The sequence below is a fragment of the Wolbachia endosymbiont (group B) of Philonthus cognatus genome, from assembly GCF_947179345.1.
GTDB lineage: Bacteria > Pseudomonadota > Alphaproteobacteria > Rickettsiales > Anaplasmataceae > Wolbachia.
The window spans coordinates 230,685-288,355 of record NZ_CAMXBG010000001.1 but is presented as its reverse complement, the minus strand read 5'-3'; the positions used below and the strand labels follow the sequence as shown (position 1 = coordinate 288,355).

Annotated in this window: 62 protein-coding genes and 3 tRNA genes (1 of these 65 only partly in view); 25 read left to right on the top strand and 40 right to left on the bottom strand. The window is 34.2% G+C overall.

Annotation, left to right across the window (positions count from 1 at the left end):
- From ONG78_RS01325 to ONG78_RS01315, 3 genes are all read right to left on the bottom strand, one after another.
- Positions 1-329: the start of a hypothetical protein gene (locus tag ONG78_RS01325; protein ID WP_264377499.1), read on the bottom strand. 466 nt of this gene lie to the left of the window's left edge; the window shows 329 of its 795 coding nt (coding positions 1-329); the start codon lies at positions 327-329; its stop codon lies off the left edge, out of view.
- 61 nt (positions 330-390) lie between these two features.
- Complete coding sequence (gene hemH / locus ONG78_RS01320; protein ID WP_264336350.1) at positions 391-1,344, bottom strand: ferrochelatase; 954 nt, start codon at positions 1,342-1,344, stop codon at positions 391-393.
- A complete protein-coding gene (locus tag ONG78_RS01315; protein ID WP_264375133.1) occupies positions 1,341-2,102 on the bottom strand; it encodes a hypothetical protein in 762 nt (253 codons plus the stop codon). The genes hemH and ONG78_RS01315 overlap by 4 nt, the downstream gene beginning before the upstream one ends.
- A gap of 105 nt (positions 2,103-2,207) precedes the next feature.
- Here ONG78_RS01315 and ndk point away from each other — a divergent pair, with 105 nt between their 5' ends.
- The 6 genes from ndk to folD all read left to right on the top strand — a co-directional run bounded on the left by ndk (position 2,208) and on the right by folD (position 6,979).
- Positions 2,208-2,627 (top strand): nucleoside-diphosphate kinase, encoded by a 420-nt coding sequence (ndk, locus tag ONG78_RS01310; protein ID WP_264377498.1) that lies wholly within the window; start codon positions 2,208-2,210, stop codon positions 2,625-2,627.
- A 120-nt stretch (positions 2,628-2,747) separates the two neighbouring features.
- Complete coding sequence (locus ONG78_RS01305; protein WP_264377497.1) at positions 2,748-3,917, top strand: aspartate aminotransferase family protein; 1,170 nt, start codon at positions 2,748-2,750, stop codon at positions 3,915-3,917.
- 78 nt (positions 3,918-3,995) lie between these two features.
- Positions 3,996-5,273, top strand: coding sequence for an HlyC/CorC family transporter (locus ONG78_RS01300; protein WP_029237684.1), 1,278 nt, complete (start codon positions 3,996-3,998; stop codon positions 5,271-5,273).
- A gap of 9 nt (positions 5,274-5,282) precedes the next feature.
- Entirely contained in the window at positions 5,283-5,540 is a 258-nt protein-coding gene (locus tag ONG78_RS01295) for a DUF2312 domain-containing protein (protein ID WP_006014634.1), read from the top strand.
- Positions 5,533-6,108 carry a UbiX family flavin prenyltransferase gene (locus ONG78_RS01290; protein WP_264377496.1) on the top strand — a complete coding sequence of 192 codons (576 nt, stop codon included), beginning with the start codon at positions 5,533-5,535 and terminating at the stop codon, positions 6,106-6,108. The genes ONG78_RS01295 and ONG78_RS01290 overlap by 8 nt, the downstream gene beginning before the upstream one ends.
- Positions 6,092-6,979 carry a bifunctional methylenetetrahydrofolate dehydrogenase/methenyltetrahydrofolate cyclohydrolase FolD gene (folD, locus tag ONG78_RS01285; RefSeq protein WP_264377495.1) on the top strand — a complete coding sequence of 296 codons (888 nt, stop codon included), beginning with the start codon at positions 6,092-6,094 and terminating at the stop codon, positions 6,977-6,979. Before ONG78_RS01290 ends, folD begins: the two co-directional genes overlap by 17 nt.
- 99 nt (positions 6,980-7,078) lie before the next feature.
- Here the strand turns inward: folD and ONG78_RS01280 are convergent, their stop codons facing one another.
- From ONG78_RS01280 to ONG78_RS01220, 13 genes are all read right to left on the bottom strand, one after another.
- A complete protein-coding gene (locus ONG78_RS01280; RefSeq protein WP_264375129.1) occupies positions 7,079-7,795 on the bottom strand; it encodes a cell envelope biogenesis protein OmpA in 717 nt (238 codons plus the stop codon).
- A gap of 103 nt (positions 7,796-7,898) precedes the next feature.
- Positions 7,899-8,474 carry a hypothetical protein gene (locus ONG78_RS01275; protein ID WP_264376550.1) on the bottom strand — a complete coding sequence of 192 codons (576 nt, stop codon included), beginning with the start codon at positions 8,472-8,474 and terminating at the stop codon, positions 7,899-7,901.
- A 120-nt stretch (positions 8,475-8,594) separates the two neighbouring features.
- A complete protein-coding gene (leuS, locus tag ONG78_RS01270) occupies positions 8,595-11,054 on the bottom strand; it encodes a leucine--tRNA ligase (protein WP_264377494.1) in 2,460 nt (819 codons plus the stop codon).
- A gap of 4 nt (positions 11,055-11,058) precedes the next feature.
- On the bottom strand, positions 11,059-11,649 hold the full coding sequence (locus tag ONG78_RS01265; protein WP_007302156.1) for a murein hydrolase activator EnvC family protein: 591 nt from the start codon (positions 11,647-11,649) through the stop codon (positions 11,059-11,061).
- Between the two features lie 52 nt (positions 11,650-11,701).
- On the bottom strand, positions 11,702-12,028 hold the full coding sequence (locus ONG78_RS01260; protein WP_264375125.1) for a MerR family transcriptional regulator: 327 nt from the start codon (positions 12,026-12,028) through the stop codon (positions 11,702-11,704).
- On the bottom strand, positions 12,025-12,324 hold the full coding sequence (locus ONG78_RS01255; RefSeq protein ID WP_007302154.1) for an integration host factor subunit alpha: 300 nt from the start codon (positions 12,322-12,324) through the stop codon (positions 12,025-12,027). Before ONG78_RS01255 ends, ONG78_RS01260 begins: the two co-directional genes overlap by 4 nt.
- Before the next feature lie 38 nt (positions 12,325-12,362).
- Positions 12,363-13,559: an MFS transporter gene (locus ONG78_RS01250; protein ID WP_264377493.1), complete on the bottom strand. Its 1,197-nt coding sequence runs from the start codon at positions 13,557-13,559 to the stop codon at positions 12,363-12,365.
- A gap of 1,109 nt (positions 13,560-14,668) precedes the next feature.
- Positions 14,669-16,603: an excinuclease ABC subunit UvrB gene (uvrB, locus tag ONG78_RS01245; RefSeq protein ID WP_264377492.1), complete on the bottom strand. Its 1,935-nt coding sequence runs from the start codon at positions 16,601-16,603 to the stop codon at positions 14,669-14,671.
- A gap of 85 nt (positions 16,604-16,688) precedes the next feature.
- A complete protein-coding gene (locus ONG78_RS01240; protein ID WP_264375122.1) occupies positions 16,689-17,450 on the bottom strand; it encodes a cytochrome c1 in 762 nt (253 codons plus the stop codon).
- Complete coding sequence (locus tag ONG78_RS01235) at positions 17,450-18,676, bottom strand: cytochrome b (protein ID WP_264375121.1); 1,227 nt, start codon at positions 18,674-18,676, stop codon at positions 17,450-17,452. Before ONG78_RS01235 ends, ONG78_RS01240 begins: the two co-directional genes overlap by 1 nt.
- Positions 18,677-18,798: 122 nt before the next feature.
- Positions 18,799-19,965, bottom strand: a complete 1,167-nt coding sequence (locus ONG78_RS01230) for an ankyrin repeat domain-containing protein (protein ID WP_264377491.1) — start codon at positions 19,963-19,965, stop codon at positions 18,799-18,801.
- 259 nt (positions 19,966-20,224) lie between these two features.
- On the bottom strand, positions 20,225-21,238 hold the full coding sequence (locus ONG78_RS01225) for an ankyrin repeat domain-containing protein (protein ID WP_264375119.1): 1,014 nt from the start codon (positions 21,236-21,238) through the stop codon (positions 20,225-20,227).
- Positions 21,239-21,329: 91 nt separating this feature from the next.
- Complete coding sequence (locus ONG78_RS01220; protein ID WP_236607909.1) at positions 21,330-21,581, bottom strand: DnaJ domain-containing protein; 252 nt, start codon at positions 21,579-21,581, stop codon at positions 21,330-21,332.
- A 169-nt stretch (positions 21,582-21,750) separates the two neighbouring features.
- Here ONG78_RS01220 and ONG78_RS01215 point away from each other — a divergent pair, with 169 nt between their 5' ends.
- Positions 21,751-22,323: a NifU family protein gene (locus tag ONG78_RS01215; protein WP_006015115.1), complete on the top strand. Its 573-nt coding sequence runs from the start codon at positions 21,751-21,753 to the stop codon at positions 22,321-22,323.
- Positions 22,320-23,543, top strand: coding sequence for a histidine--tRNA ligase (gene hisS / locus ONG78_RS01210; protein ID WP_264377490.1), 1,224 nt, complete (start codon positions 22,320-22,322; stop codon positions 23,541-23,543). The genes ONG78_RS01215 and hisS overlap by 4 nt, the downstream gene beginning before the upstream one ends.
- Here the strand turns inward: hisS and surE are convergent.
- Together surE and ONG78_RS01200 are read right to left on the bottom strand one after the other, a co-directional pair.
- Positions 23,540-24,310, bottom strand: a complete 771-nt coding sequence (surE, locus tag ONG78_RS01205; RefSeq protein ID WP_264375117.1) for a 5'/3'-nucleotidase SurE — start codon at positions 24,308-24,310, stop codon at positions 23,540-23,542. The genes hisS and surE overlap by 4 nt on opposite strands.
- Before the next feature lie 195 nt (positions 24,311-24,505).
- Positions 24,506-25,948, bottom strand: coding sequence for a hypothetical protein (locus tag ONG78_RS01200; protein WP_264375116.1), 1,443 nt, complete (start codon positions 25,946-25,948; stop codon positions 24,506-24,508).
- 145 nt (positions 25,949-26,093) lie between these two features.
- Here ONG78_RS01200 and ONG78_RS01195 point away from each other — a divergent pair, with 145 nt between their 5' ends.
- Positions 26,094-27,368, top strand: coding sequence for an APC family permease (locus tag ONG78_RS01195; RefSeq protein WP_264376552.1), 1,275 nt, complete (start codon positions 26,094-26,096; stop codon positions 27,366-27,368).
- A gap of 70 nt (positions 27,369-27,438) precedes the next feature.
- Entirely contained in the window at positions 27,439-28,725 is a 1,287-nt protein-coding gene (locus ONG78_RS01190; RefSeq protein ID WP_264377489.1) for an APC family permease, read from the top strand.
- A 28-nt stretch (positions 28,726-28,753) separates the two neighbouring features.
- Here ONG78_RS01190 and ONG78_RS01185 read toward each other — a convergent pair whose 3' ends face one another.
- Complete coding sequence (locus ONG78_RS01185; protein ID WP_015587974.1) at positions 28,754-29,179, bottom strand: hypothetical protein; 426 nt, start codon at positions 29,177-29,179, stop codon at positions 28,754-28,756.
- A 138-nt stretch (positions 29,180-29,317) separates the two neighbouring features.
- Here ONG78_RS01185 and ONG78_RS01180 point away from each other — a divergent pair, with 138 nt between their 5' ends.
- The gene (locus tag ONG78_RS01180; RefSeq protein WP_264377488.1) at positions 29,318-30,340 is read left to right on the top strand and encodes an aspartate-semialdehyde dehydrogenase; all 1,023 of its coding nucleotides are present in this window, start codon (positions 29,318-29,320) and stop codon (positions 30,338-30,340) included.
- Position 30,341: 1 nt separating this feature from the next.
- Here ONG78_RS01180 and ONG78_RS01175 read toward each other — a convergent pair whose 3' ends face one another.
- Entirely contained in the window at positions 30,342-31,418 is a 1,077-nt protein-coding gene (locus ONG78_RS01175) for a 5-(carboxyamino)imidazole ribonucleotide synthase (protein WP_010402894.1), read from the bottom strand.
- 106 nt (positions 31,419-31,524) lie between these two features.
- On the opposite strand from ONG78_RS01175, the gene apaG reads away from it, so the two are divergent.
- Positions 31,525-31,929 (top strand): Co2+/Mg2+ efflux protein ApaG, encoded by a 405-nt coding sequence (gene apaG, locus ONG78_RS01170; RefSeq protein ID WP_010402892.1) that lies wholly within the window; start codon positions 31,525-31,527, stop codon positions 31,927-31,929.
- Between the two features lie 202 nt (positions 31,930-32,131).
- Here apaG and ONG78_RS01165 read toward each other — a convergent pair whose 3' ends face one another.
- On the bottom strand, positions 32,132-33,730 hold the full coding sequence (locus ONG78_RS01165; RefSeq protein ID WP_264377487.1) for an ABC transporter permease: 1,599 nt from the start codon (positions 33,728-33,730) through the stop codon (positions 32,132-32,134).
- A 130-nt stretch (positions 33,731-33,860) separates the two neighbouring features.
- Here ONG78_RS01165 and trhO point away from each other — a divergent pair, with 130 nt between their 5' ends.
- Positions 33,861-34,706 carry an oxygen-dependent tRNA uridine(34) hydroxylase TrhO gene (gene trhO / locus ONG78_RS01160; RefSeq protein WP_264377486.1) on the top strand — a complete coding sequence of 282 codons (846 nt, stop codon included), beginning with the start codon at positions 33,861-33,863 and terminating at the stop codon, positions 34,704-34,706.
- Here trhO and ONG78_RS01155 read toward each other — a convergent pair.
- Entirely contained in the window at positions 34,703-35,104 is a 402-nt protein-coding gene (locus tag ONG78_RS01155; protein ID WP_264377485.1) for a hypothetical protein, read from the bottom strand. The two genes, trhO and ONG78_RS01155, sit on opposite strands and share 4 nt — an antisense overlap.
- Positions 35,105-35,242: 138 nt before the next feature.
- Between ONG78_RS01155 and ONG78_RS01150 the strand changes: the two genes are divergently transcribed.
- Positions 35,243-35,401: a type II toxin-antitoxin system RelE family toxin gene (locus ONG78_RS01150; protein WP_019236727.1), complete on the top strand. Its 159-nt coding sequence runs from the start codon at positions 35,243-35,245 to the stop codon at positions 35,399-35,401.
- A gap of 359 nt (positions 35,402-35,760) precedes the next feature.
- On the opposite strand, the gene ONG78_RS01145 is transcribed toward ONG78_RS01150, so the two are convergent.
- From ONG78_RS01145 to ONG78_RS01130, 4 genes are all read right to left on the bottom strand, one after another.
- The gene (locus tag ONG78_RS01145) at positions 35,761-35,970 is read right to left on the bottom strand and encodes a hypothetical protein (protein ID WP_264377484.1); all 210 of its coding nucleotides are present in this window, start codon (positions 35,968-35,970) and stop codon (positions 35,761-35,763) included.
- Entirely contained in the window at positions 35,954-36,160 is a 207-nt protein-coding gene (locus ONG78_RS01140; RefSeq protein ID WP_264377483.1) for a DUF6290 family protein, read from the bottom strand. The genes ONG78_RS01145 and ONG78_RS01140 overlap by 17 nt, the downstream gene beginning before the upstream one ends.
- Positions 36,161-36,283: 123 nt before the next feature.
- A complete protein-coding gene (locus ONG78_RS01135; protein ID WP_264377482.1) occupies positions 36,284-36,559 on the bottom strand; it encodes a type II toxin-antitoxin system RelE family toxin in 276 nt (91 codons plus the stop codon).
- Positions 36,550-36,765 carry a hypothetical protein gene (locus tag ONG78_RS01130; RefSeq protein WP_064085397.1) on the bottom strand — a complete coding sequence of 72 codons (216 nt, stop codon included), beginning with the start codon at positions 36,763-36,765 and terminating at the stop codon, positions 36,550-36,552. The genes ONG78_RS01135 and ONG78_RS01130 overlap by 10 nt, the downstream gene beginning before the upstream one ends.
- 137 nt (positions 36,766-36,902) lie before the next feature.
- On the opposite strand from ONG78_RS01130, the gene ONG78_RS01125 reads away from it, so the two are divergent.
- Positions 36,903-37,166, top strand: a complete 264-nt coding sequence (locus ONG78_RS01125) for a hypothetical protein (RefSeq protein WP_264377481.1) — start codon at positions 36,903-36,905, stop codon at positions 37,164-37,166.
- 359 nt (positions 37,167-37,525) lie between these two features.
- Here the strand turns inward: ONG78_RS01125 and ONG78_RS01120 are convergent.
- From ONG78_RS01120 to ONG78_RS01100, 5 genes are all read right to left on the bottom strand, one after another.
- A tRNA-Ser gene (locus tag ONG78_RS01120) sits at positions 37,526-37,612 on the bottom strand.
- Between the two features lie 31 nt (positions 37,613-37,643).
- The gene (locus ONG78_RS01115; RefSeq protein ID WP_264375105.1) at positions 37,644-38,432 is read right to left on the bottom strand and encodes a DUF2163 domain-containing protein; all 789 of its coding nucleotides are present in this window, start codon (positions 38,430-38,432) and stop codon (positions 37,644-37,646) included.
- 37 nt (positions 38,433-38,469) lie between these two features.
- Positions 38,470-38,748, bottom strand: a complete 279-nt coding sequence (locus ONG78_RS01110) for a type II toxin-antitoxin system RelE/ParE family toxin (protein ID WP_264377480.1) — start codon at positions 38,746-38,748, stop codon at positions 38,470-38,472.
- A complete protein-coding gene (locus ONG78_RS01105) occupies positions 38,745-38,969 on the bottom strand; it encodes a TA system antitoxin ParD family protein (protein ID WP_127463811.1) in 225 nt (74 codons plus the stop codon). The genes ONG78_RS01110 and ONG78_RS01105 overlap by 4 nt, the downstream gene beginning before the upstream one ends.
- Before the next feature lie 121 nt (positions 38,970-39,090).
- A complete protein-coding gene (locus tag ONG78_RS01100; protein WP_264377479.1) occupies positions 39,091-41,133 on the bottom strand; it encodes a WD0745 family porin in 2,043 nt (680 codons plus the stop codon).
- A 328-nt stretch (positions 41,134-41,461) separates the two neighbouring features.
- Here ONG78_RS01100 and ONG78_RS01095 point away from each other — a divergent pair, with 328 nt between their 5' ends.
- Positions 41,462-42,775 (top strand): lipase family protein, encoded by a 1,314-nt coding sequence (locus ONG78_RS01095; RefSeq protein ID WP_007302125.1) that lies wholly within the window; start codon positions 41,462-41,464, stop codon positions 42,773-42,775.
- Positions 42,776-42,817: 42 nt separating this feature from the next.
- On the opposite strand, the gene ONG78_RS01090 is transcribed toward ONG78_RS01095, so the two are convergent.
- The 6 genes from ONG78_RS01090 to ONG78_RS01065 form a co-directional block, all read right to left on the bottom strand.
- On the bottom strand, positions 42,818-43,645 hold the full coding sequence (locus ONG78_RS01090) for a 3'-5' exonuclease (protein ID WP_264375102.1): 828 nt from the start codon (positions 43,643-43,645) through the stop codon (positions 42,818-42,820).
- Complete coding sequence (era, locus tag ONG78_RS01085) at positions 43,638-44,522, bottom strand: GTPase Era (RefSeq protein ID WP_264377478.1); 885 nt, start codon at positions 44,520-44,522, stop codon at positions 43,638-43,640. The genes ONG78_RS01090 and era overlap by 8 nt, the downstream gene beginning before the upstream one ends.
- Before the next feature lie 44 nt (positions 44,523-44,566).
- Positions 44,567-45,049, bottom strand: a complete 483-nt coding sequence (locus ONG78_RS01080) for a hypothetical protein (RefSeq protein ID WP_264377477.1) — start codon at positions 45,047-45,049, stop codon at positions 44,567-44,569.
- Positions 45,050-45,246: 197 nt separating this feature from the next.
- Positions 45,247-45,693 (bottom strand): hypothetical protein, encoded by a 447-nt coding sequence (locus ONG78_RS01075; RefSeq protein WP_264377476.1) that lies wholly within the window; start codon positions 45,691-45,693, stop codon positions 45,247-45,249.
- 101 nt (positions 45,694-45,794) lie between these two features.
- Positions 45,795-45,867 (bottom strand) — tRNA-Gly (locus tag ONG78_RS01070).
- Between the two features lie 308 nt (positions 45,868-46,175).
- Positions 46,176-47,120, bottom strand: coding sequence for an IS110 family RNA-guided transposase (locus ONG78_RS01065; protein ID WP_264377456.1), 945 nt, complete (start codon positions 47,118-47,120; stop codon positions 46,176-46,178).
- A gap of 295 nt (positions 47,121-47,415) precedes the next feature.
- Here ONG78_RS01065 and ONG78_RS01060 point away from each other — a divergent pair, with 295 nt between their 5' ends.
- The 4 genes from ONG78_RS01060 (at position 47,416) to ONG78_RS01045 (ending at position 49,389) form a co-directional block, all read left to right on the top strand.
- Positions 47,416-48,036 carry a ribonuclease D gene (locus ONG78_RS01060; protein WP_010402854.1) on the top strand — a complete coding sequence of 207 codons (621 nt, stop codon included), beginning with the start codon at positions 47,416-47,418 and terminating at the stop codon, positions 48,034-48,036.
- Positions 48,037-48,115: 79 nt separating this feature from the next.
- A complete protein-coding gene (trxA, locus tag ONG78_RS01055; protein ID WP_007302120.1) occupies positions 48,116-48,442 on the top strand; it encodes a thioredoxin in 327 nt (108 codons plus the stop codon).
- Positions 48,443-48,481: 39 nt separating this feature from the next.
- Positions 48,482-48,558 (top strand) — tRNA-Ile (locus ONG78_RS01050).
- A 585-nt stretch (positions 48,559-49,143) separates the two neighbouring features.
- Positions 49,144-49,389 (top strand): hypothetical protein, encoded by a 246-nt coding sequence (locus ONG78_RS01045; protein WP_264375099.1) that lies wholly within the window; start codon positions 49,144-49,146, stop codon positions 49,387-49,389.
- A gap of 15 nt (positions 49,390-49,404) precedes the next feature.
- Here the strand turns inward: ONG78_RS01045 and ONG78_RS01040 are convergent, their stop codons facing one another.
- Entirely contained in the window at positions 49,405-50,526 is a 1,122-nt protein-coding gene (locus ONG78_RS01040; protein WP_264377475.1) for an alpha/beta hydrolase, read from the bottom strand.
- Positions 50,527-50,706: 180 nt separating this feature from the next.
- Here ONG78_RS01040 and ONG78_RS01035 point away from each other — a divergent pair, with 180 nt between their 5' ends.
- Genes ONG78_RS01035 through ONG78_RS01020 form a run of 4 tightly spaced genes read left to right on the top strand, consistent with a single transcriptional unit; the run spans position 50,707 to position 53,501 of the window.
- Entirely contained in the window at positions 50,707-51,366 is a 660-nt protein-coding gene (locus ONG78_RS01035) for a CADD family putative folate metabolism protein (RefSeq protein WP_264377474.1), read from the top strand.
- A 22-nt stretch (positions 51,367-51,388) separates the two neighbouring features.
- Positions 51,389-51,775 (top strand): dihydroneopterin aldolase, encoded by a 387-nt coding sequence (locus ONG78_RS01030; protein WP_143689820.1) that lies wholly within the window; start codon positions 51,389-51,391, stop codon positions 51,773-51,775.
- A complete protein-coding gene (gene folP / locus ONG78_RS01025; protein WP_264376556.1) occupies positions 51,772-53,025 on the top strand; it encodes a dihydropteroate synthase in 1,254 nt (417 codons plus the stop codon). Before ONG78_RS01030 ends, folP begins: the two co-directional genes overlap by 4 nt.
- Positions 53,022-53,501, top strand: coding sequence for a dihydrofolate reductase (locus tag ONG78_RS01020; protein WP_064085991.1), 480 nt, complete (start codon positions 53,022-53,024; stop codon positions 53,499-53,501). The genes folP and ONG78_RS01020 overlap by 4 nt, the downstream gene beginning before the upstream one ends.
- Before the next feature lie 459 nt (positions 53,502-53,960).
- Here the strand turns inward: ONG78_RS01020 and purF are convergent, their stop codons facing one another.
- On the bottom strand, positions 53,961-55,346 hold the full coding sequence (gene purF / locus ONG78_RS01015) for an amidophosphoribosyltransferase (RefSeq protein ID WP_264375095.1): 1,386 nt from the start codon (positions 55,344-55,346) through the stop codon (positions 53,961-53,963).
- Between the two features lie 249 nt (positions 55,347-55,595).
- Here purF and ONG78_RS01010 point away from each other — a divergent pair, with 249 nt between their 5' ends.
- Positions 55,596-56,828 carry a hypothetical protein gene (locus tag ONG78_RS01010; RefSeq protein WP_264377473.1) on the top strand — a complete coding sequence of 411 codons (1,233 nt, stop codon included), beginning with the start codon at positions 55,596-55,598 and terminating at the stop codon, positions 56,826-56,828.
- 131 nt (positions 56,829-56,959) lie between these two features.
- On the opposite strand, the gene ONG78_RS01005 is transcribed toward ONG78_RS01010, so the two are convergent.
- Positions 56,960-57,487 carry a demethoxyubiquinone hydroxylase family protein gene (locus ONG78_RS01005; protein ID WP_007302313.1) on the bottom strand — a complete coding sequence of 176 codons (528 nt, stop codon included), beginning with the start codon at positions 57,485-57,487 and terminating at the stop codon, positions 56,960-56,962.
- Positions 57,488-57,671: the final 184 nt, after the last annotated feature.

Here is a 57,671-nt window from a genome sequence, read left to right as displayed (position 1 = left end):
AAGAAGGCTAAGCTACCCACAACCTGTATTGGTTTTTCAGGTTCATTTCCCCCTTTACCATTCTGAAGTTTTTTAGATTTATATCCAGCTAAATTGAGACCAAAGTGAAGAGCAAATATTATTGATGTTGGTAGTTTTATGAACTTAGAAATATCTAATACAGTGCAAATACTTGATCTGTTGTTGTCAATAAAATCGCAACAAAATTGCAATGAAATTTTACACAATATGCCTGTTAAACCTACTGCAATACAATACATCTTTCTAATATCATGATTGTGAACATCATGTATACTTTCTATAAATGTATTTGGCTTACCTTTTGGCATAAGTAGATAATAAAATAATAACTTTTTAATATTATACTATAAAAATCTAAAAAGAAAAGTGCTATAAATCAGTACTTTGAGAGTGATCTAAACATAAATCGGCCAAGCACTTGATAAATAAGAGATCAGTACTGAGAGTTGGTACGCGAAAGTAATATCCGTCTTTGATAATTGCTTTATACTCTATATCAAGTTCAACCAGTGTTTCAGAATGCTCAGAAACAAAAGATATAGGTGATAAAACTACAGGTATATTATCGTCTTTCGCGCGTGATAGCTCACTTTCAGTGCTAGGCTCCAACCATTTTACAGGGCCAACCTTACTCTGATAACATATTCCCCAATCAAGATCTTCAATATTCAATTTTTTTACTATTAATTTTACTGTTTTTTCTATCTGTGAAGCGTAAGGGTCGCCTTTTTTAATGATACTAAGAGGTAAGCTATGAGCCGAGAATAGGACTCTTGGCTTACCGATTTTGCTAGCTAATTTGTAATATTTAGACGTCAGATTAACATGAGCTTCAATAAAGTCTTCATTGTCATAATAATGGTGAATTGTTTTTGTGTTACATTCCAGTTTGGCATTTTTTTGCCAATTCTCTATGGATGATAGAGTTGTGGTGGTTGAATATTGCGGATATAGTGGTAACAGAATGATTTCGTCAGGGTTGAATTGCTTTACGCTTTTAACAACTTCATCAGCAAATGGATGCCAATAACGCATGCAGATGAATATCTTATACACATGGTTTCCATCTTCATTTAATTTTAGTTCTAAAGCATCAGCTTGTGCTTTTGTATTCTCCAAGATTGGCGATTTACCTCCAATGTGCTCGTATATTTCTTGTGCAGTACTTTCTCGCCTTTTGGAGATAAACTTTGCTAAAAGGAAGCGAAAAGGATTTGGTAGATTTATTATTCTTTTATCGTAAAAAAGATTAAATAAGAAAGGACGGACCGCACTTAGTGAATCAGGTCCGCCTAGGTTAAATAAGATCACTGCCTTCTTCACTGACAGCACCTTTCTTCAGGTTTGCCTATAAAATCAGCTACACACTCATCAAGTTTAGTTACAGGCACTAAATTTCTCACACTAGCATACAATAGATGGCCAGATCTCTTCACGTTACTCTGTGTAGATACAAAGTTTCTATCAAAAACCACATCAACACAAAAACTTGGCACTGCTTCAAAAAGTTCAACAGCAGCCAAAGATATCATTATGCAGCTTTGTAGAGCCTTCAGAAAAATCGTAAGGGGAAAAAGTAAAACCCTAACAAAGAGAGAGGGAGGAATTTCACTCATTAGTTGTCCTGGATTAGGAGAATTATACTCAATATGCTGTCTGTTTTTATCAAAGATAGGAAATTTTATAATGTCTTTCTTAAATTCCTGCTCTATTTCTTTCTTGGTATGATTTTCATTATTAGTCATTTTTTTCAATAACTTTTCACGCAAGTGAAAGGTTCTTACAACAAAACATGTTGCAACCATCAGTGCAGCACATATAAGTGCGCACTCGATAAGGCTTATGTTGCCTACCATAGCTGGTAATACAAAGCAAAAAAACAGCGGTATGGCAATCATTTCACCAAATGGAACAACGTTCCTTTTCATCGCAAAAGCGGCACCTCCTTTTAATTTTGTATTATTGTGTAAGCTATACTCTAAATAACTTAAAAATGCCAAATTAAAGGTTAAAAAACCTTTTGTTCCGCAGAAAATTGATGATTTAAGATTATTCACTAGTTTCTTACGACAGTAAACCATAAACTACCCCTTGATGTTTTATTCTTGACTATAAATAAAAAATCTCTTTGATGGAACAAAAATTCACAATAAAGTAAATATACGATCTTAATATAAGGAAATAATATGGCAATTGAGAGAACACTTTCAATATTAAAACCTGATGCAGTAAAAAATAATATTACAGGCAGTATAAATTCTTACATTGAAAAATCTGGACTAAAAATTATAGCACAAAGAATGATGATGCTGACAAAAAAACAAGCAGAGCTGTTTTATGAAATTCATAAGGATAGGCCTTTTTTTGGAGAGTTGGTGGAATTTATGACTTCTGGGTCTGTGATAGTTCAAGTTTTAATCGGTGAAAATGCAGTCAGTAAATACAGACAAATCATGGGTGCTACAGATCCAAAACAGGCAGATAAAGGTACAATTAGGGGTGATTTTGCTAATGATATTAGTGAAAATAGAGTGCATGGTTCTGATAGTCTAGAGAACGCTCATAGAGAAATAGCTTTCTTTTTTGCTGAATGTGAATTGGTGTAGTTTTACTTTTTTACATATTAAATTTCTGAGTTTTATGTTGAACTGTATAATATTAGCCCAATTTTTAGTTTAAGCAATATTAAGGGAAAGCTTTTTCATGCACTATAGATAATATTTAAAATGGATCATGTTGTTAACGCTTATAATAGATCTGAAGCTTCTATAGTTAGAGGAGAAGGAGTATATCTCTTCGATAAGGATGGTAAAAAATATTTAGACTTTGCTGCAGGAATTTCTACAACCTCTCTAGGGCATTGTCATCCATACATTACAGATAAACTGAAGGAGCAACTGGATTCATTATGGCACTGCTCTAATATTTTTACTATTCCTCAGCAGGAAAGGCTTGCTCAGCGTTTAACAGAACTTACCTTTGCCGATAAAGTTTTTTTCTGCTCAAGTGGACTTGAAGCAACAGAAGCTGCAATTAAATTTATTCGCCGCTATTTCTACTTAAATGGACAAGAAAAGCGCAGTCACATCATTACAATTGAAGGAGGTTTTCATGGCCGCAGTATTGCTGCAATTTCAGCTGGGGGAAATGAAAAATCACGCGAAGGTTTTGCTCCACTCCTTTCTGGTTTTGATAAAGTTCCAAGAAATAACATTGAAGCATTAGAAAAGAAAATCAATAGCGAAACAGCTGCCATATTTTTAGAGCCCATACAAAGTGAAGGCGGAGTACATCCATTGGACGTAGAGTATCTTAAAAAAGTAAGAGAGATAACAAAAGCTCAAGGAATAATTTTATGCTTTGATGAAGTGCAATGCGGATATGGACGGATTGGCTCTCTATTTTACTATCAAAATATAGGAGTTGAACCTGATATGCTCACTTGTGCGAAGGCTATGGGTAATGGGTTTCCTCTGGCTGCATGTTTAGTAAAAGATTATATAGCAGAAGCAATCACTCCAGGAACTCATGGGTCAACTTATGGAGGTAATCCACTTGCTATGACTGTTGGTAATGCAGTACTCGATGTAATGCTAAAGGAAGGCTTTTTTGACCATGTTAAGAAGGTCAGTAAATATCTAAAAGAAAAGTTGTTGCCTTTGACTGAAGAATTTCCGAAGATCGTTTCAGAAGTTCGTGGGGAGGGTTTATTGATAGGGATAGAGCTTAGAGTACCGTTGGCTGATAAAATTGTTAAACAATCTCTTGACAAAGGCTTAATAATGACTAAAATTTTAAATAATAGGGTAATAAGAATAACTCCTCCACTTGTTGTTGAGAATATGCATGTGAATGCAGTGTGTGATATATTTCATGATTTATTTTTTTTATATTAAAGATATATAGACTTGCAAATGCTTCTTACAACATATAAAATCAACTCTGTTTCTATATCGCAATAACATCATACTTTAATGGATTGGTTATTGATTTCAGTATTGTCAGCAATTTTTTTCTTATTGATTTTATCGTTTTTGTTCTCAGGAGCAGAAATAGGGTTAACCTCAATTAGCCGATCCCGAGTGAATAAACTAAAGCTAGAAGGTAACAAAAAAGCCAAGATAATAGAGCTTTTGTTAGGTAAAAAAGAATTAACAATAGGAACAATATTACTGTGTAATACAATTATTAACATTACTTGCTCTGCTTTATTTACAGTAATATTTATAAATTCTTTTGGGAGTGAGGGCATATTTCTTTCAACATTCATGATGACGTTTTGTATTTTGCTATTTTGTGAAGTTTTACCAAAAACTTACGCCATGCAAAATCCTGAAAAATTTACATTACTTTCTGCTTATTTTATGCTGTTTTTTGTCAAGGTTCTTTCTCCATTGACATTAGGCATTCAGTTTATTGTCAATATCATTCTGAAGTTATGTGGGCTTCATAAGAATAGGGAGGTAATATCTGCAGCAGATGCAATGCGTAATATGATTACTCTTCACCGCAGTGAGGGCACTATGTTACAACAGGATTTAGATATGCTAAATAGTATACTTGATTTGGCTGAGACAGAAATATCACAAATTATGACCCACAGGAGAAACTTATTTTCTCTTGATATAGATCGAAATAAAGAAGAGTTAATAAGAGAGATTTTAACCAGTAGCCATAGCAGAGTACCTTTATGGCAAAAAGAACCAGATAATATTGTTGGAGTGGTTCACGTGAAAAATCTAATAAATGCCTTGCGTGAAAAGGATAATAAAATAGAGATTGCCAAAGTTATGTCAAAGCCTTGGTTTATACCAGAAAGTACGCCACTCAGTGTACAACTTCACAACTTCCGTAAAAACAGGAAACACCTTGCATTTGTTATTGATGAGTATGGAGCACTACAGGGAATCGTAACTCTTGAGGATATACTGGAAGAAATAGTTGGAGAAATTTCAGATGAACATGATTTGATCACAGAGAATTTTATAAAAAAGATATCCGATAATATGTATCACATAGAAGGAAAATCTACTATTAGGGATATTAATAGACAGTTACATTGGGATCTTCCTGATGAAGAAGCTACAACTCTAGCAGGTATGATTGTAAACGAGATAGAGCGCATTCCTGAAGAAAATGAAGAGTTTTCCATGTACGGTTTTTACTTTAAGATTTTAAAAAAAGATAAAAATATTATTACTATGATTGAAGTACAAGTAAAAACTGATAATACTGTAGTAGCAATTAATTAGTTGGGTTCTATGGAAGATACAGTAAAAATAACGGCTGAAGATTTGAAGAGCTATATAGAGAGAATCGAAAAACTTGAACAAGAAAAGAGGGATGTGCAAGATCACATTCGTGATGTATATGCAAAAGCTGCAGATGAAGGTTGGGATATAAAAGTGATGAAACAGATTATTAGGCTAAGAAAGATGGATGATGATGACAGGGAGGAACAGGAAATATTACTTGATACCTACAAACGTGCATTGGGAATGAATTACGAAGGTGAATAGTAGGATTGTAATTGGAATAAGTGGAGCATCTGGTTCTATTTACGGTGTACGGATTCTAGAGGCACTAAAAAATACCAATCATGAAACTCATTTAGTGATCAGCAGTGCTGGAAAAATAACTATAGCTCATGAGATTAAAGAAAAACTTGAAGATATTATGTCGCTTGCAGATTTTTACTATTCTGAAGAAAAAATAGGAGAAAAAATAGCAAGCGGCTCATTTAAAACCTCAGGTATGGTTATTGCTCCATGTTCTATGAAAACAATGTCTGAAATAGCATCGGGGGTGACTTCCAATCTATTAACAAGGGCTGCAGATGTAACTCTAAAAGAAAGAAGAAAATTAGTTCTTATGGTGCGAGAATCTCCACTACATCTTGGACATCTCCGAAATATGTTAAAACTAACAGAGATGGGAGCAATTATTGCTCCGCCGATGCCTGCTTTTTATATTAAACCAAAATCTTTGGATGATATTGTAAATCATGCTGTTGGTAAAGTATTGAATTTATTTGATATCTCATTACCTGACTTCAAGGAGTGGCAAGGAAATGTCAATTATTATTAACGGTAAAAAAATAGCAAATGATCTCTGTGAGGAGCTATCAAAAAAAATTGATATTTTAAAGAAAGAGTATAATGTTTTTCCTTGTCTTAAAGTAATTCTTGTGGGTAGCAATCCAGCAAGTCAGGTCTACGTTCGTAATAAACAAAGAAAAGCGGAATCAATGGGTATAAGTTCTGAAACTATTGTGTTGCCTGATAGTATCTCAGAAGATGAATTGATTGAAAAAGTTAATACATTAAATGAAGATTCATCTGTGCATGGAATTTTAGTTCAGTTACCTTTACCAAAGCACATCAGTGCAAGTAGAATAATTAATACAGTAAGTGTTGAAAAAGATGTAGATGGCTTTCATGATGAGAATGTTGGCAGGTTAGTTAAAGGTGAAAAAAATTGTCTGATACCTTGTACTCCCAAAGGTTCTTTGCATTTAATTAAGTCAGTTGAAAATAATCTGTCCGGTAAAAATGCGGTAATCATTGGCAGATCAAATATTGTGGGTAAGCCAATGTTTCACCTATTGTTGCAAGAAAATTGCACTGTTACCATCTTGCATTCACAAAGTAGGGATTTAGCTGATTATTGCTCTAAGGCGGATATAGTAGTTGCAGCAGTTGGAAAGCCAAATTTTGTTCAACCAGATTGGATAAAAGAAGGTGCAATAGTAATCGATGTTGGCATAAATAGTGTGAATGTAGGAGAGCAAACAAAGCTTGTAGGCGATGTTGACTTCGAAAGAGTAAAAGAAAAAGTCAAAGCAATTACTCCAGTACCTGGTGGAGTTGGCCCGATGACAATAGCATTTCTTATGATCAACACTTTAGTTGCTGCTTGCTTACAGAAGGGAGTTGATCCTTCTGATTTTATTGCTTAAGGTTTAGCTTAATGTTAGCATAAACAGAATACCTTTGCAAATAGCACATATATAGCACCAAGCATACAACTGTGTATAGGGATTCAAAGTGTTCATAGCTTAAAAATTATAACGTATACCTACTTCTATGATTGCATCTGGTTTTTTCATCGGTGGTTTAAAGCCACTTAATTGACCGCTTGCAGCAATAGCAACTGTGCCAACTATCTGCGGAATAATTTCACAATCAACACCTAACTTTACTTTATAGGAAATAGCACCCAGTATTTTATCTAGTGTTTCATTTTGACCTGCGGCTGCGGCTACAGTTGCAGCTGAATTTACTGCATTTGTATCCTCACCAAGACCAAAAGATGGCAATATTCGAATATATCCACCCAGACCTATACTAGCATATAATTTAATGGGATCAATTTCAAGATCAGGATAGTAAAGGTAATTTGCCAATAAACCAGCTCCTACTTTCCTATTTTGTGCATTAGTTATATCACTTATGTTAGCAAGAACCTCAAGTTCAAACTTAGAACTTTTGTTATGATGATAACCAAAAACAACGCTAGGTTTCAATTGAAAGCTTTCACCCCATCGAGTCCCAAAGTTTAAACCTACATAACCTACATAGTAATGATCTTCGTACCGGTCTTCATATCGATCTTCGTATTGATCTTCATACTGGTCTTTGTATTGATTTTCATACTGATCTTTATGTTGATCTTCATATTGGTCTTCTAACTCACTTGTACCATTACTAGCTGTACTTGCTAAAGCAATCAACACAGCGAACACTTTCATCGTTCTCATATAATTCATACACATTACTTCCTTAAAACAGACTGGAATAAGTGTTCAAACATGCTAGCAGCAAGTTTTGAGCATTGCTTATGGTTACACCTAAACATGTACACAATGCCATCCAGCATTAAAAACTATAACGTACTCCTACTTCCAGCATCGCATCTGGTATTTGTTTTGCTTTTAAACCACTCAGTTGCCCGCCTACGGTTAAAGCAGCTGTACCAACTATCTGTGAAGCAACTTCATAATCAACACCAACCTTCAGTTTGTACGAAATAGCACCCAGTATTTTATCTAGTGTTTCAGTGCCAACAATCTCAAAAGGATATACTTGTAGATGTCCTCCTAAACCTCCACTGACATATAGTTTCACAGGATCAATGTCAACGTCAGGATAATAACGATAATTAGCTAATAAGCTAGTTCCCATTTTCTTGTTGTCCTTTCCTTCTGCATCCTTACCTCCAAACATATCACTTACGTCAGTGAGAATCTCAAGTTCAAACTTAGAGCTTTTATCATAATTATAACCAAAAACTAAGCCAGGTTTTATTTTTAATCCAGTGCCCCATCCACCACCAAAGTTTAAACCTGCGTAGTACTGCTCTTTTGCACTATTACTAGCTGCTTTATTACTAGCTGCACCTGCTAGAGATGAAGTGAGCAACACAGCTAAAACACACAATCCTTTTATTTTCATATAACTACCCATACAAAAAAATATATAATGCACAAGTATATATCCTTTATATTAAAAAAGATATAACCGCATATCAAAAAAAGTATACCTACGAAATTAGGGACATGCTACTCAAAATTTTTATATAACTATGTTTACTACCTTATTTGGTACAGCATATATAGTGCGAATTTTGCTTTGATCGATTTTGTTAGATACAGAATCTGTTGCTATTTTCTTCAATTTTTCTTGAGGTAAATCAGTTGCCACTTCAATGGTCGCACGTAACTTTCCATTGATCTGTACTGCCACAGTTACCATATTATCAATTAGTAGTGATTCATCAGCTTTTGGCCAAGGTTGCATATATAGCATGCCTTCGCCTCCTATTTTTTGCCATAAATTTTCAGCCAGGTGTGGCATGAATGGTTCGATTACTCTAATTAGTATACATACACCTTCATCAATAAGAGATTTTCCAGTTTTTACGTCTATTTCAGCTATTAAATTTGTCATTTCACGAAACTTTGCTACCACACAGTTTAATCTGCAGTTTTCCAAGTCATCTGTAAGCACTTGCAATAGTTTATGGATTTTTTTTCTGTACTCTAGGAGTTTACCTACAATGTTTTCATTATCATAGTGTATGTTTACGGGCCTAAGTTGCACTACCATACGCCACAATTTATTTATGTAGCGAAAACAACCTTCCACGCCATCATCAGACCATTCCATATCTTTTTCTGGGGGGGTATCGGATAATACAAACAAACGAGCAGTATCAGCACCGTATTTTTCTATGATAAAGTTTGGGTCAACTGTATTCTTCTTTGACTTACTCATCTTTTCGACTTTTCCAACTTGGATCTTAGCACCCTTCGCAATCAACTCTTTTGCTTCTTCGGGAAAGAGCCATTTGCCATTCTCATCTTTATAAGTTATATGGCAGACCATTCCTTGAGTGATTAAAGTAGAGAAAGGCTCTTTAACGTCAAAATAGCCACATTTAGTTAAAGCACGGCAGAAAAACCTTGAGTAAAGCAAATGTAGAATTGCATGTTCTATTCCACCTATGTAATAATCAACAGGCATAAAACGATTACAAGTATCTTTATTAATCGATTTATTTTCACTGCAAAATGCAGCAAAATACCAAGAAGATTCAAAAAAAGTGTCAAATGTATCAGTTTCACGTTCTGCTTGCTTTCCGCACTTTGGACAATCAACAAATTTCCAGGTTGGGTGCTTATCCAGGGGATTACCACCACTTGTAAATTCTACATCCGTTGGTAGAACAACAGGGAGGTCTTTTTCTGGAACTGGAACAATTCCACAATCTTTACAATGTATAATAGGTATAGGACATCCCCAATAACGTTGCCTTGAAATTCCCCAATCGTGTAGACGATAGTTTATTGTTTTCTTACCTATTCCTTTTTCTTCAAGTTTTTTTATGATTACTTTTTTTGCCTCATTAATCATTAGTCCGTTTAAGAATTCAGAATTGAACATCACTCCATCACCGAAGTACGGTTCTTTTAAGATCTCTGTGGTCTCTTCACAAACTACAGGAATAATCGGTAAACCATACTTCTGTGCAAATTCAAAATCACGCTGATCATGTGCAGGGCAACCAAAAATCGCACCTTCTCCATACTCCATCAACACAAAATTCGCTATATAAATTGGTAATTCCTTGTCGAGAAATGGGTGCCTGACGTTCAGTCCAGTGTAAATTCCAATTTTTTCATCATTCTCCCCCTTTGCCTTCATATTACCAATAAAGTCTCTTATTTCTTTGTCTTTAAGGTCTTGTACAATAGGGTGCTCTGCTCCTACTGCGAGAAAAGAAGCTCCAAATAAAGTATGAGGAGAAGTTGTAAAAATCTTTAACTTCTTATTCAAGCCAACTATTTCAAAATCTATAGTTGCCCCTTCAGATTTTCCTATCCAGCGCTCTTGCATAGTTTTGACTTTTTCTGGCCAATTTTTTAAACTTTGCAGACAATGAAGCAAATCTTCAGCAAAATCAGTAATCTTTAAAAACCATTGGAATAACTTACGTTTTTCAACAACTGCACCTGATCGCCATCCTTTTCCATCAACCACTTGCTCATTTGCAAGCACTGTTTGGTCCACTGGATCCCAATTAACCCACGACTCTTTTCGATAGGCAAGACCATGCTTTAAAAAATCCAGAAAAAATTTCTGTTCGTGTTTGTAATAATCAGGCTCACATGTGGAAAGCTCGTGATTCCAATTGTAGGAAAGACCTATAGATTTTAGCTGTGCACGCATATTGTCTATATTCTCTTTTGTCCACGCCGCAGGGTTAATATTATTGTCCCTTGCTGCATTTTCAGCTGGTAATCCAAACGCATCCCAGCCAATTGGGTGCAAAACCTCAAATCCATGAGCTCTCTTGTAACGTGCTATAACATCTCCTATTGCATAGTTACGCAGGTGCCCCATATGAATCTTACCAGATGGATATGGAAACATTTCCAACACGTAACATTTCTTCTTTTTACTATCTTTGCTTACAGAAAAATCCCACTTATTTTGGTAGAATTTTTCAACGTTTTTAAAATCATATTTCATAAATTCAATCACAGTTTATATGTACTAAAGGATCGACTGCTTGACCATTATGCCTTATTGTGAAACACATCTGCGGATCTTTATCTTGTGTGCTTGATTTACCTGCAGATCCAATTACTTGACCTTGTTTTACTTTATCACCAATTTCAACTTGTATGTTTTTTAAATAGGAGTACATAGTCATGTAATTATCTTTATGTTCCACTATAATTAAATTTCCGTACCACCTCAGGCCTTTGCCTACGTATATTACTTTGCCAGGTGCAGAAGCAATAACCTTTGTTCCACTTTGAGCAGTAATTTTTATGCCATCTTGACATATTTTATCAGAAGAGGTAACTGCACCTTTAACCGGTATTACAAATTTACACATGCTTTGTGCATTATTGTTATATACCTTATCTACAAAGGCTTTTCTACTTTCTTTTCGCAGCGAAGAATCAACATTTTCTTTAATCAAATGATACTCCCTTGTGTACTCTAGGTCTCTTTTCCCATAAAATTCTTCGCCTTTAAGTAGTACAGGTGCAGGTTTTTGCAGGCCACAGCTTATCAGTATTGCTGATAATATAAAGAACAAGGCTATACGACACATACACTTATCTCTAGATATATCAACTTTCACAAAACTTTATAGTGTTTTTCGTCTATTTATTACTTTCTTCATTTATTTTATCAGTCAAATAGTCTCTTAAATCGGTAAGTTCTTGCAACAAATTTCTTGAATAATGATCAATTCTTACATCGTTACCAAATTCCTTTTGTACTCCTTTTATTGTATATCCTTTGTCATATAGCATATATTTTATTTTCTTTATTGCCTCTATACACTTATGATCATATAGTCTTCTTCCCTTCCGTTTTATGGGTTTAATTTGATGGAATTGACTTTCCCAGAATCTTAAAACATGCTGCTCCAAATGTAGTTCTTCAGCTACTTCTCCAATTGTGTAAAATAATTTTTTCTTATTCATCGGTTGTTTATTAATTTTTTCATCATTTTTGAAGGTCTAAAAGAAATTGATTTTCTCGCTTTAATTACTACCCTTTCCGATGTCTTTGGTATATTTCCTGGTCTTTCTTTCTTGTTTTTAACCAAAAATGTTCCAAATGAAGATATTTTTACTATTCCATCCTTTGCTAAGCTCGTTTTTATCTCATCCAATATATCATCTATTATTGCAATAGAGTCTTCTTTCGATAATCCAATTTCCTGGTTTATACATTCAGCTATTGTTGCCTTAGTTACTGTTGTATCTTTTGTTGTCATAATTTATTACAGTATGTTAATATAATATAACAATCGACTCAAGATTCAGCTACTATATTTTTATAGTATGTTTCTTTTGTAGCATAATTAAAAATACTAGCAAATGTTAACATTGCAAATATTGTGAAAAGCGCCATTTGATGATCTGAAAAAAGTGCTAAAATTGACACTAAAATTCCACTCATAACAAACATAAATCCATTGATAATGGATGATGATGTGCTAATATACTTCTGCTCAACAATCTCACTACCAACAGTAAAATTAAGCATATGTCCTCCTGCAAAAAAACCAAACATTAACATACAAAAGTATATAATATGAACTGTTAAATTACCGCATAGTAAAATAATAGCTGAAATACTTTGCAATGTGGCAAAAGCAGAGATTACGTGCCTTCTATTTTTAAATAGATTTGAGATTAGATCTGCAATTGGAGCACCAACTGCAAGACCAAGCCACAATATTGCAGTTGCCACACCTAACTCCATTGTATTGAGTTCTAAGTTGCTTAGTAACCTTGGTGCCCACAGCATATTAAGCGCTAAAAATGTTCCAAAAGTAATAGCACCCACTATTGAGGTTATCCAGATATCTCTTAATTTTAGCACTGTTAGTACAGAACATATTACTGTTTTTATAGAGCTCTTTATTGTGTATTCCCCCAAATTTTTTTTTGAAAGTCCTTTCGGATAAAAAAACATAAGTACAAATATCGATACGCCAAATAATATTACGCATACAATAAGATTTTTCCAATCTGCACCTTCGGCAAGCAAGCTAGAGAAGCACATTTGAATCATCAAAGCAGAAAGACTTGAAATTGTCTGCACTAGTGAGAACATCAGTCCAAATTGAGTAAGGGGAAAATATGTGCTACTTACATGAGCAGCGCCAATAAAACCAAACGATGCTCCAATTGCGATCAAAAATTGAGATAAAATTAAACGGGCAAAATTGTCACTCTTGATAAGGACAAAAAAACCAAAGAGCATGATTGACAATGAGAAAAAATAAATTTTTTTGCTGGAAAAAACATTAAACATTGCCCCACTAAAAAATTGTGAGATAGCAAAAGTCCAAGTATATGCTGAATTAGCCAGTGCAACTTGCGCAATCGTGATCCCAAGTTCTTTTTCAAGATCCACACTTATAAAGGTGTAGATTATTTGCATATTGCTGAATATAACAATTAAGTTGCTAATCAGCCAAATGAACCAAGCTCTACTTTCCATAAGATTTTATAAGTAATCCATTAATAACAAGCCTCTTTTAGGTTCTGATTAATGTTAAAACAGTTGCAATTATAGATTATATAAAAGCTATGAAACAACAAATTTGTTGTGAGATTTTAATTGTTAGAATCTGTATATGATCTCAAAAAAAGAATAGATTTTTGCTTTTTATCCCCTGTTATAAAGGAGTATACAGCGTACGGTGAAAGGCCTGGGTAAAGATGATATAATTCCAACAAGAGAGATACCCTTCAGATCATCTTCCATTGAATGTAATGGTTGATGTCACAGTTGAACAGCACAAGCAAAGACAATTAGAGTTATAAAATCTTGTTTAATACACATTAAAGTGGACCTATGTTTTGCCACTCAGAACCTGTCTTGAAAGGGAAAAAAAAGAATAAAGCAAGAAATAGGAGGGTAACAAGTGATATAAGTGACAAGGCCAAATGTTGCACAAGGAGCAATAGAATAGGGAGAGCAAAAACATAACAATTATTAATGCGATAAAATATGTAATGAGGAGTAGTTGCTGGTGCTAACCTTTAATATAGTTATGCAAGAGGCCTAATTTAAAATATTAAATAGCTAACGTAAAAAATTGCTTCCATATATTTTAAATCTGATTATAATCACAGTTAGAGATATTTTAAGAGCTCAAAATCTATCTTTGTCTGCAGACTGTTCAGTCAAATTTTTAATCAAAAAGCGTAGCGTATCTTCTTTAGTGCGTATCTGTTGTATGTGCGCTGCACTTTTTTCTAATCTTTTTTACATAGGGGGATTTTATGTCCAGAATTCCAGACACTTGATCTTTACTTTAGCTAAAAAACAATAGGCGCCTATGGCTAATTAAAATAAAAATTTTTCTAATATATAGAAGAATTACAAAATCACTGTTTACTGAAAACGGGCCAAGAAAGCTGCTAATGTCACAGAATTTTAGGTAAACGTTGTTTGCTTGACGTATGAGTGTGCTCTCCTTACTTCAAGAACTCTTTAATATTTAACCACTTAAGTCCTTTCAAGATATGTTCTTAGATAATAGTTTTTCAAATCTTTGGTAAATCAAAGTCAGCTTAACTATTAATTATTTATCTTTTTTCTAGTTATGTAACGGGTCTGTTATTAAATTTTTCAATAATACCTTTTATTTTTGCCGCCTCTTCAAACTCTAAATTTTCAGCATGCTTCAACATTTGCTTTTTCAAACTATTTAGATCATTCTTACTAAAATTCTCAACTACCACTTTTTCCTGTAAAGTATTTGATATAGGCTTTATTATAGTTTTTGGTACAATATTATTCAGTGTATTATGCTCTGTCTGTTTCTTTCTTCTCCTTTCAGTTTCTTTCAGTGCACGATCCATAGAATTAGTAATTTTGTCTGCATATAAAATTACTCTGCCTTCAACATTGCGTGCAGCACGACCTATCGTTTGAATGAGCGAAGTCTCTGATCGTAAAAACCCTTCTTTGTCAGCATCTAAAATTGCAACCAGCCCACACTCGGGAATATCAAGACCTTCCCGCAACAAGTTAACGCCAACAAGAACATCTATTTCTTTAGATCTTAATTTGCATATAATTTCAATTCTTTCCAGTGCACCAATATCTGAATGTAGGTAAGTTACTTTCATACTGAGCTCACTCATATGCTCAGCTAGCTTTTCAGCCATTTTTTTTGTCAATGTGGTAATTAGAATACAAAATCCTTTTTTTATTGTTACTTGCGCCTCGTGAATCACATCATCAACCTGACTCTCTGTTGGTTTTATGGTGCAGATGGGATCTGTCAGTCCTGTTGGGCGGATAACTTGCTCTATGAATGCGTGGTTAGTCTTTTCTAACTCATATTTTCCTGGAGTAGCCGAAACGTAAATAGTCTGGGGCCGTATTGCCTCCCACTCTTCCAATTTTAATGGACGGTTATCAAAAGCAGAAGGTAGCCTAAAACCATAATCTATCAATTTCTTTTTACGTGCTTCATTACCGCTATACATTGCACCTATCTGGGGAACGGTTACATGGCTTTCATCAACAAATAAAATTACATCTTTAGGTAAATACTCAAACAATGTAGGCGGTGGATCTCCGGCTTTCATTCCATAAAGATAACGCGAATAATTTTCAATACCTTTACACACTCCCGTTGCCATCATCATTTCAATATCAAAATTAGTACGCTGCTCAAGGCGTTTTGCTTCAACAATTTTGTTCTGTGAATAGTAATAATCCAGGCGTTCATGTAGTTCTTTTTTAATCAGTTGAACTGCTTGCAAAAGAGTCTCACGTGATGTAGTGTAATAGCTATTTGGAAAAATGGTGACTGTATCTATGCGTCTGATAATATTGCCCTTCATGGCATCAATCTCAGAAATTTCCTCTATTTCATCACCAAACAATGATAAACGCCAAGCTTTATTTTCATAATAGGCAGGAAATATATCAATAATATCGCCGCGCACTCTGAAATATCCTCGCTCAAATCTGACATCAGAACGTTTATATTGGAGATTAACTAAATTATTCAGAAAGTCATTAACATGAATCTTATCTCCAGCACTTAAAGTCAAGGTCATGCTGAGATAGCTCTCAGGCGAACCAAGACCATATATACAAGAAACACTCGCAACTACAATCGTGTCCCTACGCTCCAAAAGAGAGCATATAGCAGAATAGCGTAGCATATCAATTCTTTCATTTATTAAAGAGTCTTTTTCAATATAAGTGTCTGTTTGTGGCGAATAAGCCTCAGGCTGATAATAATCATAATAAGAAATGAAGTATCCAACAGCATTGTGAGGGAAAAATCCTCTCATCTCCTCGTAAAGCTGCGCCGCTAAAGTTTTATTATGTGCCATAATTAATGCAGGCCTGTTTGTTCTTGCAATAACATTTGCCATAGTGAAGGTTTTTCCAGAGCCAGTAACTCCAAGCAAAACCTGATCTCTTTTATTACTATTTAACCCTGCAACTAAGTTGTCTATTGCCTGTGGTTGATCTCCAGCTGGCTGAAAATGTGTAATTATTTGAAATTCCATACCTTTATATTTTCATAATGTATTTATTACTATACAATACATTTGCTAGTGTAAATAAGGTATGAAAGAATGAACATAAAAAACTCTATTTTTTCTTTTTATAGAGCCTGCTCCAAATCCTGTTGTTGGTTAATACAAAAAACACCGTCAAAATTATAAAGTATGTCACTATTTTTAACCCAAGTTTATGTCGGCGTTCCATTTCTGGCTCTGCTGCCCATTGTAAGAAATTTACCACATCATATGACATACTTTCAACTGTAGCTTGCCTTGCACCATCATATTCTACCATTCCTTCAGATAATGGTGGTGCCATAGCTAACCTGCCTGTTGAAAAATATGGATTAAAATATAAACCGTTCTCATCATGTTCACCGTTTTGATAACCAATTAGTAGTGAATAGACATAATTTGCACCATCATGTCTTGCTTTGACAATTAATGATAAGTCCGGTGGAATTGCTCCATTGTTGCTTGCTGCAGCTGCTTCTTTTGTATCAAAAGGTGCAATAAAATAATCCGAAGACACTCCCGGCCTATCAAACATTTCACCCAAATCATTCGGACCATCTTTAACTTGGTAAGAGGCTGCAATTTGTTTTACATCCTCTTCAGAAAAACCAACATCTTGCAAATTACGAAACGCTATTCTATTCATTGAATGGCAAGCAGCACAGACTTCCTTGTATACTTTATAGCCACGCTGAATTGACTCTCTATCGAAAGATCCAGTAATTCCATCAAAACTCCAGTCGATTTTCTTATTTGGTAAAGGTTTAAACTCCTCTGCAGATAGAGAATTAGCGAAAAATAATACACAAAACACAGCAACTTTAACCAATAGCATCACTTCATCTCCGGCACGGAATCGCTTATTGTTTTTGGTAATTTTTTTGGTTTCTCATACTTACTAAGTAAAGGTAAAATTATCACAAAATATGAAAAATAATAAAGAGTTGAAAGCCTACTTAAAGTAATGTAAGGCTCCTTAACTTCTTGTCCCCCAAGCCAGGCAAGAAATGCAAAATTTATTGCAAAAACCCAAAAAAATTTCTTAAATAATGGACGGTAGGAACCACTTTTAACCTTTGATTTATCGAGCCAAGGCAAAAGAAACCACACTAAAATAGATCCAAACATGGTAAGTACACCAATAAGTTTATTTGGAATTGAACGCAGCATCGCATAAAAAGGTAAGAAATACCACTCTGGCACTATATGTACTGGAGTTACCATAGGATCAGCCTCTATATAATTATCAGGATGCCCAAGATAATTAGGGGCATAAAAAACAAATGCAAATAAAATTATAAAAAATAAACCAAAAGTTATGGAGTCCTTTGCTATATAGTAAGGATAAAAAGGAATGGTATCCTTATCTGACCTGACTTCTATTCCACTTGGATTATTAGAGCCAAACCTATGCAGAGCAACAACATGCAACATAGCTAAAGCGATAATAATGAAAGGCATAAGATAATGCAGCGCAAAAAAACGATTGAGCGTTGGATTATCAACAGAGAAACTTCCCCATAGCCATATAACTATTTTATCACCAATTAAAGGTATAGCCGAGAATAAATTAGTTATAACTGTTGCACCCCAAAAACTCATTTGTCCCCATGGAAGAACATATCCCATAAAGGCAGTTGCCATCATTGCAAAAAATATAAATATGCCAATAAACCATACCATTTCTCGCGGTCTCTTATAAGATCCGTAATATAATCCACGCATGATATGAACATAGACCACCATAAAGAAGAGCGACGCCCCAACAGCATGAGTATAACGTATCAGCCATCCATAACTTACGTCACGCATTATACGCTCCACACTATTAAATGCATGATCAACATGCGGAGTGTAGTGCATGGCAAGAAATATACCTGTTATTATTTGTAAAATCAGCGCTATACCAGCTAAAGAACCAAAATTCCAAGCATAATTTAAATTTTTTGGTACTTGATAAGAAGCAGTATGTTTTAGAAAAGAAAATATAGGCAGTCTATACTCTATCCAACCTAATATACCTTTTTCTTCTATTATTTCTTTTTTGCTATCATCTTCCATAACTTAAAGCTTTGTCATCTTAACTCATTGTATTGTAACAATTTAACGCTAATAAACAATAAAAAGTTTAAGTTTAAAGAGTAGATTTCACAAAAACAAGCACTCAAATTTGAGTGCTTGTTTTAAAGGCACTTTTGATGACATACACCTTTAGATATTGTTGAATTGCTTAATGAACTCCGAGGACATTGATAAAGTTTTTCACAATTACTAAGTGCCGTCTCGAATTTTTTTTCTATAATGTCAAGTTCTCTTTCCTTATTTTTTTCTGCTGTCAAAGGTGAATCGTCTAGTGGCCTAAAATGTTGTTTTCTTGTGAACTTACTTATTGCTAAAGAAGTTAGCAGAACTGTTCCATTACAATCAATTTGTGAAGAACCAATAGGACTTCCAGTTAAATGTGCAACAGATTGCTGTACAGTAGGTAAAGCAGGAGCGCTGCTGAATAAGCCACTGATGGTGGTAGTTATCCAACTAAATATACTATTAGAAGAAGGTTTTACTGCATTGCTTGCAGTGCTGCTAACTTCTTCAAAATTTTCTCTGATAAGAGTGAAGGAAGAATTCACTGTTCTACTTGCCAAGTCTGTGGTATTAATAACTTCCAATTCTATCTTGATTGCTTTGGTAGGGAATAATGAAAGATTCGCTGCACTACTTACAGAATCTGTGGCGTCATTAGCGTCTAACCCTACCTTAACACCTGCTTTTATAGAAGTTAATTTTGCTTCACAATCATCTTCAGTAGCACTGCTCAATACATATTCTATCTCTTGAATTTTACTATTGCTATTACATCTATCTTTTCTATAACCTCCAACAACATCTAATGCTGTTTTGCCGTACTGACTTTGAATACTAGCATCAGCACCTCTACAGAGTAGGAGTTTTACCATATCTAAATGACAATGGTTAAATGCTAAGTACAAAGGTGTAAAGCCTTTATAATTTGTAGCATTGATGTTAGCATCACGATCAAGTAAAAACTGTGCTATTTCTAGTTTGCCATTAATAGCAGCAATGTGTAAGGGAGTACTCAAATATCGACTGCTAATAGTAGTATTAACATCAGCACCACTGTCACACAAAAACTGCAATACCTTTAAGTTACCTATGTAAGTAGCAGAATGCATAGGCTTCATACTATATTTTTCATTATTCAAAATCTCATTTTTTATGTGTCTATGTTCTGCCTCTTCAATATATTCTTTAACTTTCTCAAAATCATCTCTGTTTATAGCAGAAAATAATTTTTTTCTCAGGCTCTCAATTATTTCTTGTCTTTCCATCAAATACCTCCTAAAAGACAACGTTCCCGGCTTTATATCACACAATTTAGTATGTGCAAGTGAAATTTACAGAGAAAAAATTTCAATAGTTAAAAATTAGGTCTTCAGCAATCTATCACTTTAACTTTCGTACAAGACATGCTGAGCTTCCTTATTCAAATTTTTTTGCTCTTAATAAGAAGCAATATGCTTTAGAAAAGGAAATAAGGGATAAGTTTTGTAAATAAGCACTCGAATTCGAGTGCTTATTTTAACTGATTTAGAGGGACTTTTGATGCATACCTTTAGGTATCGTTAAATTGCTTAATGAACTTTCAGGATGTTGATAAAGTTTTTCACACTTACTAAGTGCTGTCTCGAAGTTTTTTTCTATAGTGTTAAGCCTTCTTTCTCTAATTTCTTGTATTGTGAGAAGTGAATCTTCTAGTGGCCTTGAGTATTTTTTCTCTGTGAACTTTCTGATCATTACATCAGTTAGTAGAGCTGTTGAATTAAAATCAACTTGTGAAGAACCAATTGGGCTACCAGCGAAGTGATCAACAGATTGCTGTGCAGAAGGTAAAGCATGAGCACTGCTGAATAAGCTGCTGAGTGTGGCAGTGGTTACCCAACTAAATATACTATTAATAAAAGAAAAAGGTTTTACTGCACTACTTGGTTCAGGATCTGGAGTATCACCAGCTTCTAATTCTAACTTAGTATTTATTCTAGCAGAAAGTAATAGTTCTGTACAATTATTTTTATGAAATCTTAACACAGCTAAGAATATTTTTTTTATGTCACAGCCATCACTGCAAAGACTTTCATAACCTGGAATAACCTCAAATGCTATTTTGCCATTTGTACTTCTAATATTAATATCAATATTATTATCAAGCAGAACTTTTGCTATATCTAATCGACACTGATAAAGTGCTAAGTGTAAAGCTGTAAAATTTTGCATTCCTTGAAAGCTAGTGTTGCCGTGAATACAATCAAATACAACTTTCTCCATATCATATGTTACAACAATGGATACGGAAGGAACAATGCACGCATCACTCACAGCATTAACACGAGCACCATTGTTAATCAAAAACTGCAATATCTTTGAGTTAGCTCTGTAAGTAGCAAAATGTATAGGTGCCATGCCATATTGCTTACCATTAATAATATCGTTTTGTACACCTTTAATCTTTGCCTTTCTAACACATCTTTTAACTTTCTCAAAATCAAGTTTGTTTATAGCAATAAACAATTTATTCCTTAACTCTTCTATTCTGTATTTTCGCATCAAATACCTCCTATAAGACAACGCCCTTGGCTTTGTATCACATGATTTAGTATTTACAAGTAAAATTTACAGAGAAAACAATAGTTAAAAATTAGGTCTTTAGCAATCTATCACGTGCTGCGTTTAACTTTTGTGCAAAATATTCCGAGCCTCCCTTGTCTGGATGGACCAGTTTCATTAAATTTTGGTATGCCTTATTGATTTCATTTTGGCTTGCCTCGGAATTCAGCCCCAGTATTTTTAATGCTTCATCTTTGGACATATTATCACCAGTGTAATTTTTGGTGTAACTTTTACTGCTGTTAAATTCGTTCAAAAACTTACTTAATATAGAGTTCATCATAAAACTTATGTTATTTCTCTTTGCCAAAAAGAGAAAAAATACAACAACGCTAGGTAAAACAAACGTGATTATTGTGAATATCAAAAAAAGGAAGAAGATGAATGACATGTATATTTTTTTATCATTTTATGATTAAATAGTAACAATTATAATTGTCATGGTAAATAACATGTTTATCCAGATTGAAGAAACACCAAACCCAAACACGCTGAAATTTCTTCCTGGTTTTGAAATTCTGAGCGAAGGAGAAACAGCTGATTTTTCAAATGCAGATGAAATAAAGAACTCCAAACTAGCAGTAAATCTTTTTCAAATAGAACATGTTGTAAGAGTATTTTTTGGTCATGATTTTATTTCGGTAACAAAATCAGATAGAATGAATTGGGATATAGTAAAGGTGGAAATTTTAACTACAATTATGGATCACTTTACTTCTGGTGGAAAAGCATTTGATAAAGAAGGAGTAAGTGATAATAAAATGCTAGAGGAAGAATTCTTTAATGAAAATGATATAGAAATTGTAAATAGAATAAAAGAATTGATGGAAAGTTATATTAAACCTGCAGTTGCTCAAGATGGTGGTGATATCAAATTTCGTGGCTATAAAGACGGGATAGTTTATGTTGAGTTACAAGGAGCTTGCTCCGGATGCCCAAGTGCTGCAATTACTTTAAAGCAAGGAGTGCAGAATATGCTAAGCTATCACATACCAGAAGTTTCAGGTATAGAGACTATGCTATGACTAATCAAACAGTTAGAGGAACGAAAGATCTCCTGTTTGATGAATGGTATAAATCTAAATACATAGAGCAAACAGCAAATAGAATCTCAAGTTTATACGGCTTTTTGCCTGCTCAAACTCCGATATTTGAATATACGGAAGTTTTCACAAAGACTTTAGGTGATAGCTCAGACATCATCACTAAAGAGATGTACACCTTTAATGATAAAGGGGGAAAGAGCATAACTCTGCGTCCTGAGTTCACTGCAGCTATTGTTAGGTTACTCATTGAAAAAAAACTGCAAACGCCGATAAAATTATTTTCAATAGGGCCTGCATTTCGCTATGAAAGACCGCAAAAGGGAAGACAAAGGCAATTTCATCAGATAAATTTTGAGGTTTTTGGCATAGAAGATCCAAAAGCTGATATTGAATTGATATCACTCGCTCAGCACTTACTAACTGAATTTGGCATCAATAAAAATGTAAAGCTGGAAATTAACTCTCTGGGTGATAGTGAAACAACAAGTAAGTATAGAGAAGCTTTGATATCGTATTTAAAAAAGTTTCAAAATGACCTATCAGAAGATAGTCAAAATAGATTGATTAAAAACCCACTCAGAATATTAGACTCTAAGGATAAGACAGATAAAGAAATAATCTCTGACGCACCAAAAATCAGTGATTATTATACAAAAGAATCTTCATATTTCTTTGACCAGGTGTTAAATGGACTCCAAGCTCTTGGCATACCTTACACTGTAAATAGCAAATTAGTTCGAGGTCTAGACTATTATTGTCACACAGTATTTGAATTTGTCACAGAAGATTTAGGTGCACAAGGAGCAGTTTTTGCCGGTGGAAGATACGATAATCTAGTATCTTCAGTAGGTGGAAAACACACTCCAGCAATAGGATTTGCAGGGGGGATTGAGCGTATAATGGAATTAATCAACTATGCTGAAAAAAAAGAGAGGCCTATTTATATAATTCCAATCGGTGGAGAAGCTGAAGAACATGCTATAACACTTGCAAGTGAATTACGCAGAAATGGTTTATATGTGATTTACGAATATAGTGGAACTCTAAAAACCCGAATGAAAAAAGCAAATCAAGCAAATGCAAAAGTTGTATTAATCTTTGGTGATGAAGAGCTAAGCAGTAAAACTTTAAAAATTAAAAATATGGACACGGGTGAAGAAAAAATGATTGCTCGCGATAAAACCGTAGAAAATATCTAATCAGAAGCAATAGGAGTGTTAGCTATAGAAGAAAATTCCTCTGCACAAGAATTTTTCATAGCATTTAATATATCATAATCTGTAAAATCTAATTTTATCGGTGTAATAGTAATAAAACCTCCTTTTATTTTATCTACACTACCACTGCCTGAGTGTTCCCGAGACCAATTTAAGCTCAAAGAACCATTTAAGTTTTCAGTAAAAGTTAAATCACCATCAATGTTATATTCACCTTGTTCAGCAAATTCGACCCCTTTCACTTTTTCTGTAGCAGGAAAATTTATACTCATCACTATATCTTTAGGCCAACCAACTTTCATTAGCTTGCTGATAACCTTTGGTGCAAAAACTTTTGTATTGTTCCAGTCTATTTTATCATGATAAACTTGGCTCAGCGCAATAGAAGGTATAGATCTTGCAGCACCTTCCATTGCAGCACCGATTGTGCCTGAATAACAAATATCATCTCCGACATTTGATCCAATATTTACTCCAGATAATATTAAGTCTGGTTTCTTATTCATAATTTTATTTAACGCGATAATAACACAATCTGCGGGAGTACCAGACACACTAAACTCCCTTTCACTATGTTGGTTTATTCTAATAGATTGTTTCACTGGGTAATCAAGAGATCTTGCAGATCCACTCCTATCAGCATCTGGCGCCACTATCCATACTTCCGATGCAAAATTGTGTGCAATTTCTTTAAGTAGTCTTATTCCTTCACTTTCAAAACCATCATCATTTGTTATCAATATTATCATATGTAATACTCACCTATCAAAGTATACTAATGAGGTTTCTTTTCATAACCATAGCAAAGAACCTGCTACGAATCAATAAGGAAAAATTAGAGGGTGACCAGGTTGCCATCGTTTAGTTTGCTGTGAGTTAACTGTAAATATCAATTTTAGCTTCACGCCTAACTCACAATCAAAGCTTAGGCAAGTCTCAGAGCTCTAAGCAGCAGAGAATCTTGTATGCCCTGCAAAAAATGCTTTCATCTTTTCAAGATAAGTAGATGGTTCTGCAGGAACTTCTATCTCGTCTATCTTATAAGATATTGCTACATCTATGACTTCATCTGTTATTAATTCTCTCAGCCTTTGTTTTATTTGCCCTCTTCGAATATGTTCTCCATAGTCATTATAAAACTTCACATATAATTCTTTAAACACAAATTCTTTTATAGCATCTCTCATATAAGAAATTCCTTCCTTTACTTCATCATTTGCATTGCTCAAATTCACTCCAGAATTTGGCGAATATAAATCGTCAAACTTTTCTTTTAAAATCTTTATTTTAAAGTAGTGCTTATCTACAGATCTCTCAAGAAATCTTTTAGTAGCATTACCGGCCAATTCTCCTATTATCTGAGGCTCTAGTTGAGCTGCAAAATTATTTTCTGCTTCAAGGCCACTTAATGCATAAACGATACGATTAAGCATTCCAGGGCCACACTGGCGATTACTTTCCTCAAAACGAACCAGCAATATGGATTTCAACAGCTCTACATCTGCATTTTGCTTTCTTGCTGCAATTAAAACTAAATTTGTAGCCTGTGTTAATGTCAGTCCGGTTTTGGAATCTACCCACCTTACCCATTCTCCTTCTCTATAATTATCTACCTTCAAATAAGGCGCTATCAGTTCTTTCTGCTGATTTGTCAAACCGCCTATATAGTTTTTAAACTCTTCATCCAGCTCATTTGACGGAGTCCCATGTTCTTCCTTTAATTTTTTGGCACACTCAATAACACTTTGCTCAAAACTTCTAGTATGAACATTCTGATTACCAGTGCCTACATCACTTACATTAAACAAGAAGCTAAGTTGCTGTACATTCAAACCCAAAGGTGAGAAAAGCTTTATCAATGGATACTTTATTAATTCGAGAAGCGCTACTGGAGCTAGTAATACATAATTTAACAATAATAAACCGAAATTGAATATAAAAAATCTACGTAGAGCTGATACCTTTGATGCAATGTACAAAAATGGAAGCTGTAGGTAATATATTAGATGTATATTAAAGAATAAGATTTTGTCCTTTAATTTTATTGTTGGATCTTTGTAAACCTCAAATAACATGCTATTACTATCAATGTTGTCGTTTTTAAATGAGTTATAGTTGTTTATGATTTTGTCTTGTAAAGGAAGGAGCATTTTATTCAAACAAATAAATGCAGCGATAACAATAAAACCTGTAGCAAAAAATGCTAGTACAGGGCTAGAGGTACTTGTAGATAAGTAGGTGTAAAGATTACTAATTAAATCATTACAAGGGCGAACTAGAATTGGATCAAGGATATAGTTAATAAGAAGACTTAAATAATAATAAATGGCAAGTGATAATAAAATAAAAGCACAAGTAATCAGGAGTTTTTTTAACCTTGGATTCATAAACCACTTCTTAATAACCTATTAATATACTTCTCATTATATGCTTAAATTAAAAAAATGCAAATTTTTATACAAAAAAGATCAATTGAAATTTTCGAGCTTCAGCTATATTGTTAATATATTCAGATAAAAATTAAACATTGTCGTGTCAAATAAAATAGGCTTTTTGGCTATTTTCGCCTTGGTGATCAGTAGCCAAATCGGCTCTGGAATTTTTATGCTCCCAATTAGCCTTGCACCATACGGCGCTTATAGCCTCATAAGCTGGGTTATATCAGGATTTGGTGCTATATCTCTAGCTTTGGTTTTTGCTTCACTCTGCGCAAAGTTTCCAGAAACGGGGGGACCACACATTTATGTGAAACATGCTTTTGGTTCTACAGCAGCTTTTTTTGTTGGTTGGACATATTGGGTAAGTTCGTGGGTTAGCTCAACTGCTGTAACGATTGCAAGTATCGGTTATTTAGCTCCACTTTTTCATAATGATATACAAGATATACGTTTGCTTTTAGAAATAATATTAATTTTAGCTATTATGCTAATAAACTTAAGAGGAGTAACTACTGCCGGCCGTGTTGAGCTTCTGCTAACCATTGTTAAAATTATCGCACTTCTTGCAATACCCATAGCAGGGCTATTTTTCTTTGATAGAAATAATTTTATTGTAAGTGAGGAAGTATCAAACTTTACAATATCGCAAACTCTTGCTCGTTCTACACTCCTTACTTTATGGTGTTTTATTGGGCTTGAATCAGCAACAGCACCTGCAGGATCTGTCAATAATCCCTCTAAAACAATACCAAGGGCTATAGTGCTTGGAACAGTCTGTGTTGCTGTGATATATTTCATCAATAGTCTTTCAATTATGGGATTGATAAGTGGTAATGACCTAGCTAGTTCAAAAGCACCATATGTTGATGCGATAGAAATTATGTTTCCAGGTAATTGGCATTTAATTATTTCTGTTGTTGCCTTTATCGTTTCTGTAAGTAATTTAAATGCTTGGTTTTTAGCTGATGGACAGGTCACCTTAGGCCTTGCAAAAGACAAGTTAATGCCGCAATTTTTTGGCAAAAAAAATAAGCATGATGCTCCATTATGGGGAATAATACTCAGTACTTTGGGGGTGTTAGTTTTACTTATCCTAACGTCAAATAAAAGTTTTGCTGAGCAAGTAACTTCAATAATTGATATCTCTGTGGTGTCATTTTTGTTTATCTACTTAGCATGTAGCCTTGCTTTTCTCAAAGTTAATATACAAGACAAAAGCTACTGCAAATTTTTAATTGGAGGTGTGGCTGTATCTTTTTGCTGTTGGATAATATATGAGACTTCTATAAAAACATTATTAATATCAAGTCTATTCCCTTTAAGCGGAACACTTATTTATCTACTTTGGTATCATAAACTAAAAACTTAACTTAAATTTTTTATTTGCTAAAATTCTTAAGCTATACTACTGGCTTACATTAATAGAATTAAGAGGTATTGTGTCAAATAAAATAGGTTTTTGGGCTGTTTTTGCTTTAGTCATTAGTAGTCAGATCGGCTCTGGGGTTTTTATGCTTCCAATTAGCCTTGCTCCATATGGCGCTTATAGCCTTATAAGTTGGATGATATCAGGAGCTGGTGCTGTGTCTCTTGCGCTAGTTTTTGCTACGCTATGTGCAAAGTTTCCAGAAACAGGAGGTCCTCACGTTTATGTGAAACATACTTTTGGTCCTGCTGCAGCGTTCTTTGTTGGTTGGACATATTGGGTAATCTCATGGGTTAGTACAACAGCTTTAATAGTTGTGGGTGTTGGCTATCTTACACCATTTTTCCATGAAGATATCAAAAGTATGCGTTTATTTTTAGAGCTGTTGTTATTTACAATCATTACATTAATAAATTTAAGGGGAATAGCTACTGCAGGGCACGTTGAGTTTCTGCTCACGGTTGTGAAGGTTGCTGTATTGCTTGCAATACCTGTAGCAGCGTTGTTTTTTTTCGATAGAAATAATTTTATCATAAGTGAAGAAATATTAAGTCTTACAACATCGCAAATTCTTGCCCGCTCTACACTCCTTACTTTATGGTGTTTTATTGGACTTGAATTGGCAACAGCACCTGCAGGGTCAGTTGATAATCCAGCTAAAACTATACCAAAAGCTGTGGTGCTTGGCACAGTTTGTGTTGCTGTTATATATTTTATCAACAATTTTGCAATTATGGGATTGATCAATGGCAACAATTTAGCAAGTTCAAGAGCACCATATGTTGATGCGATAAAAATTATGTTTTCTGGTAATTGGCATTTAATTGTTTCTATAGTTGCATTCATTTTTTGTGTTGGCAGTCTAAACGCTTGGGTTTTATCTAGTGGACAAGTTGCTTTTGGTCTTGCAGAAGATAGACTAATGCCAAAATTCTTTGCTAAAAGGAACAAGCATGGCTCTCCTTTTTGGGGAATAACAGTTAGTTCAATTGGAACTGCAATTTTACTAATTCTCACTTCAAACAACAATTTTGCCCAGCAGATTACGTCGATTATTGACTTTTCTGTAATTTCATTTTTGTTCGTTTATCTTGCGTGCTGTTTTGCCTTTCTAAAGGTTATTATACAGGAGAGGAGTTGTTATAAGCTTTTAATTGGTAGCATAGCAACAACCTTTTGTTGTTGGGTGATATTAGAAACCCCTGTAGGTACTCTGCTGACTTCGAGCCTGTTCACTGCAAGTGGCATACCCATTTATTTATTTTGGTACTGCAAAACTTCTGTGCAACAAATTCAGTAGTGAGAGATACACTTTAAATGGTTAATATTTATGGGCCAAGATTTTTTTTCTCTTTATCTACTTGTTCAATATTACCATTCTCAAGTTTGCTACCTACTTCTTCTGTGCGTTTATTATCTATGTAGATCTCATTTTTTGCTTTATTAGAAAGACCTATTTGCGATTGCAGTTTTTTATACTCTTCTTTTTCAGGCGTGAAAATTTTCACTAAAAATCTTCCTATTATTGGTATTGAACTTAAAAAATCTCTTAATCCAAAAGATTCTTGCTTCTTGTTTGAAAGATGCTGGTCTATCTTAGAAATTTTCACACCATACTTTTTATCATCAAAATTTATCGCTGGCTTGCTTTTTTTCGAAAGAACATTTTGAATCTCTAATCTATTGACTTTTTCAGGCTTTTGAAATTCAGATACTGCAGGTTTGACCTTAGTGTCATCATGTTTTTTACTCATTTCATTCTACCATGCAATATTACTAGTGTCTTATAATTATAACTAAATTATGGTTAATTGCAAGGTAAAAATATTAAAGTAATTGTAAATTTTATCAGTAAAAATATAATATAGCTTTAAAGTCAGAGGTTTATCTATATGGGGTATAAAATTGCAGTTATTGGAGCAACAGGAAGAGTAGGGCGTGAGGTATTAAGCGCGCTTGCCGAGTTTCAAGACGAAGGAAAAATTTCAATAGATTCTGTTATTGTATTTGCATCAAAAAAATCAGAGGGAAAAAAGGTAAGTTTCGGCGATGAAGAATTAACTGTCTTAGACCTTGAGAACTACGATTTTGTTGGAATTAATATAGCAATTTTCTGTGCTGGCTCTCATGTTTCCGAGAGATACGTACCGATTGCAACTGAAGCTGGATGTATTGTCGTAGATAATACCTCTCGTTTTAGGATGAAAGAAGGCGTGCCACTAGTTATTCCAGAGATCAACAAAGATAAAATTACGGAATATAAAAACCATAATATAATATCTAATCCAAACTGTACTACAATACAAATGTTGCTGGCATTACATTTATTACACAAAAAAGCAAAAATAAAGAGAATCGTTGCTTCAACTTATCAATCAACTTCTGGTGCAGGTAAAGCAGCAATGGATGAGCTTTACAATCAGACAAAAAAAATCTTCATGAACGAAGCTAAAAAATCTGAAATATTTCCTAAGCAAATAGCATTTAATTGCATTCCCCATATAGGAGGGTTCATGGAAGATGGCTCTACAGAAGAGGAATGGAAAATGCAAGAGGAAACAAAAAAAATTTTAGGAGAGAATATAAAAGTGACTACAACTTGTGTAAGAGTGCCTGTCTTTATTGGACACGCTATAGCAGTAAATGTAGAATTTGATCAGCATATAACTGAAGAAGAAGCTCGTGAAATGCTCAGTGAAGACGATGGAGTTTTAGTACAAGATAAGCGCGAAGATGGTGGATATATGACTCAGATTGATGTTGTGCAAGAGGATGCCGTATACATATCGCGTATTAGACAAGACGATACCGTTAAACACGGATTAAATATGTGGATAGTAGCTGATAATCTACGCAAAGGTGCAGCACTAAATATAGTGCAGATCTTGGAGATCTTGATCAAAGAGCATTTATAGCTCAATAACTTAAATCTATATTGACATGTCCCATTTTACGCTTGTCCCTAACCTCTTTTTTCCCATATATGGTTAAACTAGCTTTTTCGTTGCTCAAATATTTGTGAGAATTATATATATCATTACCTATTATATTTTTTGTCATGCAAGGAAAGCGTAATACTACTTCCTGCATAGGTAATCCGCATATTACCCTCACCAGCTGCTCGAATTGACTAACGTTGCATGCATCCAAGCTCCAGTGGCAAGAATTGTGGGGTCTTGGGGCCAGTTCATTAACTAGTAATTCATGATTTTGAGTGATGAAAAATTCAATAGCTAGAATTCCTACTACATCAAGCGCAGTTGCTATTTTCTTTGCAGTTTTTTGTACCTCTTGGGCTAATTTATTATCTATTTTAGCTGGTGCTATTGAAGTATTAAGTATTCCGTCAACGTGGTGATTCTCTGCTATAGGAAAAAAAGCTACTTTACCGTTTTTATTTCTTGCAACGACTATTGAAACCTCTTTCAGTAAATCAACACTTGCTTCAAGAATGTACTCTTTATTCCAATCGAAGGAAGCAAATTGCTTCAGTTCAGAATCATTTTCAATCACATATTGTCCTTTTCCATCATAACCCATTTCTGTTGTTTTTAGCCTCACTGGATAGCTAAAAGTTTCACTACTTTCTAGTAGCTGATTATAATTTTGTATACTTTTGTAATCAGCAGTTTTTATGCTTAAATCTCTAATAAAATCTTTCTCTCTCAGCCTATTTTGCGAAATGTGTAACGCCTTTTTGCCTGGATAAAAATCTGCGTGCAGCGACACAATATCAATTGCACTACATGGAATATTTTCAGACTCAATAGTGACTAAATCCACACTCTGTGCAAAAGATTCAAGTGCCCTCTTATCACAGAAGTCTGCTATTGTTAAATCATCAGCAACAGAACAAGCTGGATCGTTTTTAGCACTGGCAAAAATATGCGTTTTGTGCCCAAGTTTTATTGCAGCGATAGCAGTCATTTTACCTAATTGCCCACTTCCTATTATTCCTATCACTTTTTTATCCAGTGGATCTGTTTTGTTCATCATGTAGATTAATATTTCCTAGTTAGAGTACGATAATATGCTTGGAAAATCTATGAAAAAAGTGTATAATTGAAGTGTGTTAAATTTTTATCATGAACACTTTACGATGACCATGAAATACACACTTATTACTAATTCTGTTGAAGTTACAGTTTTGCCAATTTACATTGAAGAGCAATCCATTCCTTATGAAAATTGTTACGTATGGATGTATAATGTTAAGATAAAAAACAAAAGCTCATCAACCATTCAATTATTAAGTCGCTATTGGCGAATAATAGATCATAAGGGCAAAATAAATGAAATTGCCGGAGTTGGTGTTATTGGAGAACAACCTGTAATAAAATCTGGAGAGGTATTCAAATATACAAGTGGAACATACTTAAATACACCATCAGGAATAATGCAGGGTAAATATGAATTTCTGAACGAAGAGAGCATAAAAACCTTTGATGTTATGGTACCACCCTTTTCCTTAGACAGTCCATACGTTAACACTAGACCTCATTGATCATCAAGATAGTGTATTTGTTCAAGTGCATCTGAAACCAATGCTTCTTGTTTTGTCATTTGAGCTTCCATAATGTCATCCGAGTAGCTGATACTGAGATCCAACTAAGTTGATAAACACGAAAGCACTGACCATTTGCTTCTATAGTTGTCTTTTTTCGTCTATCTTATTTTGTTACTCTGCTGAACAGATGCAAAATAGTTTATTTTTGATTCTTATCATCAAGTGTGAATAAGATTATTGTAGAGGTTAAACCTATAATAACTATCATTAACGAAAATGGGGCAGCTTCTCTGTAACGCTCATCGCTGACAAGTTCATATACTCTAGTTGATATAGTTTCAAAATTAAATGGTCTGATAATTAGTGTTGCCGTGAGTTCTTTTACCGTATCCATAAACACGAGCAGAAATCCCGATAGTATGCTTTTCTTGATAAGGGGAATATGAATATTCAGGCACGTGGAAATAGGCCCATGACCCATAGTATATGCAGTCCATTCAATTTCATTTGGTGTTTTTTTGAGTCCCGACTCTATCGCCTTGAAAGATATAGCAAAAAAACGAAATAAATATGAGTAAACTAATGCACCAATAGTTCCTACCAAGCTAATTTCTACAATATATTGAGTAATGAAAGAAGATATTCTGCTTAAAAACATTATTATGCTAATTGCAATAATTGCATTTGGAATTGCATATCCAAGAGAAATGAGACGTGCTACGTTGCTTATTACCTTGTTTCTACGCGCTGTATATCCAATAATTATCGCAATGCTAATTGAGATTAATGCGGTAATAAATGATAAACCAACACTATTTGCTATTATATTGTAAAATCTTGCTTCGTATATGAAAAAGCCTTTCTCTATGCTCCAATATATAAGTGGAATCATTGGTAAAATAAAGCCTATTAATATCGGCAATAAACACATAAGATAAGAAAAGATCAACGATATAGAACCGTTTATAATACGTTTATTGTGATAATCTGCATTAGTATTGATTGAAGAGTAAGATATTTCTCTTTTTTGTAGTTTTTTCTCGATAACTATTAGTGTTGCAACGAAAATCAGTTCTGCAACTGCCAAAACAGTAGTTGAATATTTGTCATGCAATAAAAACCAAGTACGGTATATTCCTGTCGTGAAAGTATCGATAGCAAGAAACTGTGGTGTGCCGAAATCTGTAATTACTTCCATTAGTACCAAGGATAACCCAGCTATAATTGATGGACGTATGGAGGGTATGATGACAGAAAACAGACTCTGTAATGAGGAGAACCCAAGTGTTGATGCAATAGTGACTGAGTTACTAACGCTCTTTAGACTTGAGCGGACCAACATATAAACGTATGGATATAGACTAAATCCCATTACTAATATTCCACCACCTAGGGATTTGATCTCGGGAAACCAATAGTCACCTTTGCCCAATTGAAAAGTATCTCTTAACAAGCTCTGAATCGGACCTGAAAACTCTAACGTGTTTACATAAACAAACGATACTATATATCCAGGAATTGATATCGGAAAGAATAAGGCAATCTCAAAAATTCTACTTCCGGGAAACGAAAAAAATGTAGTAAGCCAAGCTGGAATTACTCCAAATATAAAGGATATTAACCCTACTCCTATCATCAAAATCAACGTATTGAGTATATATTCAGGAAAAAGTCTACTAATTACCCATCCAGAGTTTGCTGATTCTGTAAATAGAATCGATATTAACGATAGTATAGGGCAGACAAATAATACACTTACTAAAAACAAGAATATATTTTTAAATACTCTCAGAAACATTAACTTGAATCTATATTTGATATTAAAATGTTATATGCAAAAACTAAAGATATCCAGTAATTAACAGCCGTCCTATTGAATATCTTCATAATTTTATATATTATGTTTTAAATCGATAAACTAATTAATTATGAGTTTTGTCATTGCAACTTTCTATCATTTTGTAAAACTCTCTAATTATTATGACATGAAAGATGAAATAAAAGTTGCATGCGATAATGTCGAATTAAAGGGTACTATACTCCTTGCAGAAGAGGGTATTAATGCAACTGTATCTGGAGAAAGAAACGCGATTGATAAAATACTTGATTTTCTACGTTCTGATTATAGACTAAGGGACCTTACATGGAAAGAGAGTGCAGCAGAATATCAACCATTTAGTAAGATGAAAGTGAGATTAAAAAGAGAAATTGTGAATCTTGGTGTAAGTAATCTCGATACTTCCGTTAGAGGCCAGTACGTTGATCCAGATTATTGGGATGATTTTATCTCTCAACCTGATGTTTTAGTGATAGACACACGAAATGATTACGAAGTAAAACTAGGCAAGTTTAAAAATGCAATCAATCCACATACTCAGCGTTTTCGAGATTTTCCTCAGTGGGCAGAGTCTTTCTCTGAGAGTAAAGATCTGAAAGTGGCTATGTACTGCACTGGTGGAATCAGATGTGAGAAATCTACAGCATATATGAAAAGCCTTGGATTTAAAGATGTTTACCATCTTAAAGGCGGTATTCTTTCCTATCTTGAAAAAACTGGTAATAAAAGTGGTAATTGGGAAGGCGAGTGTTTTGTTTTTGATGATAGAGTTGCTGTTGATCACTCACTCGCCCCAAGTGATAAAATAAAATGCATATTCTGCTCAAGTAAAGTTTCAACTGATGAGCTGAAATCAGTTCCACGTGGCCAGGTAGTTTGCTCTGATTGTAAATCTTTAAGTATTGAAAGAAATTCAGAATACAACACGAACCTTTAATAACTCCTTTCTCTTTGCATATTTGTAACCTTAATTTTGTCAAGGCATTTACCTACGACATAGCCCGCTCCAGCTCCAAGTAATGCACCAACTATAGCAAATGCAATCAACACTACACCAGAACCGCCAATAAGAGTTAAAGTTTCTTGCCCTAAATAACATGCTGCAACTAGACCAGCAACTAAACCAATTCCTACACCTATACACCTAAGTTTCATATTATTACTAATATTGTAACCTCTTCTATGCTTTAGGTTATGACTAGTATTGTTACTTATCCAATCAAAGATTTCGACATTTGGGTTTTTGTCCACAAAATCGATAAGCTTACCTATTGTTTTGTCACGCAAATTATCTAAAGATATAACGCCATTGTTTACATATTTTTCAAATGTCATTTTATTTTTCCATACTATTAGAATATGTTCTTATTACACTGAGCATCTTAATGATTGGTAAATTCCCATACAAGAATAAGTAGATAATCTTACCACTATAGGTGGGACTAAAGCGCTGTAAGATTAAATTCCTGAAAAATGTTAGTAAGAAGAGCTTTTCCAAAAACAATAAAGTTAAGAGTTGAAGAGATAGTGAAAGAGCGACTTACAGTTAATCCAATTGATTTTGGTGAATCGTTTTGTTACAAACTCAAAGGATACAGAAGACTGAGAACTGGCGATTATCGTATCATGTAAATGCTGCAAAGTATGAAGTGTTTCAATAAAACACAGAAAAGACATTTACGAGTCTGAGGCTCCATACTAATATCCTTCCAGTATTAACTTACTGTAACCTTTCCGGTTGAGCCACTGCAATTCTTTGCAACGTTTATCTCTAATCCGTTATTAGCATCGATTTTATAGTCTGTAGAATAGTAAAATTATAGGGGTATAGTCAAAAAATGAGTTATTTTTGAGCTGAGCAAAGCCACCTAAGGTGAAGAGGAAGAAGGGCTGTATAATGAAATATACTATGCTTATAGGAAGGTTCTAACTTTTATAGATGTATTCTCTATGCTCTATTGCAGTAATTATTACTGTACGTTCTAATTTACTTATTCTATAAACCAGACGATAATCACCAGATCGTATTCTACGATCTCACCAAGTAAAGGATCTCCTGCCTTTTCAGGAGAAAGTGTAAGACGCTCTTTTACAATTTCTTTTATCCTTGACCATATTGTCTTTGGAAGGTTTGGAATGTCTTTGTGAACTACATTTTCCTCATAGCAGATTAAATACTTATCACTAGTTGATGTCTTCATGCCTGATGAATTTTGCATTTCGAGTGTCACGTTGAATAGCGAGTTTGGCTATTGCCATATCTTCTTCATTTTCAATTGCTTCTTGTATAAACTGCTCTGCTAGCTCTTGAGCTGATTGATTCTTTACTTTAGCGAGACGAGCAAGGTTTTTTAAAACTTTTTCACTAATATTAATGCTTGAATCAGCCATAAGTGTTACCAAGGTATACTACTGCATAATTATACAACATTTTCCTGAAATTTTCAATAAAGAATTATATCGGAAGAATGGATCAGGAAGAAGGGCTGTATAATGTATATTTAATGTTTATATTTATTTTTTATAAATATCACATCTATGTCCTATCTCTGTGATAGTTACTATTTGTTCTAATTGATTTACTCTATAAATTATACGATATTCAACAACTCTTAACCTTCTACGTCCTTTTAAGCTGTGGTGTAATGGTTCACCGAGGTTTATTGGATCAACTGTAAGACGTTCTTTTATAGCCTTTTGGATTCTTAGCCTTATTGTTTTTTGAAGATTTGGTAAATCTCTCTCAACAACACTTTTGAGAGACTTAACTTTATAATGCTCTAATCCCACTTAATATCTTCAAAATCGACTGTTTCTGCACCTTCAACATCACGCTCATCAGAAATTTTAGACACTAAAAAATCTTCAATTTCAAGCTCGATTGCTTCTTTAAGTAGTTTTTCTGCTAATGCTTGAGCAGGTTGCTTAGTAAGTTCAGATAATTTAGCAAGATGCTGTAAGGTTTCTTTACTGAAAGCTAAATTAGCGTTTGCCATAAGTTTTACCAAGTTCTACTACTGTATAATTATACAATATTTTCCTAAAATTTTCAATAAAAGTAATTATACTATTATTAATATAATATTAATGCTTTTATATTAAAATTAATACAATATTAATTAAGGAGAATATTATGTTCGGAAACTTACAGAGTGAGAAAACAGGAGCAGATTTACAACAAAAGTTGGATAATCAATCAACACAGTATGGAAAAACACGTGTACACCGAAATGAATCAAATTTGAATGATTTGGATCCGGACATGGATCCTTCTCGGCTCTGGAAGAGCTCAGAGGGCAGAACAGTTTGTGAAGAATACCAGGTTAATGTAAGTGATGTATTAAGAGATATTGGAGACAATTTCCATGTTCTTGCAGATTCAGTGTCTGTTCTGTAGAAGGTACAGGTGTGAGGCTTCTCTTTTCTCCCGGAATTTTCAATAAAGAATTATATTGACAGATTATGATAGGTTGAGTATACACGAGTTTGCTGATGCTCGTGAGAAATTACACAGACTAAGTATAGTATTGCAAGACATTATTAGGAATAGGGAAGGTATGCTGGCTACTGGATGTATTTCTATGATAACAACTACTCTTCGTCATCAAAAATCAAGAAAGCTCTGCAACTTGATAACTCTATTCTTTTATTGACGTAGATGACTCTGAAAAATTGCGGAGCTGAAGTGCTAATGCTATATGGTTATTACGTTCAAGAACAAAACGGAAAATCCTATGTTATACTAGAAATAATGTGCGGAAAAGGGGGGATTCGAACCCCCGACATATTTTCATATGTGCACGCTTTCCAAGCGTGTGCTTTAGACCGCTCAGCCACCTTTCCATACTTATTCATAATATTAAAAATTATGCTGCTAAACAACTGGTATATATGGTTCGCCACGGAAATTCACAGTATTGTTAAACTTGTTTTTGCACGTTAAAAACGCTTTATCACAACCTGCAAGTATCGAATATTTATCTCCGGTAGAAATTTGATATGGAGGAGAAGCAAATAATGTAACTACTTTATTTTTGTATTCTTTAACTACAACTTCAAATGTTGCTGAACTAAACACTCCGTGCTTATAATATCCATCGCTTTCGATTAAATTAGTGTCTTCAAATCTTCTTTCATCTATCACTTTAGTAATTGTGCTCATTCTACTAAACTTTTTAGCATCAGCTTTACATCTATCATCGCAAAATTGTGCCCTGCATACAGGAGAATATAGCTCTGTTATGCTTCTCTCAAGCTTTGTCGCAAGACCTCTAATTTCAGCGATAAACCTCCCACTATTTAATGTTACTTTACCAAAAGTTCCTGCATGCAAATTCATAATTCCCTGACTCAAATCTTTATAATTCACAAGAAATATTTCAATATTTGCAAAGTCATGCCTTCCTGATAAAACATCTTTTTCTTTAATATCAGCACTATTTAATATTCCTTCAATTTCTAGATTATCAGTTCTCAAATCGCTATTTAATATTATACTGCTGGCTATAAAACCGCTTGAAGATTTATAGAGTATATTATTGAGATTTAAATCTTCGTCATAGTCGGTAAATCCCATTACTTTCCCACCTACAAGTGTTAATTTCCAGCAAGTAGCGATGGTAAGTAATTCTCCAGTTAAATGGTTTTTTAGTTTGGTTTGCATAGTTGCCTCTTATAAATAATGGCATACCTGCATTTAGCTACACTTGTTTTTTCAAATCTCTATAAAAATTTTCGTGTAGAGCAAATGCAAGAAGTGTTAATATGTTATTTTGTTCGTTGTGAATATAGGCTAATAATGTCAGTTGATTAAAAATAGAGAATTTATACACGCGAACACCTGCAAGATCGCCTGACTTTAGCTCTCCAATATATGGGTTACCTTGAATTTGTTTGATGGCTTCTTCAAGTTTGGGTAGTTGATTATTGTGCAGCTTCTTCATTGACCGCTTAAAAGTGTTGGTGAGAAGAATCTTCAAAATTTTGTGGACTTATACTCCTCAACATTACCTGACTTGATATCCTCAATGCCTGAAAGGATTTCTTTGATAATATTATAGCTTAGCTCAGGGTTATCTTCAACAATCTGACCAATCTTAGCCCAATGCTCGATTTGTTGCGGTACAGAACGATTTTGCAATACGGAATGAGACTGCACTATCTTCTCAAATTCCCCATCAAGATTTACTGTTATACTCATTAGATTATTACTTCCTAGTTTTAGCTATTATATCATATATTGGAAATTTTTTCAACATTTTGAAAGTGCATAGTGAAAACACACACCACATTCAAGTTGTGGTGTGTATTACTAGAACAAATTAGAAAGAAAACTTCACACCAGTTAGTAGAAGAATTCCTTGGTTAGAAGGTACATCAGCATTATTTTTATCTTTCAGCGCACCTTTTTCATCAGTCATAAAATAATGTAAGGCTGCATAAGGAACAAACTTGCTCTTATTGCAAGAAGATAGATCATACTGAACACCAAGTGCAACATCATGAAGCATATCTTTATCATTCATTGTACTGCCAAAGTATGTCAAGCTTGTATAAACATTCTCATATTGATAACCAGCACCTGCAGTCCAATACATGGTGTCCTTGTCATTAAATTGCTTTAAGCCATTTTTTCTAGCAATATCAGTAGTCTCTTTATATTCTTTTGAAGTAGGGTTGAGTTCCTTGATACTCTTCGGTTGACCAGATTTGCCTAAATATGCAAAAGAAGCAGCGAATTTTATATTTTGACCTTCATCAATCTTATAATCAGCGCTTACACCCAAATTAACACCCATCAGGTCATTGTACTCTACAAATTCCTTATAAAGATGCTTATCTTTACTCGGTTGCTTTGAAACCCCATATTCACCAACTACGGAAGTTTTAACTTTTACATTATGTTTACTAAAGTCATATTCATATGATGCACCAGCACTTATTATATGCTGATAATCTGGTCCAACATGTCTTAACGTTTCCTCATTCTTTACCCCTGTTACCTTATTACTTGAATCTTTGAGGAAATCTGGAGCTATTTCTTTTACAACGGATAAACCACTATCGTAGCGAGGTGAGTAGCTAAGACCAAATCTTGCACCCATATAATTTGGTGAGTAGTAAGCAGCTCTAAACGGCAATGTGGTCATAACGTCTTTGTTGTATTTTCCTGCCATACGGAAGGAGAGTTTTTCGCTCTCGCTCGAGAAGCTTTCAGTGTAAAGACGTGGTGTTACGTAAAATGGGAAGTTTGCAGCACTTCCTTCTAAGTTTACTTTTCTGAACCAGTCACTATCTGCAGCTCCATCAACAGTTGCAATTCTTGTTGCATCAAGTCTCATCAGAGACTCAGGACCAAACTGATAGCCAAGTTTCAGATCACCATATTTTGAATTCAAAAACACATGTGCACTTCTACCTCTTGCAGCATTCACGCCTTGTGAAGCTCCTTTACCTTCAGTAACTGGAACATGGAATTGTACATCGGCACCATAACGAAGACCAATATCCTCATTTTTATTTTCAGCTCTTAAGTGCAATATTGCATCTGAAATCATGCCCATGTTTTCACTGTAATCACCAATATTCCCTATCCCTTTAGGAAATATTGGATTTGCTCCTTTTATACTATCTGGAGTATTGTTAAAATAATCTGTAGATTTACCTGGCATAACATTATAATGGTTATAGCCACTTAGCCCATGGTTACCATAACCTTGAGAATCAACAACGCCACCGAAAGTTATTCTTAAACCATCCCCTTGATTGGTATTGATAATATCAATCCCACCAACTGAAACAACAGGACTTGCCTTACCTTTTTCCTCTGTATTGCTGTTAACAACTTTTACATTCTTTTTTATATCTTTAGCTTCAATTTTAGCATTCTTAGTTTTAGAACCCTTAATTTTTGACTTTTCTACATTAGAATTTTTAGTGCTTAGAGCTTTCGCCTTTGAATCCTCTATAAGCTTTGCTTTTTTCTCTTTTGCTAGCCTAATTTCATCTTTTTTCTTTTGTTTTGCTACTAATTTTAACTCTTCTTTTTTCTTCTTTTGTTCAGCTGCTAATTTTAACTCCTCTTTTTTCTTCTGCTCAGCTGCTAATCTTAGTTCTTCTTTTTTCTTAAGCTCCTCAGCTTTTTTTCTTGGATCAGCATTACATATCCTGTCCATTTTTTCTTTTAGTTTCTTATTTGACGTCTTCATCACTTCCATCTTTCCAGAAGTTTTGATTGACTCGTTACTCTCTTGCTTTTTTACTTCCTTCATACTCTCGTCAGAAAAGTCAGCAGCAAAGCCACTGAAAGAACATAAAGTCAATAGAGAAGCTAGAGCAGTTCTAGTATAAATAGATTTTTTCATGAAGTGCCCCCAAAAAATTTTAAAATCATAACATAAATAGTATAAAGGTGTTGAAAATCCAACTTAAAGTAACCTTATAGCGAAAATAAAAGTAAAAGGCAATACTTTAAAAGCAACTTTCTTAATACGCTCAACGTGTATATTAACCAAAATTTAGTACAGAGGTTTGCTTGTTAGTGTATTATAACTCTATACTTATTCTATGGAAGTAAAATTTACTCAAGTGAAAGTACATAAAGATTAAAATATTAATATAACTATTGACAATAATATTAGTTTATATTATAATTAGTGAATTATTGTTTTATTTTTAATAATTAAGGTATTTATGGATTTTAGTTTTTTACGAAATTGGTTTAGCACTACAGGTGCTGCTACAGGCTCAGAGCCAGGTAATACTGAACAGCCAGATTCTATTTCAGTAGATGATGGCAAATACGAGATGAAAGAATATGACGATGAATTTGAGATCATTGAAGATTATGAATTTATAAATCGTGCTGATCCAAATGAGCCATGTTCTTTACCTTCTGACTATAAAATAGATGAAAGTATTGTAAAAATTGCAGGATTTGATCGAGAGAAATTATTAGAAATGGGTAATTTCTGCAAGATAAGCTATGGCGATGATGATGGTAAATTAAGTAAAAAAAGATGTAACAACCTAGCTCAAAGAGTATACAAAACTGAATTTGAAATTGTAGAAGATTTTGAAATTGTTCCATCTACTGAAAAAATGTATAAAACTAGAGCTGAACTCATCAGCGAAGGTTATGAAATTATTCCATTTGGTAATAGCTTTGAAAAAGATGCTGGTCACGTTTTTATAAAAGGTAAAGAAATAACAATAGCTTACCATGGTACTCGTCTGAGCCAGAGTTTTAATGATGGAATTACTGATATAAATGTACTTTTTGCTACTTCGGAATTTTTACCTGAAGGTGGAAGAATTCATTGTGGTTTCTATAATTCATTTATGGATTCATGGCCTAATCTGTATGGCATTTTGAAATCTCATGCTGAAAAACAGGGATCAGAAATCAAGGATTTTAAAATTAATCTCACAGGTCACAGTATGGGAGGAGCTATTGCTAAGATAGCTGCTTTATGCCTCAATAAAACAGAAGGAGCTGAAGATGTTCATGTTGCAACTTTTGGTGATCCACGAGTTTTTGATCTTACTGCTAGTGAATTTTATAATGATGTTCTTCAAGAAAAAACCATTAGAGTAACTCAACATAGACAAGACCCAGTACCAGCGGTATCACCTGGTATTTGTGGTTATGCTCATGTAGGTGCACAATTGAGAATATCAGTACCTGAAGGATATTTTGTTCATCAAATAGATGGTTATCATGAAGCCATTAAAATAATGGATGAAAAAGATTTCCGATCGAACAATAACGTTTCTCTCTTTTATTACCCTTCGAGAATATTAAGTCGAATTAACTGTGCAGTTTTAGGTAATGCTCAATATTATGCTGCTAATTTAGGTAATTATATTCTTGGTGGACAAAATTTTTTCGAGAAAGTAAAAAAGGAATACCAAGATAAAAACTTAGAAAATTTTTCTAAGCTTGAACAAGCAGAAGTTAAGCAAAGGGCACATCAAAATGTCTTTTCTACTACAAGGAGTTTATAACTACTATACAGAGCAATCATTAGATTGCTCCATAGCATCTGTTCATTTACATTCAATATAAAAATTTTCACCAGAAGTTATTTTCCATTCTTCTTTAAATTTCTTTAGGTGTTCTTTTTTTTCGCATTCTAAAAGCAGTTCTTCTATGCTCTTATTATAGCTTTCTGTAGTAATTCTTCCTTGATGATGCATGAATCTCAAGTAAATCAAATAAGTATTAATTACATCTGTTTCGCAATAATCGCGAATTTCTTGTATTTTGCCACTATCGTATAAGCCCATAACTTGTGACCCATCGACTCCAATCTTACCAGGAAGATTAAATGCTGCGCAAACTTCGTTCATCTTCATTCTTGCAGAAGCTCCAAAATCAGAGAGAGATTCAAGCAAATCACAATGCCAATCACTACTGTACCTCTGATTGTAACTATTCCACTTATCGCCAGCTTTGTGAAAATATTCTGCTTGAATGCCATGAACCATAGAACGGTACTTCAGTACCGGTATATCAAAAGTGCGTCCATTGAACGAAACTAGTCTTGGCTTTTTCTCTGATATGTAGTTAAAAAATCCCTTTACTAGCTCTTTTTCATTGGAGTTTACTGTGCCTCCAGATCTTATTTCTTGTAGTGTGAACATTTCATAACCGCTCTGGCGTGTTATATTACAAAGTAAAAAACTAATGACTACAACAAGGTGGAAGGGCTGACGCAGAAAAGAGTTTTGCCCGTTTGTTATTTCAAGATGATATTTTGTTAATGCGTTCCTCTTTTCTTCTACACTGCTATCATCACTAATATTTAGTAAATTCTTGCAGGAATTTACATCTGGTATAGTTTCAATATCAAATACTAACAAAGAATTAAGCATTACTTATATATTCCTCAGGGCGATCAGTCCAAGGTCGCACTTTTACGAACAAAAAGAGATGAACTTTACACTCAAATAACTTTTCCAATTCTGTACGCGCCTCGATATTAATTTTTTTTATGCTACTGCCGTCTTTTCCTAGCACTATTTTCTTATGATTATCTTTCAATACAAATATGATCTGTTTTATGACTAAACTCTTATCTTTTTTTTCCTCAAATTGTTCAGTTATAACAGCTGTAGAGTATGGCAATTCTTCACGTAGGTTCAAGAATAACTTTTCTCTCGTAATTTCCGCTGATAAAAAATCAGCTGAGGAATCAGTTATTTGATCTTTTTCATAAAACCAAGGGCCTATCGGTGCAATTTCAGACAAGTAACTAGTCAGATCAGAAAGTCCATCATTCTTCAGTGCCGAGATCGTAAAAATTTTTTCAAACTTATAAAGCAAATTTAGGTGCTCATGTGCCATCTTGAGCCCTGATTTCTTTACTAAATCAGTTTTATTGATAACCAAAATGCATCTGCCTTTTGTGCGCTCCAGTCGTGCAAATATCGTTTTTATTCTTTCTATATTTTTTAGGTAATTGTTTACATCAACAAGCAATAAAGTAATGTCACTATCCTTAACTGCTCCCCATGCAGATTTGACTAAAGCTTTTTCAAGATTTGTTTCTGCTGAAAACACTCCCGGAGAGTCAGTAAAAACAATTTGCGCATTGTTGCATATAGCAACACCCCTTACCTGCGTCCTTGTTGTCTGCACTTTAGGGGTGACAATTGCAATTTTCTTGCCTACGATGCTGTTAATTAGCGTTGACTTTCCAGCATTTGGCAAACCAGCTATCGTTACAAATAAGCATTTTTGTTCTTTCACAAAGGAAATTATAAAGAAAACTAAATGCTAACGTCAATTGATTATTATATAGCTTTCTCTTCCCCTTTTGAAGAAAAACGCTCAACTATAGGTGATATAATATACTCATTCACTTTCTGAGCTATTGGTTCAATAATACCAAATGCTACAAGGAACCCTGCAATTACTGCTATGGGCGCTATTATTGCACCTGCTAAAGCTGCAGATCCCATTCCAAGCGTTGCACCAGGAAAAATAGCCATTGTAGCTGCAGCAAGACCAACTCCAATTGCAGCACTTGCAAGTGCGGAAATACCACAATGGATAAGCCTATATTTTTCATCCTTTTTAATATAATCTTTTTTGCAAAATTTGTATAGTAGTATCCCCACACACAGAGCTGTAAACAATGCTGGAGCTATAGAACCAACAATCCCACCCATCACCAAAGGTGACAGAGCTGTAAAACTGAGTCCCAAACCTGTAAGTGCTCCTATTGATGTAGCTATACCTAAGACAAATAACATTTCTTTAGTATCGTTGTCCATATAACCCTCCTAAATAATAAATTTCTAAAAAACTTTTAGCTACTTTTAGTATAGCTGAACTAGTTGAATAGGGGAAGGAAATTTTTTATGTTAAAATTAAAGAGCGGGAGAAGGGGTTCGACCTCAACCTTGGCAAGGTTGCACCTTACGAACTTCCACAAGCCACTTATAGGCAAAATAAAAAGCAAAAACCTCACTTAAACTCCCTGTGCTTTTGAAGAAAAACGCTCAACTATAGGTGATATAATATACTCATTCACTTTCTGAGCTATTGGTTCAATAATACCAAATGCTACAAGGAACCCTGCAATTACTGCTATGGGTGCTATTATTGCACCTGCTAAAGCTGCCGATCCCATTCCAAGCATTATACTTGGAGAAATAGCAGTTGCAGCTGCAGCAAGACCAACTCCAATTGCAGCACTTGCAACAAATAAACAAGCATGAGCATAAGAGAATTGGGATTGTGAGAGTCTCTCACCTGTACAAAGGGCAAAGTGTAAGAGTGCAGGAATTGCAGCAACAATTCCACCCATCACCAAAGGTGACAGAGCTGTAAAACTGAGTCCCAAACCTGTAAGTGCTCCTATTGTTGCTCCTATGCCTAAAGCTATTAAATAGGCTATAACATCATCTTTTTTCATATCCCCCCCTAAATAATAAATTTCTAAAAAACTTTTAGCTACTTTTAGTATAGCTGAACTAGTTGAACAGGGGAAGGAAATTTTTTATGTTAAAATTAAAGAGCGGGAGAAGGGGTTCGAACCCTCGACCTCAACCTTGGCAAGGTTGCGCTCTACCAACTGAGCTACTCCCGCAGTTAAATTCTGCTTAGGTTCTACTTCTAATTATAGGTACATATTACAATTTGTAAACCCTACATGCATGAAAATCATGAGAGCCATCAACTATGTTTTTTAAAATTTTTTGAGTTTAGTCTCATTTGTTCATAATTTTGCATTTTTATTCAATTGAAAAATGTATTTTGGCAACAAAGATCCCAGTTTATACAGAAAGAAATTTATATCAAACAGCAACCACTGCTTAGATTTTATGGTTAACGAATATGTGCTTTAAATGTGTGTAGACGCACATATCCGTTAACCTATTTTCTATGCAGATTTTTTTATTTCATATTAATTGCTTCTTTAAGTCTTGCATTGGCAATTACTATGATTTTTCGCATTAGAGCTGTTATAGCTACCATCTTCTTTTTACCTCTACCAATAAGATTAGAGTAAAAAGCACCAAGTGCAGATTTAGATCTTGCAGCGGCCATAGCAGCTGTAAAAAGCTTTGCACGAACATTGCTTCTACCACCTGTTATCCTTCGGTAACCAATAGTTTTACCGCTTTCTTTTGGATGTGGAGCAACCCCAGCAAGACTTGCAACTTCTTTTTTGTTTAGGTAGCCAAGTTCTGGCATTAGACACACAAAAACTTGAGATAGCTTGAGACCTATTCCTGGCACTGTTCTCAGGATCTTTTGACGCTTTTGTAACTCTGGATTTTTATCAATAATTCTTTGTATGGCATCGTTGAACTCATTTATCTGATTGGTAAAAAAGTCTATTGTTTTTTGGCAACTTTCCTTTATATAGTCGTTTTCAGGTGCTGCAAGCCTACATTTCTCTTGAGTTCTCATTTGCGTAATGTCATCACGACGTTGACAGAGTGCAACTAAGGCAGTTTGTTCTTTTGACATAGGCACAAATAGAGATAGAGCACTATAGCGTTCAAAACCATATTGAGCAAGGGCTTTTGCATCTGATTGATCAGTTTTTGCTAAAGTTCCATGTGATATGATAAAACTTTTTACTTTACGAGTATTAGCTCGATGCACAGCAACATTCATATCAACAAGAGAACGTGCTAAACCAAGCTCATATTTTCCTGTATTTTCTAAAGTTACAAAAGAATTAGGTAGAATATTTGAAAATTCTTGAAACAATTGTTGCCAACCAGCATCATTATTATTGAACTTGATAGTGTTTTTTTGGTTGTACACTGCAGCAACATTTTTGAATTTTCCAATATCAATGCCAATAAAATTTTGATAAGATGCAATCATAATAACCTCGATAGTTTAATTAATTTAAGATTGTAAACGGGTGCACATATATGTCCCACACAACTATTCAAACGTATCGAGGGATAGGGCTAGTGTACCTTGATGGCTACGGTTGTAATACCAATTTTCATTCGGTCGCACACGCCCGTGATAGCCCTATTCCTATAGTGAGTAGGGTTATCTTTCCCTCTTATCTCTTTTATATCACATTTTTAACTTACAATTTTCTATGATCTTTTCGTATACTTAAAACTCATTTTTGATTATTGTATGTGTCATAAAACATATTAAATTTATGAGAATATTTATATATAAGGACGACCTGCCAGCCAGTGCAATACCGAATGATATAAAATCTATAGCTGTTGATACAGAGGCAATGGGGCTACTGCATAGCAGAGATAGATTATGCCTTGTTCAGCTCTCTTTCAATGATGGCAACGCTCACTTAGTTCAATTCAAAAACGATTATACAGCTCCAAATTTGAGAAAAATATTAGAGGATAAAAATATAACCAAAATATTTCACTTTGCGCGATTTGATGTGAGTATAATACATTACTACCTGCAAACTTGGGCACTGCCTTGCTATTGCACGAAAATAGCCTCACGTTTAGTTCGCACCTACACAGATAATCATAGCTTAAAAGAGTTGTGCTTAGAACTACTTGATATAAAATTAAATAAGCAACAACAATCTTCTGATTGGGGAAATGAAATTTTAACAGACAAGCAAAAAAGTTATGCTGCATCTGATGTTTTATATCTCCATAAAATAAAGGAAAAGCTAGATTTAATGCTAGAACGTGAAAATAGAAAAGAATTAGCCGAAAAGTGCTTTGAATTTCTTCCTACTCGTATTGAGCTAGATTCAATGGGTTGGGGGAGTGTAGATATCTTTAATCATCATATGTAATCACTTCACTTGAATCCAGAAAAATTTAGTTGATCAGCTGTTAATTGATACGCTATATTTATAAAAATTTAGGTATTTTATGAGTGATGATATTAAAGCGGTAAATGATCAAAATTTCGAATCTGAAGTTGCTAACCACAAAGGATTTGTGCTGGTAGATTTTTGGGCAGAATGGTGTGGACCATGCAAAAGTCTGATGCCACGTATCGAGCAATTGGCTGAGGATAGAAAAGGCAAGATCAAGATCTGCAAGTTCGACATAGATGGAGAAACTGAGGTGCCAAGTAAGTATGGAGTTCAATCTATACCTACTTTAATCATATTTCAAGATGGTAAGGAAATTGCACGCAAAATTGGCGCAATAAATGATTTACACAGTTGGGTTGATAGTGAAATAAGCGAGTAGACAAATTTCCTTTTGCGTGTATTATAGGTGTTGATAAAAGGGATTGTAGCTCAGTCGGTTAGAGCAGTTCGCTCATAACGAATTGGTCGTAGGTTCGAGTCCTACCAATCCCACCACTATTGATACAATTGCAAGGCCTACTCTCTTAGATAAGCTTTTTGCCTTATTAAAGTACTTGGCTGTTAGTGTTTGAAAACTCCATGATATTAGATTCCTTGCATAACTGGAATTCAAAAGTTCCAGCGCGGTTTTCTTATTGGATCTCAGCTGGGATGACGCCTGGTTATGAAAGAAATCTATTGTCAAAAAAAATTACTTCCGCGTATTTTGAATCTGATTATAATGACAATTAGAGATATTTTAAGAGCTCAAGAATTTATCTTTGTCTGCAGACTTTCAATTAACTTTTCAATAAAAAACGTAGCGTATCTTTTTCAGCGTATACACACGTCTGTCATATGTGCGCTGCATTTTTTTCTAATTTATACAGGAGGATTTTATGTCCAGAATTCCAGATATTTGACCTTTACCTTAGTTAATAAAAACCAACTGGCGCCTTTGGTTTTTATAAAGAAAATCTAGGAAATAACCAAAAACTGTTTCCAGGCATAAATTTGCCATGTATACCTAAAAAGTAATGATATTAACATAATGTTCATATTTGTATGCTAATATTAATATTATTTAAATTGAAGAATATTATGGAACAACAAGCATCAAACAAAGAGAAAGGGATTGAATTTAGATATAATCAATGTCAGCAGAAATGCCATTCCTACAAAACAAAACTGACAGACCAAGAATGCCTAGATAAATGCTATGAGAAGTACGTTTCTAAACTTTATCCACAAATTAGTGAGAAATTATTAGCTAGTGAAAACAATCTCTATGATGAAAGCACAGAATTATCACTTATGGCAGATACTCTAGATGCAATGTTTTTTTAATCACAAAAGAAACACTTATTTCAATATTTGCGGGGATGTTAGCTTTTGAGGTATACTCTGACTTATTGAATAATTCTTTAAATTGGTAAAATACTGTTTCTTTTCCTCTATTTCTTTTTCACTATTCTTTTCAAATATCACTTCTGTTTTTATCTCTTGATTGAGCGAGCCCTTCTTTTCAAAATAATTATCTGTGGATTCTAAAAAGAGTGAAATTAACTCAGGAAGAGTGTATTTATGTTCACTTGATGAGCACAATTCTGTAATCGGAGAAAAGTGAATATCATCTGCCTTAATAGGTAGTAACGATAGAAACTTATTCCAGCATTTTCTCATTACTCCAACTTCAGGTTCAAGATTTTTTATTTTAGCTAAATTAGTATTCTCCATGAAAAACTCTTTGTATTGCTCAAAACCTTCAAAAGTTTCTTTTTTCTGATAATTTTTTTTCCTATGACTTTTTTCTATGTCGGCAATTTTAGTACCTATGTTTGCCTGCTTACTAATAAAGCCATCGTTCTCTAAGTTAAAACAAATTGTGTATGGAGTAATGTCGTTTACTATTGTGTGTGGCTTAAAGTGCCAACCAAAGCATTTGAGTATGAATTTTATTATAGGAGGAAATAGCCATTTAGGTTTTGATATGTGTAGTAATTTCACTACAAGTTTTTTGAATGAGCTAAAGGATTTATTGATAATGCATCTTAAATGAATATTGTCATCTTTTTTAAACTTTTTATAAACCTCCGCAGCTATTGGTCTTCCAGCACAGCTTCCATACAGTACTATATTGTCTGGGTGAATGCCTTGCTTTAGAAGATCTGAAATGACTCCAATTCCTGCATTTACTCGATTTCGACCGTTTAAAGAATGGCCTTTGCTTTTTCCAGAACCAGGAAAATTAATAAGGTGAACATCCATACCTGCTTTAGCTGCCCAATTCCATTCACTTTTGTCTTCATTTGGCTCTTTTTCAAAAGTATATGTAAGCCCTGGAAAGTAAACTATATGCTTTTTCTTTCTGCTATCTGCACTGCTCTTCGAGTTTGACATCACTATCTTTTGAATTCGCATTCCATTTTGAACTTCTACGAACTCTTCCCTAATTTTTATTGTATTTTCTTCTGTTACTTTCATTTTGCGTTTTTCACTATATTGATTTAATAATACATGAAATTTTAGAAAAAATCAATTTTACTAAAAAATTAACTTATAGCGTATCTATCTTTATATTTATCGGAATTAAAGTAGTAGTGAGAAATGCCTCTTGACATTTGATAAACCTAAACGTAGCCTAAAACAATTTACTGTTTATTTATGACATTTGTTCAATCACTTAATAATCAATTAGATAGTTTACACTTATTAAAACACCCGTTTTACGAGTCATGGAATGAAGGTAGCTTAAGCCTGCAGGCTCTGCAAACCTACGCTAAGGAATATTATCACCATGTTGCTGCTTTTCCTCGTTATATCAGCGGTATACATTCCTTGTGTCCGAATTTGAAAATGCGGCAAGTTTTACTTGGTAATTTAATAGAGGAAGAACAAGGCGACGAGAATCACCCAGAATTATGGCAGCGTTTTGCTGAAGGACTGGGAGTAGCACGTTCAGAACTTTGTGAAAATGCACAAATTAAGGAGACACGAGAATTAGTTGATGGTTATTTTGACATTGTAAAATCAGATTTTGCAGCAGGTCTTGGAGCTCTGTACGCTTATGAACGTCAAACTCCAGAGGTTTCTAAATCTAAAATTGAAGGTCTAAAAAAACACTATTCAATAAATGATGAGCGTCCTCTCAAATTTTTTACTGTTCATATGGAAGCTGATGAGTGGCATTCTGAAGAATGTGCAAACCTTATTGCAGATTTAAACGAAGAAAAACAAGAGAAAGTTATGCAAGGCGCTGAAAAAGGAGCAAAACTCTTATGGGGTTTTCTTGATGGCATGATGAATGTTGATGTTTGTCATTAATTATAAGTAGATACTAAATTCAGTGGTAGCATGTAATCTTCTTATATCTGATTTACGGCTTTGGGTTCATTTGGGATGTAGTGCAGAAGAGAAGTTTTCTCCCCAATTGGTGAGTATTGACGTTGATTTCACTTTTAAATCTCCTCCTTCAGGGCTTACAACTGATCAACTTAAAGATACTATCTGCTATTTGGAAGTAGTGCAAAATATTCAATCTCTTGTTCAGGGCAAGCAATTTAATTTAATCGAGCATTTAACTCATGAGATATACAGAGCCATTAATAACCTTTTGCTGCGAAAGAAGCATATTATTTCTTCTGTCAGGGTGACTACTCACAAAATCGCACCACCAGTTCCTGGTGTGCATGGGGGCGTTTTTTTTACTTACTGTAATGAATTGCAAGAATGATCTATATTTCTATTGGATCAAATATAGGGAATCGCCTTTCCCATTTACAAAGAGCTACTGAGTTACTAAAGAAGCGCTATTTAAAAGACTTAAAGTCTTCGATCATTCTAGAAACTAAGGCTATTTTACCAAATGGTGCTCCACCTGATTGGAACAAGCCATTTCTCAACATGATTGTCTATGGAAGTTGTTCTTCTTCTCCTGAGGAGCTACTAAAAGGCTTAAAACAAATCGAATGTGATATTGGTCGTCCACAAGTCTACGAAAAATGGGCACCTCGTGTTATTGATTTAGATATTTTGTTATGGGATGATCTAACGCTTGATATACCTGACCTTAAAATTCCTCACCCAGAATTAGTAAATAGACCATTTTTGCTCCACTTGATGGCAATGGTTAACAAAACCTTTGCTTTCAATGTTCAAGACTGTTTTTCAAAGAGTTTTACGCTTTCACCAAAGCTTATGGGTATCGTCAATATTACCCCTGATTCATTTTCAGATGGTGGTCTTTATTATGATGCGAATCGAGCAACCAAGCAGGCATTGCAGCTGGTATCAGATGGTGCAAGCATAGTTGATCTTGGAGCTCAATCAACAAGGCCTGGAGCTTCAATAAAGACGCCAGAGGAAGAGTATGAACGTCTAAAACCAGTACTTGATAATCTTAGCGACTATATGAAAAATGGTGATATTGAAGTCAGCATTGATAGTTTTTGGCCAGACGTTATTTTAAACGTTTTGAAGCACTACAATATTGCCTGGGTAAATGATCAGAAGGGAGATCTGAGTAGTAATACCTTAAAAGAAGTTGCTAGCAGTGGGTGTAGTGTCGTTATTATGCATTCACTTTCGATACCACCACATAAGGACAATATTATTCCACATGACACTGACCCAATTGATATCATAAATAATTGGGCAGAGAAGAGCATTAACAAACTACTAGGCCTGGGTTTTGATGAAAATTCAATAATTATTGACCCTGGTATTGGTTTTGGCAAATCTATGTATCAGAATATTCAGATTTTACGCAGTATAGAAACTTTACAAAATTTTGGCTGCAAGGTTTTAGTTGGCCATTCCAGAAAGTCATTTATTTCCTCTTTTTCCATAGAATCTCCCTCTAATAGAGATTTAGAAACAATTGCTACATCTGCTATACTGCAAAATAAGGTTGATTTCCTTAGAGTGCATAATGTACGCGACCACATGAGATTTTTTGTAGCCCAAGCTGTCTTAAAAGGATGAAGATTATTGGAATTATGGCTGTTGACCCTAATGGGGTAATTGGAATAAATAATGATTTGCCCTGGCGTTATCCAAGTGAGTTTAAACATTTTTGTCAAGTGACCGACAAACAAATTATTGTGATGGGAAGAAAGACATTTGAAACCGTGCCTCAAAGCATACTAAAGAATCGTACACCTATTGTTTTCTCCCGTAACAAGTGTTTTAATAGAGGTCCAAAATGTACTGTTGTCTCTTCCATGCAAGAATTTCTGTCAATTCAAAGTAGTTCTCAAGTCTTTGTGATTGGTGGGGCACAAATAGCACACCTTTTTTTAGAGCATAACCTAATCTCAGAATTTATTATAACTGAAATTCACAAGCCCTATAAGGGTGATACATACCTCAATTTAGCATTTTTTGATGGATGGAATAAAACTATTCTCGTCAGAACAGAAGACTATACTATATTCAATTGTATCCGTTCAGCAGAGTAGTAAAATTATTAGCATAAAAGTAATCAACGTTTCTAATGAAAGCTGGATTCCAGCATCAAGTGCTAGCCTGAAGCTTTAGCTATAAATATTAAGAAATTTACCAAACGAAGAAAAAAGGCAGAAGAATCCCCGTGTGACGAGTTTTATAATGTAAATTGGCGCTATAATAATGTGCTAACAAGCGCATTTTGGCTGAATGTAGAAAAAATAAAAAAAGCCGCTATAATTTTTGTGTAATTTGCCAATAAATATTTGAGTTTTTTACTGATTTTGTGATTGAGCCTGCAGGTCAAAAATAAGGATAAATACTCTTAGTATCATAGTAAAGGGAATGACGAAATTTGTAAAGTAGTTTTCACTCAAATGACGCCCAGGCAAAAACTATATGGTTATGTAAAAAATCTATTTTTAAAACTGTTAATATAACATAGAAAAAACCTCACCTTCATTAATAATAGATTACTTACCAATTGGGTAGTCACCAGTGAAACAAGCATCACAATATTGCGGTGTAGCATTGTTACGTTTTTCTGCTTTAACAGCTCTGTATAGCCCATCAATACTCAAAAAGGCTAAGCTATCTACTCCTATACTTTCCTTTATCTCTTCTATAGATTGAGTCGCAGCAATTAAATCTTTGCAATCTGGTGTATCTATTCCATAAAAACAAGAGTGCTTAATTGGTGGACTTGAAATTTTGAGGTGAATCTCTTTTACTTCTGCATCCTTTAGCATAACTATTATATTTCTGAGCGTACTACCACGCACTATACTATCATCTATTAAAATTATGTTTTTGCCTTTCAAAGTGTGCTTATTAGCATTGAATTTTAATTTTATTCTAACTTTACGTACTTCAGCGGTGGGTTGTATAAAAGTTCTTCCTATGTAATGATTACGAATTATCCCCAGTTCCATAGGTAATCCTGAATGCTTTGCATATCCAATAGCTGCAGGTATTCCAGAATCAGGTATTGGTACAACCATATCTACATTGTTTTTTGGTGGGCTCTCTTCTGCAAGTATTCTTCCTATTTCTTTTCTTATATCATATATGGACCTCTTCTCCATTATGCTGTCTGGTCTCGAGAAGTAAACGTATTCAAAAATACAAAAACTTGATTTTTGCTGTGGGAAAGGAAACATTGAGGCTAGCTTACTATCCGAACTGATGGTAACTAATTCGCCTGGTTCTATTTCTCTAATAAACTCTGCATTTATTATATCAAGAGCACAAGTTTCAGATGCAAGAACGTAAGAACCGTTTAACTTTCCTAAAACAAGAGGCCTGATTCCAGATGGATCACGTACTCCAATAACTACTTCTTGATTGATTGCCACAAAAGAATAAGCACCTTGTATTTGCTTTAATGCATATATAAAACTCTCTAAAAAGCTATCTTTTTCACTGCTTGCTGTCAGATGCACTACTACTTCTGTATCAATATCTGACTGAAAAACGCACTCTTGTTTAATTAATTGTTCGCGTATCGGAGAAATATTAATTAAATTACCATTATGTGCTATGGCAAAATCCCCAAATTTGCCACTTTTGCCAAACATGGGCTGCACTCCAAATTTACTACCACTTGTTGAGTATCGAACATGACCTATTGCACAATCCCCAGGTAAGGATTTCTTTATTTCATCTATATCATCAAATACACTGCTCACTTGGCCTTGAAAGTGATAAGAGTGCAGCTTATCGTTGTTACTGGTTACTACGCCAAAAGACTCTTGACCTCTATGCTGCAAAGCGTGGAGAGCAAGTATAGAGTTAAAAGCAGCACTTTGGTTATAACTTATGCCAAATACCCCGCACTCCTCATGTACTTCATCAAGCATGAAAAATATTAAATAAAGCCTGATTGTACTTTAGTAGAGGCAAAGTACAAGAATTTTATTTGTTAATCCCTTTCAAAGTTGAAGCTTTCTACGGTAGTTTTGATGTATACCAGAAAGTAGGTTATATGCAATTAACCAATTTTGAGATTTTTGACAATTTTTTAGCACTGAAGAGAAAAAGATATTTTTATTGACTTATCTATGTATTGAAGTAATCACTAAAAAGTTTTAGTGGTTATGGTATATAATATGTCTAAGCAAGTAGGTAAACAAGGTGAAAGTAATCTTATTTTAGAGCCTGAACAGTTCTCTAACAGCTTCTTCAATAGTCAACAGAGTAGTTTATCAAATCCAAAATTACCGACTATAAGTCGTAAAGATAGGCATATGGATTTAATCAAGAAAAGGTACGCAAAAAACAAAGATGTTGCAGAATATCTAAGAAGTTATGACTTTATTAAAAGAGCAGAAGAATTGTCAATAATTTATCTTTTTGAGCGAGACTCATCTTCTACGAAATTGCAAATACCATTGACTACAGATGAACAAATTCTAGTTAAAAAATTTTGTGATGAGATGATAAAAGGTATAACAGAACACGATGAGCAAGAAAGCGTTTTAAAGTACATGGAACGCATAATAGAGGGTTATTTAAATCAAGGAATAAGATTAAACTCATATTACGGTAAGGATAATAAGACTGTAACAAATTTTATATTTGAAAAAATGGAAGAATTAATTAATCGCTTTCATGCAAATCCACACAATTCAACTACAAAAAATATCATACAAAAGATCACTCGTAATTTAGTGTTAAAAGGTGGGGTAGAAAAAGGATTATCTTTTTATAGCGATATTGAAGGCGGATATTACGGCTCTAATTATTTAAATGATCTTAACGAACAATGTAAGAGTAAGAAAAAAATGCTAGAGGGTCTAGCATATGAAGGTATTGTGAAAGAAAATAACAAGCAAATTGATAAATATGATCTTGAAGTAGAAGTAGATAATAAATATTTTTATATTAAGTATCCACAAGGTAGTATTGTTGAAACTGCGAGAACTTTAAATAATGAAAAAGCTAAGGATTTAGAAGTTGGCATATTTCAGATTGAGGAAAGTATAGTAAAAGTTGAAATTACAGAAGATGGAAAAAGAAATTACACAGATATCTTAAAAGGTGGTATTGAAATATTTTTTACTACTAAAATAGGAGAGATTAGTATTTATCTACGGAAAGATGGTAACAAAATGGTAGTAGAAATTGATGAGAAAAGCAAAATAAGGTTTAGCAAGTTAGAAAACAAATCAAGCTTTGGAGGGAATTGTCTTATACAGGGGAAAAGTGTTTTAGAAGTTATGGGCAAGAGTTTTGAAAATATTCCTGAGGAGTTAACTCAGACTATTAAAAACGTTCCATCTACTAGTCTTATGCAAACATGTTTACAACAACAAGAAAACTCTAATAGGGAATTAAATTAATGTATTTTTAGGATAATAATTAAGAAATTAATTATAAACATTCATACGCATTCGATTGTAGTAGAGGATATGGGGCAGCAATTAGCACAAGAACTAAAGGCAAATGTGGTTGGTTGTCAAATAGTGATTGATTAAATCAATTTAGAGAGGTAAATAGCAGCTTTGCAGCTTGTTTTTATGAACAAAGATAAAACGTTGTAGCCAAGTGCGCTTTCGGCATTGTGCTGAATTGCAATATCTCTGTGCTCTAATTCCTCATCGCGAAATTTACTTATAGTTTCTCTTAATTCCCCATCTTCTAAATGTAAGACTTGCTCCTTGTAGTGCTCTCCGATCACTTCTTCAACTGCAGCAGTGCAAGCCATAGCGGCTTTTTTACCCATCATGGCAGTTACAACACCAAGTGATACCCCTAAAGCACCCCAAACTGGCAACAAAACAGTAGGACGAACTCTTTGCTCCTTGATTTTCTCATTAAAATAGTGGAAATGTTTTTTTTCCTGCTCCTCCATTTCAATTATTTTGTCAATTATGGAAGATTTTTTAAGAATAAATTTTTGACCGGAATAAATGCAAATGGCTCCATATTCGCCAGCATGATTTACTCTAATTGCTTGTTCTAAAAAATTTCCTTTCAATTTTTTTATATTGCTTTCCAATGTCTCCTCCCTTTATTTCTGCATTAGTACTACTATAAACCAACATATTATAGAGTAAATAAAATTCCATGCGTGCATTGCACCAACATTGTGATTACAGGAACTCAAGCAGCTATAGCAACGGCAAGAGTTACTTGACGGACTCCGCCATTCTCCTTAAAATAAGGGTGAAGATATATTATTT

Bases quoted from the DNA above. Each gene is read 5' to 3' on its own strand.
- ONG78_RS01235 (WP_264375121.1), bottom strand. From the start codon at position 18,676: ATGGAAGATGATAGCAAAAAAGAAATAATAGAAGAAAAAGGTATATTA.
- ONG78_RS01295 (WP_006014634.1), top strand. From the start codon at position 5,283: ATGGAAGATACAGTAAAAATAACGGCTGAAGATTTGAAGAGCTATATA.
- ONG78_RS01250 (WP_264377493.1), bottom strand. From the start codon at position 13,559: ATGGAAAGTAGAGCTTGGTTCATTTGGCTGATTAGCAACTTAATTGTT.
- leuS (WP_264377494.1), bottom strand. From the start codon at position 11,054: ATGAAATATGATTTTAAAAACGTTGAAAAATTCTACCAAAATAAGTGG.
- ONG78_RS01220 (WP_236607909.1), bottom strand. From the start codon at position 21,581: ATGATGAACTCTATATTAAGTAAGTTTTTGAACGAATTTAACAGCAGT.
- folD (WP_264377495.1), top strand. From the start codon at position 6,092: ATGTCAATTATTATTAACGGTAAAAAAATAGCAAATGATCTCTGTGAG.
- ONG78_RS01080 (WP_264377477.1), bottom strand. From the start codon at position 45,049: ATGGACAACGATACTAAAGAAATGTTATTTGTCTTAGGTATAGCTACA.
- trxA (WP_007302120.1), top strand. From the start codon at position 48,116: ATGAGTGATGATATTAAAGCGGTAAATGATCAAAATTTCGAATCTGAA.
- ONG78_RS01145 (WP_264377484.1), bottom strand. From the start codon at position 35,970: ATGAAGACATCAACTAGTGATAAGTATTTAATCTGCTATGAGGAAAAT.
- ONG78_RS01275 (WP_264376550.1), bottom strand. From the start codon at position 8,474: ATGAAAATAAAAGGATTGTGTGTTTTAGCTGTGTTGCTCACTTCATCT.
- ONG78_RS01140 (WP_264377483.1), bottom strand. From the start codon at position 36,160: ATGGCTGATTCAAGCATTAATATTAGTGAAAAAGTTTTAAAAAACCTT.
- ONG78_RS01065 (WP_264377456.1), bottom strand. From the start codon at position 47,120: ATGATTGCATCTTATCAAAATTTTATTGGCATTGATATTGGAAAATTC.
- ONG78_RS01155 (WP_264377485.1), bottom strand. From the start codon at position 35,104: ATGACATTTGAAAAATATGTAAACAATGGCGTTATATCTTTAGATAAT.
- ONG78_RS01125 (WP_264377481.1), top strand. From the start codon at position 36,903: ATGTTCGGAAACTTACAGAGTGAGAAAACAGGAGCAGATTTACAACAA.
- trhO (WP_264377486.1), top strand. From the start codon at position 33,861: ATGAGTTTTGTCATTGCAACTTTCTATCATTTTGTAAAACTCTCTAAT.
- ONG78_RS01255 (WP_007302154.1), bottom strand. From the start codon at position 12,324: ATGACAACAAAAGATACAACAGTAACTAAGGCAACAATAGCTGAATGT.
- ONG78_RS01130 (WP_064085397.1), bottom strand. From the start codon at position 36,765: ATGGCAAACGCTAATTTAGCTTTCAGTAAAGAAACCTTACAGCATCTT.
- ONG78_RS01075 (WP_264377476.1), bottom strand. From the start codon at position 45,693: ATGAAAAAAGATGATGTTATAGCCTATTTAATAGCTTTAGGCATAGGA.
- ONG78_RS01095 (WP_007302125.1), top strand. From the start codon at position 41,462: ATGGATTTTAGTTTTTTACGAAATTGGTTTAGCACTACAGGTGCTGCT.
- hisS (WP_264377490.1), top strand. From the start codon at position 22,320: ATGACTAATCAAACAGTTAGAGGAACGAAAGATCTCCTGTTTGATGAA.
- ONG78_RS01305 (WP_264377497.1), top strand. From the start codon at position 2,748: ATGGATCATGTTGTTAACGCTTATAATAGATCTGAAGCTTCTATAGTT.
- ONG78_RS01020 (WP_064085991.1), top strand. From the start codon at position 53,022: ATGAAGATTATTGGAATTATGGCTGTTGACCCTAATGGGGTAATTGGA.
- ONG78_RS01115 (WP_264375105.1), bottom strand. From the start codon at position 38,432: ATGCAAACCAAACTAAAAAACCATTTAACTGGAGAATTACTTACCATC.
- ONG78_RS01175 (WP_010402894.1), bottom strand. From the start codon at position 31,418: ATGAACAAAACAGATCCACTGGATAAAAAAGTGATAGGAATAATAGGA.
- ONG78_RS01240 (WP_264375122.1), bottom strand. From the start codon at position 17,450: ATGCTATTGGTTAAAGTTGCTGTGTTTTGTGTATTATTTTTCGCTAAT.
- ONG78_RS01150 (WP_019236727.1), top strand. From the start codon at position 35,243: ATGTTAGTAAGAAGAGCTTTTCCAAAAACAATAAAGTTAAGAGTTGAA.
- ONG78_RS01260 (WP_264375125.1), bottom strand. From the start codon at position 12,028: ATGAATAAGAAAAAATTATTTTACACAATTGGAGAAGTAGCTGAAGAA.
- ONG78_RS01165 (WP_264377487.1), bottom strand. From the start codon at position 33,730: ATGTTTCTGAGAGTATTTAAAAATATATTCTTGTTTTTAGTAAGTGTA.
- ONG78_RS01090 (WP_264375102.1), bottom strand. From the start codon at position 43,645: ATGCTTAATTCTTTGTTAGTATTTGATATTGAAACTATACCAGATGTA.
- ONG78_RS01040 (WP_264377475.1), bottom strand. From the start codon at position 50,526: ATGAAAGTAACAGAAGAAAATACAATAAAAATTAGGGAAGAGTTCGTA.
- ONG78_RS01280 (WP_264375129.1), bottom strand. From the start codon at position 7,795: ATGTGTATGAATTATATGAGAACGATGAAAGTGTTCGCTGTGTTGATT.
- ONG78_RS01185 (WP_015587974.1), bottom strand. From the start codon at position 29,179: ATGAGTAAAAAACATGATGACACTAAGGTCAAACCTGCAGTATCTGAA.
- ONG78_RS01230 (WP_264377491.1), bottom strand. From the start codon at position 19,965: ATGGAAAGACAAGAAATAATTGAGAGCCTGAGAAAAAAATTATTTTCT.
- ONG78_RS01105 (WP_127463811.1), bottom strand. From the start codon at position 38,969: ATGAGTATAACAGTAAATCTTGATGGGGAATTTGAGAAGATAGTGCAG.
- ONG78_RS01010 (WP_264377473.1), top strand. From the start codon at position 55,596: ATGTCTAAGCAAGTAGGTAAACAAGGTGAAAGTAATCTTATTTTAGAG.
- ONG78_RS01060 (WP_010402854.1), top strand. From the start codon at position 47,416: ATGAGAATATTTATATATAAGGACGACCTGCCAGCCAGTGCAATACCG.
- ONG78_RS01035 (WP_264377474.1), top strand. From the start codon at position 50,707: ATGACATTTGTTCAATCACTTAATAATCAATTAGATAGTTTACACTTA.
- purF (WP_264375095.1), bottom strand. From the start codon at position 55,346: ATGCTTGATGAAGTACATGAGGAGTGCGGGGTATTTGGCATAAGTTAT.
- surE (WP_264375117.1), bottom strand. From the start codon at position 24,310: ATGATAATATTGATAACAAATGATGATGGTTTTGAAAGTGAAGGAATA.
- apaG (WP_010402892.1), top strand. From the start codon at position 31,525: ATGACCATGAAATACACACTTATTACTAATTCTGTTGAAGTTACAGTT.
- ndk (WP_264377498.1), top strand. From the start codon at position 2,208: ATGGCAATTGAGAGAACACTTTCAATATTAAAACCTGATGCAGTAAAA.
- ONG78_RS01225 (WP_264375119.1), bottom strand. From the start codon at position 21,238: ATGCGAAAATACAGAATAGAAGAGTTAAGGAATAAATTGTTTATTGCT.
- ONG78_RS01045 (WP_264375099.1), top strand. From the start codon at position 49,144: ATGGAACAACAAGCATCAAACAAAGAGAAAGGGATTGAATTTAGATAT.
- ONG78_RS01265 (WP_007302156.1), bottom strand. From the start codon at position 11,649: ATGTGTCGTATAGCCTTGTTCTTTATATTATCAGCAATACTGATAAGC.
- folP (WP_264376556.1), top strand. From the start codon at position 51,772: ATGATCTATATTTCTATTGGATCAAATATAGGGAATCGCCTTTCCCAT.
- uvrB (WP_264377492.1), bottom strand. From the start codon at position 16,603: ATGGAATTTCAAATAATTACACATTTTCAGCCAGCTGGAGATCAACCA.
- ONG78_RS01100 (WP_264377479.1), bottom strand. From the start codon at position 41,133: ATGAAAAAATCTATTTATACTAGAACTGCTCTAGCTTCTCTATTGACT.
- ONG78_RS01300 (WP_029237684.1), top strand. From the start codon at position 3,996: ATGGATTGGTTATTGATTTCAGTATTGTCAGCAATTTTTTTCTTATTG.
- ONG78_RS01315 (WP_264375133.1), bottom strand. From the start codon at position 2,102: ATGGTTTACTGTCGTAAGAAACTAGTGAATAATCTTAAATCATCAATT.
- ONG78_RS01200 (WP_264375116.1), bottom strand. From the start codon at position 25,948: ATGAATCCAAGGTTAAAAAAACTCCTGATTACTTGTGCTTTTATTTTA.
- ONG78_RS01180 (WP_264377488.1), top strand. From the start codon at position 29,318: ATGGGGTATAAAATTGCAGTTATTGGAGCAACAGGAAGAGTAGGGCGT.
- ONG78_RS01215 (WP_006015115.1), top strand. From the start codon at position 21,751: ATGTTTATCCAGATTGAAGAAACACCAAACCCAAACACGCTGAAATTT.